52 protein-coding genes, 3 tRNA genes and 1 pseudogene (2 of these 56 cut by a window edge) are annotated in these 55,829 nt (G+C 68.1%); 26 read left to right on the plus strand and 30 right to left on the minus strand.

Annotated features, from left to right (window positions below; genetic code table 11):
• On the minus strand, positions 1–19 hold the 5' portion of the coding sequence (locus C461_RS13335; RefSeq protein ID WP_008002080.1) for a DUF5789 family protein. Its footprint begins 326 nt before the window's first position; the window shows 19 of its 345 coding nt (coding positions 1–19); the start codon lies at positions 17–19; the stop codon falls past the left edge of the window.
• Positions 20–121: 102 nt separating this feature from the next.
• On the opposite strand from C461_RS13335, the gene C461_RS13340 reads away from it, so the two are divergent.
• Complete coding sequence (locus C461_RS13340) at positions 122–916, plus strand: creatininase family protein (protein WP_008002082.1); 795 nt, start codon at positions 122–124, stop codon at positions 914–916.
• A 20-nt stretch (positions 917–936) separates the two neighbouring features.
• Here the strand turns inward: C461_RS13340 and C461_RS13345 are convergent, their stop codons facing one another.
• From C461_RS13345 to C461_RS13350, 3 genes are all read right to left on the minus strand, one after another.
• Positions 937–1,362, minus strand: a complete 426-nt coding sequence (locus tag C461_RS13345; protein WP_008002083.1) for a DUF5790 family protein — start codon at positions 1,360–1,362, stop codon at positions 937–939.
• A 237-nt stretch (positions 1,363–1,599) separates the two neighbouring features.
• Positions 1,600–1,761 carry a hypothetical protein gene (locus C461_RS15890; protein ID WP_169316536.1) on the minus strand — a complete coding sequence of 54 codons (162 nt, stop codon included), beginning with the start codon at positions 1,759–1,761 and terminating at the stop codon, positions 1,600–1,602.
• A 103-nt stretch (positions 1,762–1,864) separates the two neighbouring features.
• Complete coding sequence (locus C461_RS13350; protein WP_008002086.1) at positions 1,865–2,671, minus strand: aldo/keto reductase; 807 nt, start codon at positions 2,669–2,671, stop codon at positions 1,865–1,867.
• Positions 2,672–2,806: 135 nt separating this feature from the next.
• Between C461_RS13350 and C461_RS13355 the strand changes: the two genes are divergently transcribed.
• The 3 genes from C461_RS13355 (at position 2,807) to C461_RS13365 (ending at position 6,058) form a co-directional block, all read left to right on the plus strand.
• The gene (locus C461_RS13355; protein WP_049906679.1) at positions 2,807–3,361 is read left to right on the plus strand and encodes a DoxX family protein; all 555 of its coding nucleotides are present in this window, start codon (positions 2,807–2,809) and stop codon (positions 3,359–3,361) included.
• Positions 3,362–3,579: 218 nt separating this feature from the next.
• Positions 3,580–5,295 carry a methyl-accepting chemotaxis protein gene (locus tag C461_RS13360; protein ID WP_008002088.1) on the plus strand — a complete coding sequence of 572 codons (1,716 nt, stop codon included), beginning with the start codon at positions 3,580–3,582 and terminating at the stop codon, positions 5,293–5,295.
• Between the two features lies 1 nt (position 5,296).
• Positions 5,297–6,058, plus strand: a complete 762-nt coding sequence (locus C461_RS13365) for a bacteriorhodopsin (RefSeq protein WP_008002089.1) — start codon at positions 5,297–5,299, stop codon at positions 6,056–6,058.
• A 28-nt stretch (positions 6,059–6,086) separates the two neighbouring features.
• On the opposite strand, the pseudogene ahbB reads toward C461_RS13365, so the two are convergent.
• Both ahbB and C461_RS15895 read right to left on the minus strand, forming a co-directional pair.
• Positions 6,087–7,242, minus strand: a pseudogene (gene ahbB, locus C461_RS13370) (siroheme decarboxylase subunit beta).
• 129 nt (positions 7,243–7,371) lie between these two features.
• The gene (locus C461_RS15895; RefSeq protein WP_169316537.1) at positions 7,372–7,530 is read right to left on the minus strand and encodes a DUF7317 family protein; all 159 of its coding nucleotides are present in this window, start codon (positions 7,528–7,530) and stop codon (positions 7,372–7,374) included.
• Positions 7,531–7,854: 324 nt separating this feature from the next.
• Between C461_RS15895 and C461_RS13375 the strand changes: the two genes are divergently transcribed.
• Both C461_RS13375 and C461_RS15900 read left to right on the plus strand, forming a co-directional pair.
• Positions 7,855–8,934, plus strand: a complete 1,080-nt coding sequence (locus C461_RS13375) for an anthranilate phosphoribosyltransferase (protein ID WP_008002091.1) — start codon at positions 7,855–7,857, stop codon at positions 8,932–8,934.
• Between the two features lie 206 nt (positions 8,935–9,140).
• Positions 9,141–9,290 (plus strand): DUF7563 family protein, encoded by a 150-nt coding sequence (locus C461_RS15900; protein ID WP_008002092.1) that lies wholly within the window; start codon positions 9,141–9,143, stop codon positions 9,288–9,290.
• A 56-nt stretch (positions 9,291–9,346) separates the two neighbouring features.
• On the opposite strand, the gene C461_RS13380 is transcribed toward C461_RS15900, so the two are convergent.
• The 4 genes from C461_RS13380 to C461_RS13395 form a co-directional block, all read right to left on the minus strand.
• Positions 9,347–10,180, minus strand: a complete 834-nt coding sequence (locus C461_RS13380; RefSeq protein WP_008002093.1) for an NAD+ synthase — start codon at positions 10,178–10,180, stop codon at positions 9,347–9,349.
• 93 nt (positions 10,181–10,273) lie between these two features.
• Positions 10,274–10,699, minus strand: a complete 426-nt coding sequence (locus tag C461_RS13385) for a hypothetical protein (protein ID WP_008002094.1) — start codon at positions 10,697–10,699, stop codon at positions 10,274–10,276.
• A 132-nt stretch (positions 10,700–10,831) separates the two neighbouring features.
• Positions 10,832–11,509, minus strand: coding sequence for an NUDIX hydrolase (locus C461_RS13390; protein ID WP_008002095.1), 678 nt, complete (start codon positions 11,507–11,509; stop codon positions 10,832–10,834).
• On the minus strand, positions 11,506–11,889 hold the full coding sequence (locus tag C461_RS13395) for a hypothetical protein (protein ID WP_008002098.1): 384 nt from the start codon (positions 11,887–11,889) through the stop codon (positions 11,506–11,508). The genes C461_RS13390 and C461_RS13395 overlap by 4 nt, the downstream gene beginning before the upstream one ends.
• A gap of 141 nt (positions 11,890–12,030) precedes the next feature.
• On the opposite strand from C461_RS13395, the gene C461_RS13400 reads away from it, so the two are divergent.
• The 4 genes from C461_RS13400 (at position 12,031) to C461_RS13415 (ending at position 15,807) form a co-directional block, all read left to right on the plus strand.
• Positions 12,031–13,020 carry a DUF5787 family protein gene (locus C461_RS13400; protein WP_008002100.1) on the plus strand — a complete coding sequence of 330 codons (990 nt, stop codon included), beginning with the start codon at positions 12,031–12,033 and terminating at the stop codon, positions 13,018–13,020.
• Positions 13,021–13,073: 53 nt separating this feature from the next.
• The gene (locus C461_RS13405; RefSeq protein ID WP_008002102.1) at positions 13,074–13,481 is read left to right on the plus strand and encodes a CBS domain-containing protein; all 408 of its coding nucleotides are present in this window, start codon (positions 13,074–13,076) and stop codon (positions 13,479–13,481) included.
• A 198-nt stretch (positions 13,482–13,679) separates the two neighbouring features.
• Positions 13,680–15,074, plus strand: a complete 1,395-nt coding sequence (locus C461_RS13410) for an NtaA/DmoA family FMN-dependent monooxygenase (protein WP_008002105.1) — start codon at positions 13,680–13,682, stop codon at positions 15,072–15,074.
• Between the two features lie 358 nt (positions 15,075–15,432).
• Positions 15,433–15,807 (plus strand): hypothetical protein, encoded by a 375-nt coding sequence (locus C461_RS13415; RefSeq protein ID WP_008002107.1) that lies wholly within the window; start codon positions 15,433–15,435, stop codon positions 15,805–15,807.
• A gap of 16 nt (positions 15,808–15,823) precedes the next feature.
• Here the strand turns inward: C461_RS13415 and C461_RS13420 are convergent, their stop codons facing one another.
• The gene (locus C461_RS13420; protein WP_008002108.1) at positions 15,824–16,297 is read right to left on the minus strand and encodes a deoxyuridine 5'-triphosphate nucleotidohydrolase; all 474 of its coding nucleotides are present in this window, start codon (positions 16,295–16,297) and stop codon (positions 15,824–15,826) included.
• Positions 16,298–16,656: 359 nt separating this feature from the next.
• Between C461_RS13420 and C461_RS13425 the strand changes: the two genes are divergently transcribed.
• Positions 16,657–18,645: an aconitate hydratase gene (locus C461_RS13425; RefSeq protein ID WP_008002113.1), complete on the plus strand. Its 1,989-nt coding sequence runs from the start codon at positions 16,657–16,659 to the stop codon at positions 18,643–18,645.
• A 586-nt stretch (positions 18,646–19,231) separates the two neighbouring features.
• On the opposite strand, the gene C461_RS13430 is transcribed toward C461_RS13425, so the two are convergent.
• The 9 genes from C461_RS13430 to C461_RS13470 form a co-directional block, all read right to left on the minus strand.
• Positions 19,232–19,882 carry a 30S ribosomal protein S7 gene (locus C461_RS13430; RefSeq protein WP_008002114.1) on the minus strand — a complete coding sequence of 217 codons (651 nt, stop codon included), beginning with the start codon at positions 19,880–19,882 and terminating at the stop codon, positions 19,232–19,234.
• Positions 19,879–20,307 (minus strand): 30S ribosomal protein S12, encoded by a 429-nt coding sequence (locus C461_RS13435; protein WP_004048726.1) that lies wholly within the window; start codon positions 20,305–20,307, stop codon positions 19,879–19,881. Before C461_RS13435 ends, C461_RS13430 begins: the two co-directional genes overlap by 4 nt.
• Before the next feature lie 210 nt (positions 20,308–20,517).
• A complete protein-coding gene (locus C461_RS13440) occupies positions 20,518–21,351 on the minus strand; it encodes a DUF7537 family lipoprotein (protein ID WP_008002115.1) in 834 nt (277 codons plus the stop codon).
• A gap of 45 nt (positions 21,352–21,396) precedes the next feature.
• Entirely contained in the window at positions 21,397–21,816 is a 420-nt protein-coding gene (locus C461_RS13445) for a NusA-like transcription termination signal-binding factor (RefSeq protein WP_008002116.1), read from the minus strand.
• Positions 21,816–23,027 carry a DNA-directed RNA polymerase subunit A'' gene (gene rpoA2, locus C461_RS13450; RefSeq protein ID WP_008002117.1) on the minus strand — a complete coding sequence of 404 codons (1,212 nt, stop codon included), beginning with the start codon at positions 23,025–23,027 and terminating at the stop codon, positions 21,816–21,818. Before rpoA2 ends, C461_RS13445 begins: the two co-directional genes overlap by 1 nt.
• Positions 23,020–25,947, minus strand: coding sequence for a DNA-directed RNA polymerase subunit A' (locus C461_RS13455; protein WP_049906681.1), 2,928 nt, complete (start codon positions 25,945–25,947; stop codon positions 23,020–23,022). Before C461_RS13455 ends, rpoA2 begins: the two co-directional genes overlap by 8 nt.
• 6 nt (positions 25,948–25,953) lie before the next feature.
• Positions 25,954–27,783 carry a DNA-directed RNA polymerase subunit B gene (gene rpoB, locus C461_RS13460; protein ID WP_008002119.1) on the minus strand — a complete coding sequence of 610 codons (1,830 nt, stop codon included), beginning with the start codon at positions 27,781–27,783 and terminating at the stop codon, positions 25,954–25,956.
• Between the two features lies 1 nt (position 27,784).
• Complete coding sequence (locus C461_RS13465; protein WP_008002121.1) at positions 27,785–29,350, minus strand: DNA-directed RNA polymerase subunit B''; 1,566 nt, start codon at positions 29,348–29,350, stop codon at positions 27,785–27,787.
• Positions 29,347–29,577, minus strand: a complete 231-nt coding sequence (locus C461_RS13470) for a DNA-directed RNA polymerase subunit H (RefSeq protein WP_008002123.1) — start codon at positions 29,575–29,577, stop codon at positions 29,347–29,349. The genes C461_RS13465 and C461_RS13470 overlap by 4 nt, the downstream gene beginning before the upstream one ends.
• 274 nt (positions 29,578–29,851) lie before the next feature.
• Here C461_RS13470 and C461_RS13475 point away from each other — a divergent pair.
• Together C461_RS13475 and C461_RS13480 are read left to right on the plus strand one after the other, a co-directional pair.
• Positions 29,852–29,924, plus strand: a tRNA-Asp gene (locus C461_RS13475).
• Between the two features lie 30 nt (positions 29,925–29,954).
• A tRNA-Asp gene (locus C461_RS13480) sits at positions 29,955–30,027 on the plus strand.
• A gap of 221 nt (positions 30,028–30,248) precedes the next feature.
• On the opposite strand, the gene C461_RS13485 is transcribed toward C461_RS13480, so the two are convergent.
• The 3 genes from C461_RS13485 to C461_RS13495 all read right to left on the minus strand — a co-directional run bounded on the left by C461_RS13485 (position 30,249) and on the right by C461_RS13495 (position 33,300).
• Positions 30,249–31,253: a histone deacetylase family protein gene (locus tag C461_RS13485; protein WP_008002125.1), complete on the minus strand. Its 1,005-nt coding sequence runs from the start codon at positions 31,251–31,253 to the stop codon at positions 30,249–30,251.
• The gene (locus tag C461_RS13490) at positions 31,254–31,685 is read right to left on the minus strand and encodes a histone (protein ID WP_008002127.1); all 432 of its coding nucleotides are present in this window, start codon (positions 31,683–31,685) and stop codon (positions 31,254–31,256) included.
• A 148-nt stretch (positions 31,686–31,833) separates the two neighbouring features.
• Positions 31,834–33,300 carry a single-stranded DNA binding protein gene (locus C461_RS13495; RefSeq protein WP_008002129.1) on the minus strand — a complete coding sequence of 489 codons (1,467 nt, stop codon included), beginning with the start codon at positions 33,298–33,300 and terminating at the stop codon, positions 31,834–31,836.
• A 371-nt stretch (positions 33,301–33,671) separates the two neighbouring features.
• On the opposite strand from C461_RS13495, the gene C461_RS13500 reads away from it, so the two are divergent.
• Positions 33,672–33,744: transfer RNA gene (locus C461_RS13500), tRNA-Arg, on the plus strand.
• A gap of 197 nt (positions 33,745–33,941) precedes the next feature.
• Complete coding sequence (locus C461_RS13505) at positions 33,942–34,589, plus strand: DUF309 domain-containing protein (RefSeq protein WP_008002131.1); 648 nt, start codon at positions 33,942–33,944, stop codon at positions 34,587–34,589.
• 7 nt (positions 34,590–34,596) lie between these two features.
• On the opposite strand, the gene azf is transcribed toward C461_RS13505, so the two are convergent.
• The 4 genes from azf to C461_RS13525 all read right to left on the minus strand — a co-directional run bounded on the left by azf (position 34,597) and on the right by C461_RS13525 (position 39,458).
• Entirely contained in the window at positions 34,597–35,493 is an 897-nt protein-coding gene (azf, locus tag C461_RS13510; protein ID WP_008002132.1) for an NAD-dependent glucose-6-phosphate dehydrogenase Azf, read from the minus strand.
• Positions 35,494–35,611: 118 nt separating this feature from the next.
• Positions 35,612–35,962 carry a cell division protein SepF gene (locus tag C461_RS13515; RefSeq protein ID WP_008002134.1) on the minus strand — a complete coding sequence of 117 codons (351 nt, stop codon included), beginning with the start codon at positions 35,960–35,962 and terminating at the stop codon, positions 35,612–35,614.
• Between the two features lie 37 nt (positions 35,963–35,999).
• Entirely contained in the window at positions 36,000–38,840 is a 2,841-nt protein-coding gene (mutS, locus tag C461_RS13520; RefSeq protein ID WP_008002136.1) for a DNA mismatch repair protein MutS, read from the minus strand.
• A 63-nt stretch (positions 38,841–38,903) separates the two neighbouring features.
• Complete coding sequence (locus C461_RS13525; RefSeq protein ID WP_008002138.1) at positions 38,904–39,458, minus strand: DUF7344 domain-containing protein; 555 nt, start codon at positions 39,456–39,458, stop codon at positions 38,904–38,906.
• A 295-nt stretch (positions 39,459–39,753) separates the two neighbouring features.
• On the opposite strand from C461_RS13525, the gene C461_RS13530 reads away from it, so the two are divergent.
• Both C461_RS13530 and C461_RS13535 read left to right on the plus strand, forming a co-directional pair.
• On the plus strand, positions 39,754–40,632 hold the full coding sequence (locus tag C461_RS13530) for a hypothetical protein (RefSeq protein WP_008002140.1): 879 nt from the start codon (positions 39,754–39,756) through the stop codon (positions 40,630–40,632).
• Positions 40,633–40,913: 281 nt separating this feature from the next.
• Positions 40,914–41,306, plus strand: coding sequence for a hypothetical protein (locus C461_RS13535; RefSeq protein WP_008002142.1), 393 nt, complete (start codon positions 40,914–40,916; stop codon positions 41,304–41,306).
• Positions 41,307–41,340: 34 nt separating this feature from the next.
• Here C461_RS13535 and C461_RS13540 read toward each other — a convergent pair whose 3' ends face one another.
• Positions 41,341–41,874: a DUF7344 domain-containing protein gene (locus C461_RS13540; RefSeq protein ID WP_008002145.1), complete on the minus strand. Its 534-nt coding sequence runs from the start codon at positions 41,872–41,874 to the stop codon at positions 41,341–41,343.
• 430 nt (positions 41,875–42,304) lie between these two features.
• Between C461_RS13540 and C461_RS13545 the strand changes: the two genes are divergently transcribed.
• From C461_RS13545 to C461_RS13585, 9 genes are all read left to right on the plus strand, one after another.
• Positions 42,305–43,639 carry a choice-of-anchor W domain-containing protein gene (locus tag C461_RS13545; protein ID WP_008002147.1) on the plus strand — a complete coding sequence of 445 codons (1,335 nt, stop codon included), beginning with the start codon at positions 42,305–42,307 and terminating at the stop codon, positions 43,637–43,639.
• Between the two features lie 62 nt (positions 43,640–43,701).
• Positions 43,702–45,129, plus strand: coding sequence for a vWA domain-containing protein (locus C461_RS13550; protein WP_008002149.1), 1,428 nt, complete (start codon positions 43,702–43,704; stop codon positions 45,127–45,129).
• A 54-nt stretch (positions 45,130–45,183) separates the two neighbouring features.
• Positions 45,184–46,890 carry a vWA domain-containing protein gene (locus C461_RS13555; RefSeq protein WP_049906683.1) on the plus strand — a complete coding sequence of 569 codons (1,707 nt, stop codon included), beginning with the start codon at positions 45,184–45,186 and terminating at the stop codon, positions 46,888–46,890.
• Positions 46,891–47,029: 139 nt separating this feature from the next.
• Positions 47,030–48,421, plus strand: coding sequence for a SipW-dependent-type signal peptide-containing protein (locus tag C461_RS16120; RefSeq protein WP_152418405.1), 1,392 nt, complete (start codon positions 47,030–47,032; stop codon positions 48,419–48,421).
• Between the two features lie 164 nt (positions 48,422–48,585).
• A complete protein-coding gene (locus C461_RS13565) occupies positions 48,586–49,395 on the plus strand; it encodes a hypothetical protein (RefSeq protein ID WP_008002155.1) in 810 nt (269 codons plus the stop codon).
• Complete coding sequence (locus C461_RS13570; RefSeq protein ID WP_008002157.1) at positions 49,395–50,489, plus strand: DUF7467 domain-containing protein; 1,095 nt, start codon at positions 49,395–49,397, stop codon at positions 50,487–50,489. Before C461_RS13565 ends, C461_RS13570 begins: the two co-directional genes overlap by 1 nt.
• Entirely contained in the window at positions 50,489–51,460 is a 972-nt protein-coding gene (locus C461_RS13575; RefSeq protein ID WP_008002159.1) for a signal peptidase I, read from the plus strand. Before C461_RS13570 ends, C461_RS13575 begins: the two co-directional genes overlap by 1 nt.
• Positions 51,460–52,005 (plus strand): hypothetical protein, encoded by a 546-nt coding sequence (locus C461_RS13580; RefSeq protein ID WP_008002162.1) that lies wholly within the window; start codon positions 51,460–51,462, stop codon positions 52,003–52,005. Before C461_RS13575 ends, C461_RS13580 begins: the two co-directional genes overlap by 1 nt.
• 218 nt (positions 52,006–52,223) lie before the next feature.
• Positions 52,224–53,021 (plus strand): ZIP family metal transporter, encoded by a 798-nt coding sequence (locus C461_RS13585; RefSeq protein ID WP_008002164.1) that lies wholly within the window; start codon positions 52,224–52,226, stop codon positions 53,019–53,021.
• Positions 53,022–53,089: 68 nt separating this feature from the next.
• On the opposite strand, the gene C461_RS13590 is transcribed toward C461_RS13585, so the two are convergent.
• Both C461_RS13590 and C461_RS13595 read right to left on the minus strand, forming a co-directional pair.
• Positions 53,090–53,947 (minus strand): phosphatase PAP2 family protein, encoded by an 858-nt coding sequence (locus tag C461_RS13590; RefSeq protein WP_008002166.1) that lies wholly within the window; start codon positions 53,945–53,947, stop codon positions 53,090–53,092.
• On the minus strand, positions 53,944–55,829 hold the 3' portion of the coding sequence (locus C461_RS13595; RefSeq protein WP_008002168.1) for an ABC transporter substrate-binding protein. The gene runs 127 nt beyond the window's last position; the window shows 1,886 of its 2,013 coding nt (coding positions 128–2,013); its start codon lies off the right edge, out of view; the stop codon is at positions 53,944–53,946. Before C461_RS13595 ends, C461_RS13590 begins: the two co-directional genes overlap by 4 nt.

The following is a 55,829-nucleotide window of genomic DNA, read 5'->3' on the forward strand; positions in this document are numbered from 1 at the left end:
TCAACGGCCCGAACGTCACCCCGTACGCCCGGGCCTGCTCGTNTGCCAGCCCGCTCAGAGATGTGTATAAGAGACAGCCGCGGACCGTCGGCTATAGGGGTTGTGCCACCGTCGGGCCGGTATGCACCTCGCGGACGCAACCTGGACCGACGTGCGCGACGCCGACGTCGACGTCGCGTTCGTCCCCGTCGGCAGCACCGAACAGCACGGCCCGCACGCCCCGCTCGGCACGGACACGCTCGACGCGGTCGCCGTCGCCGAGGCGGGCGCGGAGGCCTACGAGACGGGGGCCGGTGCCGCCGCCGACACGCCCGACACCGCCGCCGACGAGCGGGGCGAAACCGGCGGAGGTGCGGTCGCGATCGCCCCGCCGATCCCGATCGGCGTCGCCGAGGAGCACCGCGCGTTCGACGGGACGATGTGGGTCTCGCCGGACGCCTTCCGGGCGTACGTCCGCGAGGCGGCCGCGTCGCTGCCGCACCACGGGATCGACCGGGTCGTGTTCGTCAACGGCCACGGCGGCAACGTGGAGGCGCTCGCGGAGGTCGCCCGCCGGTTCTCGCGGGACCCCGACCACGACGGCTACGCGGTCGCGTTCACCTGGTTCGACGCGGTCGGCGAGCACGCGAGCGACATGGGCCACGCCGGCCCGCTGGAGACGGCGCTGTTGCGCGCGACGAACCCGGACCGCGTGCGCGAAGACCGGATCGACGAGGCCGCCGCGGGCGCCGCCGACCGATGGGGCGAGTGGGTCGCCGGCGTGAACCTCGCGCACGACTCCCACGAGTTCACCGAGAACGGGGTGGTCGGTGATCCCACGGCGGGTGACGCCGAGCGCGGCGCCGAACTGCTTGACCTCGCGAGCGACGCGCTCGCGGAGTTGGCCGGCGCCGTCGTCGATCGGAAGCGGTCTTAAATACCTTAAAAGAGGCCGTCCTACTCGTCGTCGCTGTTGTCGCCATTATCTTCGTCGTCCACCGCGTCCTGAAGCGCGCCGCGGATCGCCGGGACGGTGCCGGTGAGCGAGGCGACCTCCTCTGCGGCCCCCTCGATGTCGGCGACGAGCGACTCCAGGTCCTCGATCTCGGCTTTTAAATCGTCGGCGTCCTCGAAGGCGTCGGCGCGCTCGCCGAGCACGTACGCTTTCTTCGCCGAGCGGACGCTGTCGAGCGCGTCGCCGACGTCGAGCGCGGACTTCAGACCGTTGAGCGCGCCGAGGACGTTGTCCGCGTCCGTCTCCCACACCGCGTCCGGGTCGGGAAGCTCCGCGCGAGCGGCCGCCAGGTGCTCTTCGACCTCCGCGCGGGTCTCTTCCGCCGCCTCGCCGAACAGGTCGTCGTCGTTGAACGTGGACTGGGCCATACCCGAACCGTCGTTCCGACGCCTTTTAAAAACGTGCCCGAAAGCGAAAGTGAAACCGGCGGGCTCGGGGTGTGGCTCTCGCCTCTGCCGCGACTGGGCGTTCAGTTCCACCCCGATCGAATATCTCCGCCGCCGTCGTCGTTGTCATCGTCGCCGCTGTCGCCGGACGTCGCCGTCGTCGCCGTCGTCATCGCCGCCGCTGTCGCCGGACGTCGCCCCGGATCGGCGATACGCCCCTCACAGGCGCCCGATCAGCTCCGCCGCGAACAGCCCGACGAGCAGCGTTATCATCCCGGCGAGAATCGCGAGCGTTCGGAGCCACTCGCCCACACGCTCGGCGCTCGGCGTCGCGGCGAGCAGCGTCGGCCGGCCGCGGGGATCGGTTTGGGATGCGGTCACGGTTCCACGATCGGTCCGATCCCCCCTAAAACCGACTATGTGGGTGGTATAGCGCCCTACACGCCTCTGTACGGCTATATATCCTCCGCGCGGCGACGACGGTTCACGCCCGGTTCCACGGGGCTTCCTCAAAGTCGACGACGCGCTCGCCCCGATCGAGGCCGTCGATCCGCTCGACGTCCGCGTCGTCGAGTTCGAGGTCGCGGGCCGCCCAGTTCTCCGCGACGTGGTCGGCGCTCGCCGCCTTCGGAATCGGCGCCACTCGGTCCTTCGAGAGCAGCCACGCGAGGCTCACCTGCGCCGGGCTCGCGTCGTGTTTCGCCGCGATCTCCCGCAGCGCGTCCACGTCTGCGACGCGGTTGCGCGCGATGGGGGAGTAGGCGACCAGCCAGTGGTCGTCCTCGACCGCGCGCTCGCGCAGTTCACGCTGCTGGAGCAGCGGGTGACACTCGACCTGGTGGGCGAACACGTCGTGGTCGAGCCGGTCGATCGCCTCGGTCAGCTGGTCCGGCTCGAAGTTCGAGAGTCCGATTCGGTCGGCCACGCCGTCGTCGACGAGGTCGTCGAGCGCAGGGAGGGTCTCTTCCGGGTCGTACGTGTTGATCGGCCAGTGGACGTACAGCAGGTCGAGCGAGTCGACGCCGAGTCGGTCGCGGCTCGCCTTCGCCGTCGCGACCGCGTCGTCGTACGAGAGGTTGTCCGTCGAGAGCTTCGTCGCGACGAACAGGTCCTCGCGATCGACGTCCGTCCGGTCGATCCCGGCGGCCACCGACGCCTCGTTGTCGTACCCCTGGGCGGTGTCGACGTGCCGGTACCCCGTCTCGATCGCGTGCGCGACGCCGGCCGTGCACTCCTCGCCGTCGGCCAGTTTGTACGTCCCGTACCCGAGCCGATCGAACGTGTCGGACATACGTCAACTGGGATCGGCACCCACCTCAACGTACCGGTCCGATCCGTCGCGGTGGCCGTTGTCGCCCGCACGTACCCATTCGAACCCCGAGAATCCTGCTCCTTATTTATATATGGGTGAGGAGTCGGTGGACGTATGTCTACACGAGAAGTTGCGCTACGAAGTACGATCGGCGGCGTTTCGGTGGAAGGAAGGCTTCACACGCTCAGCGTGTGGTTCATTCTCGCGCTGCGGCTGATGATCGGACTGGCGTTCTTCCAGAGCGGTCTCGAGAAGGTCCTCAGCGGCGAGTTCAGCGCCGTGGGGTACCTCCAGAACGCGCCCGCCGCGAACGGCAGCCCGGCGGCCGGCCTGTTCGCCGCCATGGGCGAGAGCGCGGCGTTCGTCGACTTCGTGAACGTCGCGGTGCCGTGGGGCGAGCTGTTCATCGGGCTCGGCGTGATCGTCGGGCTCCTCACGCGGCTCGCCGCGTTCTGGGGCGCGTTCATGATGCTCCTGTTTTACCTCGGGAACTGGGACATCTCGCACGGCTACATCAACGGCGACTTCGCGTACATGCTCGTGTTCCTCTCGGTCGCCGCCTTCGGCGCCGGGCGGATCCTCGGGCTCGACGCCTACGTCGAGCAGTACGAGGTCGGCGGTCAGCCCCTCGTCGAGCGGTACCCCTGGACTCGGTACCTCCTCGGCTAACTGATCCGGTCACGGACCCGATCGCCGGTTCGGCCACCTGACGTCATCCACTATTCTCCATCAAGCACACGGACCTCGCCAGCGACGCGTGGTCGTCGCCCCGTTGCGATCGTCCCCGGCCTGCGCCGGGCCCGTTTCGTCTCGTTCCACCCCGTTATCACGGGTAATATTCGGGTACCAGTTATTATCCTGCGCCGATCCGTGGAAATCGATACACTATGCAAGAGGGACCGTTCTCTAGCGTTCGATCGAGTTACGGCGCGAAGCTCGCGCTGTCGCTCGTCGGCGTCATGGGGATCTCAGTTTCATACGGCGTCGTCGTCTACCTCCGCGCGGACGGGCTCGGTGCCGCGGGCGCGGAGCTCCGATCGGGGCTCATCGGGATGACGCTGCTGACGGTGATCGGGCTCGCGCTCATCGGCGTCACCGTCGGCTCGAACACCGTCATCTCCCTGCGACAGCTCACGACGAAGGCCGAGCGGATGGCCGACGGCGACCTCGACGTGACGCTCGAAACGGGGCGGACCGACGAGATCGGACGGCTGTTCGAGGCGTTCGACGCCATGCGCGGCTCGCTTCGGACGCAGATCGACGAGGCCCAAGCCGCCCGCGAGGAGGCGGAGCGGGCGCGACGCGAGGCGACCGGACGCGCAGAGACGGTCGAGCGAAAGGCGAACGAGTACGAGTCGGCGATGCGGTCGCTCGCCGACGGCGACCTGACGCGCCGGGTCGACCCCGACTGCGAGAGCGACGCGATGGCTCGCGTCGGCGCCGCGTTCAACGAGATGGCCGACGAACTCGAGGGGACCGTCGCCTCCGTCGCGACCGTCGCCGAGGACACCGCCGACGTCGCGGGCACCGTCGACGACCGCACCGAGAACCTCCGGGCGACGACCGGGACCGTCTCGGAGGCGGTCGAGGAGATCGCGCAGGGCGCCCGCACGCAGCGCGACGACCTGCGGGGCGCGACCGACGAGGCGGAGAACCTCGCGTCGTCCGCGGAAGAGGTCGCCTCGACCGTCACCGACGTCGCCGAGACGGCCGAGCACGCCGCGGCGGTCGGCGAGGAGGGCCGCGAGGCGGCCGAAGAGGCGCTCGCGGAGATGGACGCCGTCGAGGAGACGACCGCCGAGACGACCGCGGAGGTCGAGGCGCTCGCCGCGGAGGTCGAAGAGATCGGCGAGGTCGTCGACACCATCTCGGAGATCGCCGAGCAGACGAACCTGCTCGCGCTCAACGCCTCCATCGAGGCGGCGCGGTCGGGCGCCGACGGCGCCGGCTTCGCGGTCGTCGCCGAGGAGGTGAAGTCGCTTGCCGAGGAGACCCAGGAGTCGGCCGGCGAGATCGAAGCGCGCATCCACGCGGTACAAGAGCGCGCCGAGACCGGTGCGGACGCCATGGAACGGACGGAAAAGCGTATCTCCGCCGGGGTCGAGACGGTCGAGACGTCGATCGACGCGCTCGAACGACTTGCGGAGGCCTCCGAGCGGACCGACACGAGCATGACCGAGATCACCCGCGCGACGGAGACGCAGGCCGATTCCGTCGACGCCGTCGTCGGCCACGTCGAGGACGTCTCCGCGATCAGCGCCCAGACCGCGAGCGCCGCCGGCGACGTCACCGGCGCGGTCGACGAGCAGGAGCGGACGCTCGGGGCGGTCGAGACCGCGGCGGAGTCGCTGTCGGACCGCGCTCGCGCGCTCCGAGACGCGGTCGGCGGCTTCGAGTTCGCGGCCGACGAAGCGACGCTCGCGGGTCCGGACCGCTCGACCGCCGAGGCCGCGCCCGCGATCTCGGACGGCGGGACGGACGATTCGGCGTTTCGGTTTGACCGCGCCGGAGACCCCGCCACCGACGCCGCCGACCGTACCGCCGACCGTACCGCCGGCGACGCTCCGACCCACGGCGCCGCCGACGACGAGGGGGTGAACTGAGATGCTCACCGACGTGTCGGTGTGGGCGTGGATCGGCGTCGTCGCCATGGGCGCCGGGACGCTCCCGTCGCTGTGGACGTGGCTCTCCCGACCGGCAGAGCGGTCGCACGCGCGGTACTACGCCACCCTCGCCGGTGTCACCGGTGTGGCGGCGCTCGCGTACCTCGCGATGGCGCTCGGCTTCGGCGTGTTGTCGACGCCCGGCGGCGACCTCGAAATCGCGCGGTACGTCGACTGGCTCGTGACGACGCCGCTGCTCCTGTTGTACCTCGGACTGCTCGCACGCCCGCCTCGCCGAGTGCTGCTCGGACTGATCGCGGTCGACCTCGTGATCATCGCCGGGGGTGTCGCCGCCGTCGCCACGACCGGCGCGCTCTCGTGGGCGCTGTTCGGGACGGCGGCCGTCGCGTACGTCGCGCTCGTGTACGGCCTGCTCGTTTCCCTGCCGCGGTCGGCGTCGACCGAGGCGGACCGCGTCCGCGCCGTCTTCGGGACGCTCCGGAACATCACGGTGGTGCTCTGGACGCTGTACCCCGTCGTCTGGGTGCTCGCGCCGACCGGACTCGGGCTGTTGACCGGATCGACGGAGATGCTCGTGTTCGTCTACCTCGACGTCGTCTCGAAGGTCGGCTTCGTCGTCGTCGCGGTCGCGGGCGCCGACGCGCTCGATCATCTCGACGCTCGTCGCGGACTCGGCCCCACCGAATCGAACGATGCGACCCCGTCGGCCACGGGCGACGCGGTCGCACCGGCCGACGACTGAGTCGGCGTCGATCCGCCGCGCTTTTCGATTACTCCTCGTCGGCGACGAGCGACTCGTACTGCGCGCCGGTCTGTTTCAGCGTCTCCGTCGAGTAGAGCCGCTCGTGCTCGAACGGGAGGTGTTCGGCCGCCAACTCGTCGATCTTCGCGTCGACGGCGTCGGCCTCGCGGCCGTGGATCATCGTGAACAGGTTGTACTCCCACTCCTGTTCGGGCCNGTTCGGCCGCCAACTCGTCGATCTTCGCGTCGACGGCGTCGGCCTCGCGGCCGTGGATCATCGTGAACAGGTTGTACTCCCACTCCTGTTCGGGCCGGCGCGGACGGTGGTAACACAGCGTGACGTACGGGAGGCTCCCGACCGCCTCGCCCCGCTCGTCCAACTCGTCGTCCGGCACGTTCCAGACGACCATACAGTTGCTCGTGAACCCGGTGACGATGTGGTTGACGACGCAGCCGATCCGCTTGATACAGCCGTCGGCGAGCAGGCGCTCGACCGCCGCGAGCACGTCGTCGACGGGGGCACCGATCTCCGCGGCCACGTCGGCGTAGGGGGTCGCCGACAGCGGGAAGCCGTCCTGGATCGCCAAGAGGAGGTCGGCCTCCAGCGCGCTCAGGTCCCCGCGGGCGTCCTCGGAGATGCGGGTGGCGGAGACGTCGGTCGATTCCAGAGATTCCCGCGCGAAGCGATCCCCGTTCACCACGGGAAACTCCAAGTCGATGTAGTAGTCCGTGAGCATCGGGAGATTCAGCACCTCGCAGCCGGTTCGGTCCTCGATCTCCGCGAGGATCGCGTCGCGCCGCTCCCGGGAGCCGGCGGTAACGACGAACCACTGGTTCCACTCGTGATCGCGACGGTAGTTGTGGTTCACCTGTCGGTAGCCGTTGATGACCTCGGCGATCTCGTCGAACCGCTCTTCGGGCGCCCGCACGGCCGCCAGCGTCGAGGAGCCGATGACCGGCGGATTGAGCACCGCGCCGAACCGCCGAAACACGCCCTGTTCGCGAAGGTCGCGGACGCGCTCGAGAACCGCGTCGGCGTCGACCTCGACGCCCGTCTCGGCCGCGATCTCGCGGGCGACCCGCTCGAACGGGCGCGGCTCGACGGGGAAGCCGCTCTGGTACTCGTCGATGAGCGCGGCGTCGACCGCGTCGATCCCGGCCCGCCAGTCGGCGTCCAGACTCATACCACGGAGAAGGTGTCGCGCGTACGTACGGGTTTCGGAGAGCGACGAGCTGGCATCCGGAGCGGGCGAATTCGTCAGCGGAAGGGGTCACTCACCCGGCACGCGGTCGGACCGTTCGTCGGATCGCGATCAGTCGTCGCGGGGGGACTCGCCGGGGGTCGGCGCGAACGCCCGCGCGCTCGCTTCCAACTGCGCCGTCGAACAGCCGCCCACGGTCGCGGCCTGTTCGAGCGTCAGCGTACGGGCACGATACAGCGTCAGTGCGGTCGCCACGGATTTGGACGTCATCGGGAACAATTCGTCACTAGGTGGACGAACATATAACTCTAACGGCGTTTGGGGGCAGTTACAAAATCTCTCGGCGAGTAGGTGCGGTGTATCTAACTTATTAGGGGTTAAAAAGAAACATTCGTCTATTTATACTGTGCGATCGACTACCACGGAATCGGCGCGAGCCGTCCGGATCGCCGGTGTCGTCGCTCGCGCGCGTCGCCGCTCGTCGGTGAGCGTCATCAGTCCCGCTCGCGTCGCGCGGCGGTGACTCGGCCGGCCCGTTCTCATCGCACGGGAGCCGAGCGAGGGACTTTTCGTCCGAGGACCCGAACGGCGGACATGGCTCAGGCGACCCAGGAGTTCGGCGAGTGGCCCCTCAAGCGGCTGATGACCGAGGTCTGCGGCTCCGGTCACAAGTCGGCCGACGACCTGACGCGCGCGCAGGCGACAGAGGCGTTCGAGCGCATCCTCGCGGACGAGCCCGACCCGACGACGCTCGGGGCGTTCTGGCTCGCGAACCGCTGGAAGCGAAACGTCCCCGAGGAGCTGGGCGCGTACGTCGACGTGATGTGCGAGCGCGTCGAGTACGCCGAACCCGACGCCGACCCCGTCGACTGCGGCGCGAACTACGACGGGAAGGGACGGTCCGCGATCCTCGGCGTCGCGGCGGGCGTCGTCGCGGCCGCCGCGGGCACCCCCGTCGTCGTCCACTCCGGCGACCGCGTCCCCACGCAGAAGCAGGACGCGTACAAACACGTCCTCGACGAACTGGGCGTCCACACGGAGCTGACGCCCGGTGACTCCGCCGACATGGTCGACGAGACCGGCTTCGGCTTCTACTACCAGCCCGCGTTCAACCCCGCGATCGACGACCTGTTCGACCGCCGCGACCAGATGGGCGTCCGGACGTTCGTCAACACGATCGAGACGCTGGCGAACCCCGCCGGCGCCGCCGTCCACCTCGGCTCCTTCTACCACCTCGCGTTCGCGAAGAAGGTCGTCGACACGTTCGTCGAAAGCGAGTTCCACGACCTCGACCGCGTCCTGATGTTCCAGGGAATGGAGGGGTACGACGACGTGCGCCCCGGCTACACCAAGGTCGCCGAATGGGACGCCGACGGCGGCGACGGCGAACCCGCGTTCGACGACTTCGAAATCGAGACCGCAGACTACGGCATGGACGTCGAAGAGGCGGACCTCGCGGTCGACGACGTCGCGGTCGACTCGGCGCGCATCACCGAGGCGGTGCTCGCCGGCGAGCGCACCGACGCGTTCGCGGACGCGGTCGCGGTCAACGCCGCGCTCCGGATCTACGCCCGCGAGGACGCGGATTCCATCGAGGCCGGCCTGGAGATGGCCCGCGACGCGATCGAGGACGGCTCGGCACAGGCGGTGCTCGAAGCGCTCCGAGCGTTCTGACTCCCGCGACGTCCCGCTTTTCCGACCCGATTTTCCGACCCGTTTTTCAGCCCCATTTGGTTCCTCGCTTCGCCCCCCGGGTCGGCGATTTTTGGGGGAATTTTGGACTGAGTTCGGAAAGCCCACTTAGGTACTCGTCACCAACTCTCACCCGCACAGACCCACCATGACCTACAACCCCATTTCACAGGAGGTGTTCACCCGGAATGCCGACGTGTGAACACTGCAACGCGCACGTCTCGGAGGGGTTCGTCCGCGTGTTCTCGGACGCCCGTGGCCGGATCCACGCGTGCCCCAACTGCTCGGCGAACGCCGGTATCGCAGAAGTCACCAGACAACGGGCGCACGACGCCTGATTGCCGTTTTTCGCGCTTCGGTCCCGGGATCGCGTCCAAGTCTCGGCTCTGTCGGATTACCGCTCCGGAGCCGGCGGCATCGCCCGCTTGTGGGTGCTGCCCTCGACCAGTTCGACGACCCGGTCGACCGCCTCGGCCGGCACGTCGAGTTCGCGGACCGTCGCCGCCCGCGAGAGGCCCCCGTCGACGTGGACCGCGAGGATCGCGTCGACGGTGTCGTAGTCGAGCCCCATCTCCGCGGCGTCGGTCTGCCCCTCCCACATGCCGGCGGTCGGTTCCTGCATGACGAGGTCACGGGGCACGCCGACGTGGGCGGCCAGTTGGCGGACCTGCTGTTTATATAGGTTCCCGATCGGGTTGCAGTCGACGGCCTGGTCGCCGTACTTCGTGAAGTACCCGGTCATGGCCTCCGCCCGGTTGCCCGTCCCGAGGACGATACGGTTCTCGGCGTTGGCGACGAAGTAGTTCAAAACGGCCCGGGTCCGGACGTACACGTTCCCCGCCGCCATGCGGTCGTCGGCGGCCGCCGGGAACGCGTCGAAGAACGACTCCGCGATCGGCTGGATCTCGACCACGTCGTATTCGATCCCCAGTTCGCGGGCGACGCGCTCGGCGTCGCTCATCACGTCCGGATCGTTCACCGCGGCGGGCATGGTGATCCCGTGGAGCCCGTCCTCGCCGAGCGCCTCGACGGCAAGGTAAGCGGTCAGCGTCGAATCGATCCCTCCCGAGAGGCCGAGCACGGCTCCTTCGGCGCCCGCGTCGTCGACGAGGTCGGCGATGAACGCGACGATGCGCTCGCGCGCCGCCTCCAGCTCCGACTCGGAGAAGCGGAGGTCGAGCGGGGGATCGTCCGACAGCAACACCGACTGGTCCGGAGACTGGCTCATGTACGGAGACAGGGACCGGTGCGACTAATACCTCCCCGTCGGCGCGGCGAACTGGACGTTCGTCGGGTTTCGCGGCCGCGCGACTCGCTCTTCTCACTCGTCGGGGACGAGCGGCCCGCGGCGGAACGTCGGGACGTAGAAGATGACCGCGAACGCGACGAACAGCGTCGCGGCGCCGCCGAGCTGCGCCGTCGGGTCCGGCGGCGAGAGCACCGCTCCGCCGATGATCCCGAACAGCAGGCTGGCGCTGAGCCACCCGATGACCCGCTCACCGCGGGTCGCGGGCGTCGCGCGGTCGCCGAGGCGAGGGGCGTACACCGCGTACGCCACGAGAACCGGGACCGCGAACAGCGCCGCGCCGACGCTCACGAGGAGCCGCGCGCCCCTGCCGAGGCCGCGCGCGGCCGCGTCGCGGTACACGACGAACGCGATTCCGACGGCGGCGCCGACGAACGCGACGCCGACCGCCGTACCGAGGAGGGCCGTGAACGGATCGAGACCGGCTTGCAGGGGGAACACGCCGTGAGATCCGACGGCAAAGAGTAAATAACCGATCGGCGGTCCGAGACCGAGGCCGACGCCGGCGACGAGGTGGAGGCGTTCGCTGCGAGACCGCCGCGAACGACGCTCTCGCTGCGAACGACGCTCTCGTTATAAATAGCCCTCGTGGGCGGCCAACAGCAGGCCCTCCAGCGTCGCGTCGTTCGTCGGTGGGGCCCGCGCGATCGCCAGCGCTTCGTCGATCGGCACCGCTCGCGGAACGAGGAACTCGTTGCTGTCGGTGTCGGCCTCGACCGGCTCTAACCCCTCCGCGAACACGTACCCGCGCTTGTGTCGCAACACGCCGGTCGAACACCACACCTCCTGCAGCAGCGACGTCGACGACGGCGCGAAGCCGGTTTCCTCGGCGAGTTCGCGGGCGCCGGCCGCGGTGTACGACTCGCCCGCCTCGACGATCCCGGCGGGGAGTTCCAGTTGGGTGTTTCGCACGGTCGGCCGGTACTGCTCGACGAACAGCACCGCGTCGTCGGCGACCGCGATCACGACTGTCGCCGGCGGCAGCTCCGCCCAGTAGTACTTCTTCTCCGTGCCGTCCGGCTGCTCGACGCGGTCGTACCCGCCGACGAACCAGCCGGGGTCGTACTCGACGGCGACCTCCCGCACCGGCCACTCCGGTTCGCCGGGCAGCGAGTGGCGGCGCCCGTCCGAGAACGCGGGGAGGTCGCGGAGGTCGGTGACGGCGTTGGGGACGTCGGAGGCGGCGTCGGGGTTGGAGGCGCCGGGGGCGTCAGGGGCATCGTCGCTTGCGGACGGCTCGTCGTCGCTCACGGCTGTTCCACCTCGAGGTAGTACGCCTCGCCCTCGTAGCTCACGCGGACGCCGTCGCCCTCGGCGGCTTCCGGGACCCGCTGTGTGAGCGCGTCCACCTCGTCGAACGGCGTGTGCGTGAACCACTCTTTCATTCCGTACGGCCCCATCTGGTCCCCTTCAGAGCGGCCGTCGTCGGCCGTGAGCGCACCCATCATGAACGGGTACCGTCGGTCGGTGACGTTGTTCACGTCAGCGGTCGGCTCCTCGGTCTCGATCGGTTCAGCGGTGAGGTAGTACGGATCGCCGGTGCCGAGATAGCTCGGCAGGGCCCCTAACGCGAGCAGGGCGACGACGATCAGCCCGATGGCGACGAGGAGATTCCGGGTGACCGGGCGCATGGACTTCGTTGGCGCCGCCGACGAATACCGGTTTCGCCCGCGACGCTCCCGTCGGGCCCTCTTCGTCCCGGACGCCTCGCCGGTCCGAATCGTCTCGCTGCCCGCCGATGCGCTTTACTCGCCGCCTCCCTACCCTTCCCCATGGAGTTTCGGTTCGAGCTGGCACTGTGTGCGGCGCTCGAATCCCCCGACCGCGTCGTCGCCCGCCAGCTCGGCGCGGGGATCACGAACCCGGGCGGGCGGATCGTCGACGTCTGCGTGCTGGCGCCGGGTCCCGGCTTCGACCGCCGCGCGGCGATCACCCCGAGCCGGATCCCCGACCCCGCGATCGAGGCCGCCGTGGGGCCGGGCGCGGCGGTTCCCGTCGCCGACGCCTTCGACCTCCCCGCCGATCGCGCCGCGGCCGTCGTCGACCGCGCGGTCGAGGTCGGTTACCTCGAACGCGAGCGCCGCGCCGGCCGACCGGTCGTGCGCGCCACCGCCCGCTACCCCGACGACTGGGTTGGCTCGCTGACCGCGATCGAGAACAAGCCCGACCTCGGTACGCCCGGCGAGTTGGAGGCCCAACTGCGATACGACGCCGCGCTCGGACTGTTCGACGCGGTCGTGCTCGCGACCGCCTCCTACGTCACCCGCGCGCACCTCAACCGCATCCCCGACGCGGTCGGCGTCTGGCGGTTCGACCCAGAGACCGGCGACCGCGAGGTCGTCCGGGAGCCGGCGCCGCTCGACCCGGCGGCGCCGGGCGTCGAGATCCGCGACGAGCGACCGCTTCGGACCGACGTGGCGCTCGTCGGTCCCGACGCGAAGGCGCGGAAACGACGGCGGATCGCCGAGCGCGCGTACGGCAAGGGGTGGCGCCCGTCGCTTCCCGACTGCGCGCACGCGACGGCGACCCCCGACGGCCGGCCGCGCTGCGCGCAGTTCGACCGGGTCGTCGATCCCGGACGCGACTGCGGTGCGAGCTGTGACGCTTACGACCCCCTGACCGACCGCGACGAGTTGGCAAGCGACCGCGACGATGACCCTGCGAGCGATCTCGCCCGCCTCCGCGACGAGCGGACCGCGTGGGTGGCCGAGCCGGACGGCGACGGTCCGCGCCGGCAGTCGGGGCTCTCGCGGTTCCGCTAACCCCCTCGATCCGCGTGGCAACGCTTTATACATCGACGGCGGAACGTACGGGTATGGACGAGATCGAAGACGTGTTCGTCGCGCGACTGATGACGAGCGAACTCCACACCGTGACGCCCGACACCCTGGTCGAGGACGCGGCGGCGGTCCTCCTCGACAACGACATCAGCTCCGCGCTGGTCGTCGACGACGACGGCGACCTCGTCGGCATCCTCACCACGACCGACTTCGTCGACATCGTCGCGAAAAGCCAGCCGAAAGCGGAGACGACCGTGGAGCGGTACATGACTCCGGACCCGATCACGACGACCGCACAGGAGTCGGTCTCCACGGTCGCCGCCACGATGATCGAACACGGCATCCACCACGTCCCCGTCGTCGACGGCGACACCCCGATCGGAATCATCACGACCTCGGACTTCGCCGCGTACGTTTCCTCGCCCGAAACGACCGCCCCGTAAGATTTCCCGCTCCGCTTCCGCTCCGCTTCCGTTCCGCTCCGCTTCCGTTCCGCTCCACCTCCGTTCCGCTCCGCTTCCGTTCCGCTCTGATTTTTCTGCCCTGCGCTCCCCTCGTTATCCCCCGCGTCTGGCGTCCGCGACGCCGTCAAGTGACGCCCCTTTCTGTGGGGTATTACCCGCGAATCGCCTATCGGATCCATGGCCGACCACCTGCATCTCAATCTCTTTACCATGGCCTCCGTCGAGCACGTCTCGCCGGGGTCGTGGACGTATCCCGGCGATCGGTCGCCGGCGTACACCGACCGCGAGTACTGGACCGAGGTCGCCCGCACGGCCGAGCGCGGGGGCTTCGACGCGGTGTTCTTCGCCGACGTCCGCGGGATCTACGACGTGTACGGCGACGACCGCGACACGGCCGTCGAGAAGGCGGTCCAGACGCCGGCGAGCGACCCGCAGCTCGTCGTTCCCGCCATGGCCGAGGTCACGGACGACCTCGGCTTCGCGGTGACGCGCTCGACGACGTACACCCACCCGTACCAGCTCGCACGGGAGTTCTCCACGCTCGATCACCTCACCGACGGGCGGATCGCGATCAACGTCGTCACGTCGTACCTCCAGTCGGCGGCCGAGAACCTCGGACTCGACGAGCGGATGGACAAGGAGACGCGGTACGACCGCGCGGACGAGTTCCTCGACGTCTGTTACGCGCTCTGGGAGGACTCCTGGGAGGACGATGCCGTCGAAGTCGACCGCGAGGCCGGGCGGTACACCGACCCCGAAAAGGTGCACGCGATCGACCACGAGGGCGAGCACTTCTCCGTGCCCGGCCCGCACGGCTGTGAACCGTCGCCACAGCGGACGCCCGTGGTTTATCAGGCCGGCTCCTCGGACCGCGGGCGGGAGTTCGCGGCCGCGAACGCCGAGGCCGTCTTCGCCAGCCAGCCCACCGAATCGGGCGTCCGCGAGTACATGGCGGACGTGAAATCGCGGGCGGCCGACCACGGTCGCGACCCCGAGAGCCTCAGGTTCTTCATCGGCGTCGTGCCGGTCGTCGGCGAGACCGAGGCGGCCGCCGAGGCGAAACACGAGGCGTACAAATCTCACGTCGACGTCGAGGCGACGCTCGCGCTCCTCTCCGGCTTCCTCGACATGGACCTGTCCGAGTTGGACCCCGACCAGAAGGTCGAACACATCGAGACGGACGCGATCCAGGGAACCATGAACGCGTTCACGAAGGCCCAGCCGGACCGGGAGTGGACCGTCCGCGAGGTCGCGGAGTTCTGTGGGCTCGGCACCACGTCGCCGACGATCGTCGGGACTCCCGAACAGGTCGCCGACGAGCTCCAGTACTGGCACGAGACGGTCGGCGTCCACGGCTTCAACGTCAAGGAAGTGGTCCGCCCCGACTCGCTGACGGACTTCGTCGACCTCGTCGTCCCCGAACTGCGCGAGCGCGGGCTCGTTCCCGATCCGGACGCGGCGCCCGCCACCGGTCGCGGCGATCACGGGGGGAGTGGAGGACGCACCCTCCGGGAACGGCTGCTCGGCGCCGGCCAGTCCGGGATCCGCGACGACCACCCGGCAATCCGATAACGCGTCGATCGCCGGGCCGCTGACCGCGTCCCGGCCGTCCCGGTATCAAGACCATTTTGCCGCGTTCTAACACGACAACGCTGCCGCCCCCGGCACGCTTAAGTGGATTCCGCCGCTGATCTCACCTGACGCTTCGCTTGGAGGGCCGAAGCGTCAGCGGGGACCTATCGAACGCACGCTCGTGCCACCTTTTCCCGGCACGGGCGTGTCGTTCGTCCTTTCAACGCCCGAGAGCGTTCAGTTTCTCTCACGCGCTGGACACCGCCGACTGTCCCTGAGCACCACTGAGCACCACTGAGTAGCGCCCCGCACCGCCACCGCCGACAGTCCCAAGTCCCGCTCGCTCGACCGGTCGGGTATGCCCCTGTTGCAGTTCTCGACGACGCTGTCGCTCTCGCCGAGCGAGCGCGAGTCGCTCGTCGCCTTCGTCACCGACCGGTACACGGAGGAGATGTCGACGACGGCCGGCCACGTCGCGGTGACGATCGCCGAGCACGACCGGTCGTCGATGGCGATCGGACGGGAGGTCGACGGACCGCTGTTGTTCCTCGACGCCGAGATCCGCGAGGGGCGCCCGTTCGAGTACAAGCGGGCGTTCGCCGTCGCGGTGATGGAGTACGCCGTCGCCGAACTCGGCGTTCCGGAGCCGAACGCGAAGGTCGTGTTCACCGAGCACGCGGGCGAGGACATGATGGGACTCGACCGCGTCGGGGGCGACTGGAGCCCCGAGTGACGGGCGCCGCTCGTCTTCAGAGCCCCTCGCCCTGATACGTCCCTTCGTAGGTCCCCTCGTGGTCGGCGTCGGCGAACACCATCTGGGCGATCCGCGCGCCCGGCTCGATCGCGATGGCGTGGCCCACGTCGAGGTGCCCCTCGCCGACCCCTTCGTATCCCGCGTCCCACACCGCGGTGTCGAGCGTACACGAGTTCCGCAGCAGCGTCGAGCGCGGGAGCACGAACCCGATCCGCGATTCCGGGATCCGGACCGGCTCGCCGTATCGCACCACGTACGTCCCGGGTTCGAGCCGGTACGCCCCCTCTTCGGTCGCGACTTCTCGCCGGTCGCCGACGCGCTTCCCGTCGCGGCCGATGACTCCCGGCTCCGTCTGTTCGAAGACCGCTCCGAGCGTGAGGTCCACGCCGTTCGGCTGCCGCTGATCGTCGTCGAGGTCGGCGCCGCCCGCTTCGAGCGCCGCCGCGACGGCTTCCCCTGAGTCGAACATGTCCGCTCGAACCCGCGGACGAAACAAAACGATATCGTCCCGCCCGCGGCGCGCCGCCGGCAACGGTGCACGAATCGATCACGCTCCGCCACACCAGCGGATCGGTGTCGCGCCAGCGGATCGGCGTCGCGTCCGCGCCGCCTCGTTCGCGGCGCCGATCGGGCGTTCGCTCGAAACGGCGGATATCGGCCGATAACGGCCTTTATTGGCCTTAAACACTAGTTACGATCATCTATACCATGGGCTATGGTGGCACATCTGTATATGAGCAATACTTACCGCTACAACCTATCTAACACGGTCGATCTTTCGGGAAACTCGCGGGTTTTATATCCACGGGAGAGCCACCTTCGGATGATATGGGACAAACGATTACCGAGAAGATCCTCGATGACCATCTCGTCGAGGGCGAGCTGACGCCCGGCGAGGAGATCGGCATCGAGATCGACCAGGTGCTGACGCAGGACACGACCGGGACGATGGTGTGGCTCCAGTTCGAGGCGCTCGATCTGGACGAGGTCCAGACGGAGCTCGCCGCGCAGTACTGCGACCACCAGACGTACCAGTTCGACTTCAAAAACACCGACGACCACCGCTTCCTCCGCTCGGCGGCCGGCACGTACGGCGCGTACTTCTCCCGCCCCGGCAACGGTATCTGTCACCAGGTTCACAAGGAGAACTTCGCCGCGCCCGGCAAGACGCTGCTCGGGTCCGACTCGCACACGCCGACCCCCGGCGGACTCGGTCAGCTCGCGATCGGTGCGGGCGGGCTCGACATCGCGGTCGCCATGGGCGGCGGCCCCTACTACGTCGAGATGCCGGAAGTCGTCAACGTTCACCTCGAAGGCGAGCTGCCCGAGTGGGCGACCGCTAAGGACATCGCGCTGCACCTGCTTGGCGAGCTGACGGTCAAGGGCGGCGTCGGCAAGATCTTCGAGTACACCGGCCCCGGAGCCGAGAACCTCACGATCCCCGAGCGGACGACGATCACGAACCTCGGCACCGAGCTCGGCGCCACCTCTTCGATCTTCGCGACCGACGAGAAGACGAAAGACTGGCTCGCGCGTCAGGACCGCGAGGAGGAGTACGTCGACCTCCAGCCCGACGACGACGCCGAATACGCGGAGACCATCGAGGTCGACCTCACCGAGCTCGAGCCGCTCGTGGCAGCCCCGTCGATGCCCGACAACGTCGCCCCCGTCAGCGAGTACGCGGGCACCGACGTCGAGCAGGTCATCGTCGGCTCCTGTACGAACGGCGCCTACGAGGACATCCTCCCCAGCGCGAAGATGCTGGAGGGCCGCGAAGTCGCCAAGCAGACCGAGATGATCGTCGCGCCCGGCTCCAAGCAGGCCTCCGAGATGCTGGCCCGCGAGGGCTGGACCGCGGAGATGATGGCGGCCGGCGTCAACTTCTCCGAGGCGACGTGCGGTGCCTGTATCGGCATCGGTCACGTGCCCGCCTCCGACTCCGTCTCGCTGCGCACCTTCAACCGCAACTTCGAGGGTCGCTCCGGCATCGAAGACGACTCCGTCTTCCTCTGCTCGCCCGAGGTCGCCACCGCGGCGGCCATCACCGGCAAAATCGTCGACCCCCGCGACCTCGCCGACGACCTCGGCGACCTCGAGGCGCCCGGCCTCGAGATGGGGACGAAGTACGGCCCCGGCATGGGTCAGTCCGACTCCGACATCATCTCGCCCGACGAGGCGATCGACGACGGACTCGTCAAGGGCCCGAACATCGGCGACGTGCCGATCAAAAACGGTATCGACGCCGAAATCGGCGGTGAGGCGCTCCTCAAGATGGAGGACAACATCACCACCGACCACATCATTCCGGCGACGGCGGACATCCTGAAGTTCCGCTCGAACATCGAGAAGCTCTCCGAGTTCACGCTCTCGCGCGTCGACGACACGTTCGCGCAGCGCTCGCTCGACGCCGACGGCGGCGTCCTCGTGGCCGGCGAGAACTACGGTCAGGGCTCCTCGCGCGAACACGCCGCCCTCTGTCCGATGTACCTCGGCATCGAGGCGGTCTTCGCGCAGAGCTTCGCCCGCATCCACAAGGCGAACCTGTTCAACTTCGGTATCGTCCCGCTCGCCATCGACGCGGAGACGTACGAGCAGATCGACCAGGGCGACGACATCCACATCGTCGACGACGTGCCCGCCGGCGTCCGCTCCGGTCAGGACGAGTTCACGGTTAGCGTCAACGACGACTGGGAGTTCACGGCCGAACTCGACGCCTCCGAGCGCGAACGCGAGATTCTCGCGGCCGGCGGCAAGCTCTCGTGGGTCAAACAGCAGCACACCGGCGGCGACTCCGGCGCGGCGCCCGCCGACGACTGAGCTCGCTGTTCCGCGATAGCGGCTCTCTCGGATCTCTCTCTTCTCTTCTTCTCCGCTTCTCCTCTTCTCGCGTCTCCCGTGCTTCAGCGGTGGCTGTGTGGAGCCATCGATCGCTGGCGGATTGATTGACTGCGGGAGTGAGTGAATCGATCCGGTGGAGTACTCCTTTATAAGTGAGTGTGATGTTTCTGTCGGCTGTTTATAAGTCGTCGCTGACGCGGAGAGAGCGCTGTCAAAACCCTAACCGCACCGCACAGCACCGCAGCCTCACGCCTCCCCAGCCTCGTCGGCCGCCCTCCGCTTCGCTCCGGGCGACCGACTCCCTCGCGCTCGGATTCGCGCCGCGTTGCGGCGCTCACCGGAGCGCGCCAACCGCACATCTGTTTATAAATTGTCGTCGTCGCTCTCGGTTATTTAAATGTCGTGTCACAGTCGGCGGTCTGCGGCACCACTCTCACCATCGCTCGGCCACCTGTCCCGAACCGACCCGCCCTCGACACCGAGCGGCGCCGTCGCTCTGCCTGTCGAGTCGCGGGCGAAAAAAACCGCAAAACGCGTCTCGTCGGTCCGAAAACGCGATCCGGCGTTAGCGGGCCGCGGCGGCGACGCGTTCGCGCTCTTCCTTCTGCGAGATGGAGTAGGCGCCGGCGTCGTAATCGGCGGCGGCGATAAGCTCGTTGGCGAGCGCGTCGGCAGCGGACGTGGTCGACTTGTACGTCGCGCTGGCGACGCCGTCGGAGATGAACAGCAGCGCCTGGTCGACGCGGCGCTGGGGCGCGACGTCGACCGCCTTCGGGACGGAGATCCCGCCGTACTTCAGGCGGACGGTCTCCTCGCGGGGCGCGGCGTTCTCGACGGCCGTGACGAGGATCTGGACCGGGTTCTCCTCGGTCCGCTCGTGGATGATGTCGAAGGCGTCGCGGACGATCCGGGTCGCCTGCTGTTTCTTCCCCGTGTTCTCCTCGGTCTGCATCAGGCGGTTGATCAGCCGCTCGACCAGCGAGATCTCGGACTTCTTGAACTGCTTGGACGCGTGACGGCCCATCGTGTGCGCGATCGGCGTCACCGTCATGTAGCGCTTCGTCGACGGGTCGTCGTAGGCGATCTCGGTGACGTCCCAGACGTCGAACAGCTGCGCGTTCTCGTTGGCGGCCTCGCTGGAAGCGGGCGCGTCAGGCTCGGGCTCGTCGGCGGCGACGTCCACGTCGGACTCCGCCTCGGCTTCTTCCCCGCTCATCTGACGGGCTTCTCCGCGTTGCCGCGAACCAGTTCGATCATCGAGACGCCGTTGACCTTCTCGACTTTGTAGTTGACACCGGAGAGGTCGCCCATCGCGCGACCCTTGGCGCCGCCGATCCCGGCGATCGTGACCTCGTCGTGCTCGTCGATGAACGAGATGGCGCCGTCACCGGGACAGAACGCGGTGACCTGCTTCCCGTTCTTGATGAGCTGCACGCGGACACACTTTCGAATCGCCGAATTCGGCTGCTTTGCCTCGATCCCGACCTTCTCCAAGACGATCCCACGGGCCTGCGGGGCGCCTTCGAGGGGGTCGGACTTCTTTTTGAGCCCGCGCTCTCGCCGAGCGTACTCGGAGTCGGACCAGCGGCGCTTCTGCCGGTCCTGTTTGAGCTTACGGGCCGCGTATTTGCCGTTCGCCATCGTACATCCACTTCCAAACGAAGCTACTTAAGCGTCGTCTTTCTGTGCGGAGAAACGCCCTCAGATCGCTCGAACGGTACCTCTCGTCCGTTCTGAGGGTGTTTCTCTGCGGCACCGAAACGAAAGGACGCTCGCTCGTCCCCGCTGAGCCGGTAAGCGGACGCGAGCGTCCCTCGTTGTTTCGATCGGGATCGGGCCTCGACCGTCCGATCAACCGCTCGTCGCGTCTCGGGCGTCCTCGATCCAGTCCGGCTCCGCGACCTCCGCGCCGAGCTCGCGGTAGTCGATGTTGACCTCGACGCTGGCGTCCTGCCCGTCGTGTTCGCCCTCCCACGTCTGTTCGAGCCGCGGGACGACACCCGACTCGGCGACGTACACCGTGGCCGCCGCGGTTTCGACCGTCTCCGGAACGCTCCGATCGCCGTCGAACGCGTCCGCGGTGAACCGCGCGGTCCGCTCGCCGCGCACCTCGCTTTCGCCGTCGCTCGTCGGGTTCCACAGGTCCAGCCCCTCGTACTCCGTCTCGCCGGCCGCGGTCTCGCTTTCGACCCGGATCCCCGTCGCGACTTCCGCTCGCATCAGTTCGACGAGATCGCCGCTCGACCGGTCGACCGGTTGGCGGTCGTACTGCGTTCGGTCGCCGATCTGCTGTCGGAACAGGGCCTCGCCGTCGGCGACGTACAGCTCCGACCGCTCCGTCTCCCCGCCGTCGGCGATCTCCTGTCGAACGTACTGCCGCTCGGTTTCCAGATCGTAGCGGGACTCGTACTCCTGTGACGGGAGCCACGGCGTCGGCTCCTCGTCGCCGTCGTGATCGGTCTCGGCGGTCGAAAACAGCGTCGCGCCGCCGGCGTCGACGAGCGCGCCCGTGTGTCGTTCGGTCAGCGTCTCGACGTCGAGCCCGTCGCCGTCGCGCCAGTCGGCACCGTCGAACGGTCGGCTATCCTCCCCGTCCGCGTCGCCACCGTTCCCACCGCCGGCACAACCGGCGATCCCGACCGCCATTCCGGTCCCGACTCCGGCGAGGAAGTGTCTCCGATCCATGCCGCGAGAAACGGACGCGTCGGCAAAAGGGCGTGGGTTCCGGCCTCAGGTCAGCTGGATGTCGTCGATGTCGTGGTGTCGCTTCGCCAGCGTCCGGGCCGCCTCGATGTTGACCCCGTCCGCCCCGATGGCGACGCCGCGGTCCGGTTCGGGGACCTCGACGTACGCGACGCGATCGTTCTGCTCCGAGATCGTCACGGCGTTGACCGCCGCGGGCGCGAGCGCGCTCGCGACGAACGCTTCGGGCGTATCCGCGTCCTCGACTAGTTCGACGGACTTGCCGAGCCGCCGCTCCGCTTCCTCGACGGTCTCGCCGGCCTGTCCGATCGCCGCGGCCATCTCGCCGGCCGGCACGAGGAACACGAGCCGGTCGCCCTCCACGAGGCAGTCTTTGGGCGCCACCCCGGTCAGCTCGTCGAAGCGACCGATGTAGCGCCGCGCCTCGTCGGAGAGCTCGACGTACATTAGTCGTCGCTCACGACGCGTGACCCCATCCGAAGGTCGACGTCGCCGGTGCCGAGCGAGATCGGCTTCCCGGCAATGACGTTCTCGATGACGCCGTCGAGCTCGTCGTACTCGCCGTGGATCGCCGCGTCGAGCAGGTGGTTCACCGTCACCTCGAACGCCGCGCGCGCGAGCACCGAGTCTTTCGACCCCGAGATCCCGTGTCGGCCGATCGAGTCGATCTCGCCGTTGTTCGTCATGATGTCGGCCACCAGCATGAGGTGACGGACGTTCACGTCGTCGAGCCCCTGCTCTTCGAGCGTGTTCTTCGTCTCGTCGATGATCGTCTCGCGGGCCGCCTCGACGCCGAGGTTGCGGTAGATCTCGTGGATGTTGTTACACGTCGTCCGCGAGGCGTCGACGCCCTCGATGTCGAGGGTGTCGCCGAACGCCGACCCCTCGGTGTAGAGGACGAACTCCTCGTCGCCGTCGATCTCCTCTTTCCGGATGACGACGCGCTCGATCTCTTCGATCCCCTTGAAGACGATCTCCCGGAGCCGCTCGACGAGCTGGAGCAGCTCGCGGTAGCTCGGCTCGCTCGGCCCGAACTCGACGACGGTTCCGGACTGCCGAGTGTTGACGCCGAGGGAGTCCTCGATGGTTTCGGCGATGATCGCGGCCACTTCGGACGGATCGGAGTGGGTCGGCCACCGTTCGAGGAGGGTGTCGTCGTTCAGGTCGATCCGCACGAGCATGTCGGCCACGTTCGTCGAGACGTCACCGAGCGCCAGGATGCGCGTCGCCTCGATGGACCAGACGACCTCGTGGGCCTTCTCGCGGTCCGTCGCGTACTCGCCGTCCAGGTGGACCGTCATCATCGGCGTGTCCGGCGTCTTCCGGGCGTCCACCAGCTCGATGAGCCGAGGGAGCCCCTGAGTGACGTCGATCTCGGCGACGCCGGCGTAGTGGAACGTGTTCATCGTCATCTGCGTTCCCGGCTCGCCGATCGACTGCGCCGAGACGGTGCCGACGGGGTCGAGCGGATCGACGCGCGTCTCGATGTAGCGGTTCTCGACACCCGTTGCGATGTCGGTGGCCTGCTCGATGGTGACGTCGCTCTCTGCGGCCTTTCGGTCGAGCGCCTCGTACACTTCCGTTTTGAGGCGCGGCGGCAGTTCCGTCGCCTCGACGACGGCCTCCATGTCGTCGGTGACGTGCTCGTACTCAGTCATCGGATTCCACCCCCGTCTCGGTGGCCTTGGTGCCACCCGGCCCGGTGTGCTCCGAGAGGTTCGTCGCCGGCGTGCGCTCGCCGAGGAACCGCTCTTTCTCGTCGTCGGAGCTGAACTCGGCGTCGACCACGCGGTCGACGATGCCGTCGACGTCGATGCCGTCGCCCTCGCCGGACGAGACCTTCACGGGCGAAGTGCCGTCCTCGCCGAACTCGAACTGGACGATCCGACCCGAGGTGTCTCGGACCGAGCCGTCGTACTGCGCTTCCAGCTCCGAGAGCGCGTTGATGAGCCGGCGCTGGAGGTACCCGGACTTCGAGGTCCGGACCGCCGTGTCGACGAGCCCCTCGCGGCCGCCCATCGCGTGGAAGAAGAACTCCTCGGGGGTGAGCCCCCCGCGGTAGGAGTTCTCGACGAAGCCGTGCGCCTCCGCGGACAGGTCGTTCGCGCGGTAGTGCGAGAGCGTCCGGTCCTCGTAGCCGCGGTTGATCCGCTCGCCCCGAACCGCCTGCTGGCCGACGGAGCCGGCCATCTGCGTGAGGTTCAGCATCGACCCACGCGCGCCGGAGCGGGCCATCACGACCGCGGGGTTGTCGTCGCCGAAGTGCTGGTCGGCGATCTCACCGGCCGAGTCGCGGGCCTTCCCGAGCGTCTGCATGATCTTCATCTCCAGCGTCTCGTCGACGCCGCGGCCCGGCAGCGACTCCAGCTCGCCGGCCTCGTACGTCGCGATCAGCTCTTGGACGCGCTCGTAGGCGCTCTCGATGGCGTCGTCGACCTGCTCTTCGGCCTCCGGCGGGATCGACTCGTCGTCGATCCCGATCGAGAACCCGAAGTGCATGATCGCGCGCATCGCGAGCGACGCGATCTCGTTGATGAATATACGCGAGCGTGTCTCGCCGTACTCCTTGGTGAGGGTGTCGACGACCTCGCCGCCGAACGCCCCGACGGCGTCCTCGTCGATCGTCCCCTCGACGAGCTGACCGTTCTCGATGACGACGTCGTCGCCGGTCGACGACGAGAAGTGCAGCGAGAGGTCGTCGGGCAGCAGCTCCGAGAACAGCGTCTGGCCGGTCCAGTACTCGCGGCCGTCGTCGTCGACGCCGTCCGCCTCGGGCAGTTCGTCGACGCGGGTCGCCCGCAGCAGGTCGAGCGCCTGTGTCTCGGTGAACTGGGGGTTCGAGTGGGTGAGCAGGTACGTCCCGGAGATGTGGTCCTGGATCGCACCGATGATGTTCCCGCCGAACCGCGGCGAGAGGATCTGCTCTTGAACGCGCATGAGGACGCGCGCCTCGGCGCGGGCCTCCTCGTTCTGCAGCGCGTGCATGTTCATCTCGTCGCCGTCGAAGTCGGCGTTGTACGGGGGACAGACAACGGTGTTGAGCCGGAACGTCTTGTACGGCATCACCACGACCTCGTGGGCCATGATGGACATCCGGTGCAGCGAGGGCTGCCGGTTGAAGATCACGATGTCGCCGTCGACGAGGTGCCGGTTCACTTCCCAGTCGGCCTCGACCTTCTCGGCGAGTTCCTCGCAGTTCTTCTCGGTCACCTTCAGGCGTCGTCCGTCGGGGCGGCGAACGTAGTTGGCGCCCGGGTGCGCCTCCGGGCCGTTTCGGACGTACTGGCGTGCCTCTTCGACGTTGCGTTCGGTGACGTTGAGCGTCTGCGTCATCTCCGTCGCGACCCGGTCGGGGACGCCGACCTCGTTGAGCGAGAGCGTCGGGTCCGGCGAGATGACGGTCCGGGCGGAGAAGTTCACCCGCTTCCCCGAGAGCGATCCGCGGAAGCGACCCTCTTTGCCCTTCAGGCGCTGGCTGAGGGTCTTGAGCGGGCGACCGGAGCGGTGGCGTGCCGGCGGCGTCCCGCTGATCTCGTTGTCGACGAACGTCGTGACGTGGTACTGCAACAGCTCCCAGAGGTCCTCGATGATCAGCTGCGGGGCGCCCGCCTCTCGGTTCTCCATGAACCGCTGGTTGATGCGGATGATGTCGACCAGCTTGTGGGTGAGGTCGTCCTCGGAGCGCTGACCGTTGTCGAGCGTGATCGAGGGTCGGGTGGTGACCGGCGGGACCGGTAGCACCGTCAGAATCATCCACTCGGGACGCGAGTCCTGCGAGTCGATGCCGAGGACTTCCAAGTCCTCGTCCGGGATGTCCTCGAACCAGTCGCGGATGTCCGAGGGCATCAGCTTGTTCATGTCCTCTTCGGTGAGGTCGAGGTCGAGCGCCTTCTCGATGGCGCGGCGGTCCTCCTTGCGCGGACGGAACTCGCCGGCCATGATCTCGTTGATCCGGTCGAGCGCGATGTCCGTCTTCTCGGCGAGCTCCTGCGGGGAGGTTCCCGGGTCGTCCTCCTCCTCGTCGGGCTGCATCGCGGCGGCGATGCGCTCGGAGTACTCGCCCGAGAGCACGTCCTGGACCTCGTAGTACGTGGTCGGTTTCTCGTGTTTGATGTCCGCCTGCGGCTCGCCGCAGAACGGGCACGTCGACGCCTTCCGGGCCTGCCGAACCGCGGCCTTCAGCACGTCGTGCTGGTCGTCGCCGAGCTCCTCGGCGCGCTCGTAGCGCTCGCGGAACTCGTCGCGCTGCGCCTCGTCTAAGGCGAGCCGTCCGCACTCTCGGCACGTCGAGCGGAGCAGCCGCCGGATGAGCTTCGTGAAGCCCACGTGGATGACGGGGGCGGCGAGTTCGATGTGGCCGAAGTGGCCGTTACAGGAGCCGGAGTGGGAGCCGCAGGTTCGACACTCCAGGCCGGGGTCGATGACGCCGAGTCGCGGGTCCATCAGCCCCATGTCGATCGGATAGCCGTCGTCGTCGTACGTGTCGGCCGTGATCACCTTCGTCGCCGACATGTCCCGGTACGTCTCCGGGTCCATGAGGCCGAAGTCGATGCCGCCGAGCACTTTCGGTGTTTGCATTGACATTTAAATTGCGTCCTCCAGTTCGAGCTTCGGTCGGATGCCGAGCGCGATCATCTCGTCGAGGAGCAGCTTGAACGCGTAGCTCACCTCGAGCTCGTGGATGTCGTCTTCGTCGCCCGTGACCGGGTCGTACACCCGGCGCTGTTCGCGGTCTTCGACCGCGACGAGACCCGTCTCCGCGGAGACGTGAACCGTCTCGGCGTCAGAGGACTCGAGCAACCGCTCGTTGAGCACCATCGAGGCGCCGTGACCGATGATCGTGTCGCGCTCCATCTCCCCCACACGGAGTCCGCCCTCGCGGGCGCGCCCCTCGGTCGGCTGGCGCGTGAGCACCTGGACCGGCCCGCGCGAGCGGGCGTGGAGCTTGTTCGACACCATGTGGTACAGCTTGTGGTAGAAGATCGTCCCGACGAAGATCTCCGCGTCGACCTTCTCGCCGGTGACGCCGGAGTACATGACTTCCTTGCCGGAGGACTTGAAGCCGTGGTCCTCCAGGCCGCCGCGGAGATCCTCTTCGTCTTCGCCTTGGAACGGCGTCCCGTCGACGCGCGACCCGCGCAGCGAGCCGACCTTTCCACCGAGCATCTCCAGTACGTGCCCCACCGTCATCCGCGACGGCAGCGCGTGCGGGTTCATCACGAGGTCGGGGACGACTCCCTCCTCGGTGAAGGGCATGTCCTCCTGTGGCGCCAGGTGGCCCACGACGCCCTTCTGACCGTGTCGGGACGCGAACTTGTCGCCCAGTTCGGGGACGCGCTGGTCGCGTACCTTCACCTTCGACAGCTTCGAGCCGTCCTCGCCCTCCATCAGCGTCACCGTGTCGACGACGCCGTTCTCGCCCGAGCGCATCGTGACGGAGGTCTCACGCCGCTTCTGCGGAGAGAGTCCGCCCATGTCGTCGGGTTCCTCTAAGAACCGCGGCGGGCTGGTCTTGCCGAGCAGCACCGAGGACTCGTCCACCTTCGTCTCCGGGTTGACGAGGCCGTCCTCGTCGAGGTGGGTGTACGCGTCCTCGCCGCGTGCGCCGCGAACGTCCTGATCGGGGATCTCGAAGCGGTCCTCTTGGCCACCGGGGTAGCGGCGCTCCTCGCCTTCGTAGGTCCGGAAGAAGTGCGAGCGCATCAGCGCGCGGTCGACGGAGCCCTGATTCATCACCAGCGCGTCCTCGATGTTGAACCCCTCGTAGGACATCACGGCGACGACGAAGTTCTGCGCCGCCGGCCGCTCGTCGAAGCTGATCTGGTCGGACGTCTGCGTCTTCACCATCGCCAGCTGCGGGTAGTGCAGCAGGTGCTGGCGCGTGTCCGGCCGGATCCGGTAGTTCGCGGAGGGGAGCCCGAGCGACTGTTTCATCATCCCCGCGCCCATCGTAATCCGGGGGCTGGCGTTGTGCTCGGGGTACGGGATCATCCCCGCGCCGATACCGAACACGAGCTGCGGGTCGATCTCGAGGTGCGTGTGGTCCTCGCTCACGTCCTCTTCGTCGACGGCGACGAGGATGTCTTCCTCCTCCTCGGCGTCGATGAACTCGACGTAGCCGCGGTCGACGAGGTCTTCGAACTCGATATCGCCGCGCTCGACCGCCTCGACTTCCTCGTCGCCGAGGAGCGGTTCGCCGTTCTCCACGACGATGAGGGGTCGGCGGGCGCGTCCCGCGTCCGCGTTGACGATCACTTCGCGGGTCCGGTCTTTGACCGAGACGTTCACCATCTCCGAGACGTCGCCGCGTCGGCGCGCCTCGCGAATCTGTTCGGCGAGTGCCTCGGGGTCCGGGTGGGTCCCGACGAGGCTCCCGTTGACGTACACTTTCGCTTCGCGTTCTGCCTGAGCCATATTAGTCGTCCGCCGTCTGTCGTTCGACGCCCTCGATGCCGGGGATCCCCTCGACACCCATCGACGCCAGTTCTCGTTTCAGCCCCTGTTCGTCGTCGACCGTCTGTGAGAGCTCCATCGCCTGCGCGAAGTTCTTCACGAGTCCGCAGTTCGGTCCCTCCGGCGTCTCGGAGGGACAGATGCGACCCCACTGGGTCGCGTGGAGGTCCCGCGCCTCGAAGTGCGGCTGCGAGCGCGACAGCGGCGAGCGCAGGCGGCGGAGGTGCGAGAGGACGCCCATGTAGTCCGTCCGGTCGACGAGCTGGGAGACGCCCGAGCGGCCGCCGACCCAGTTGCCCGTCGCGATCGGGTGTTCGAGCCGCTCGGTCAGCACGTCCGAGCGGACGACCGTGTTGACCGTGAGCTGTCGATTCCGCATGTTCGCGCGCTCAAGCTGGTACTTCACGTCGCGTGCCAGCTTGTTCAACGCGGTGCGGAACAGGTCGCGCATGAGGTCGCCGGAGACCTTCAGGCGCTTGTTCGCGTAGTGGTCCTTGTCGTCGGCCTCGCGGCGGTTCAAGGCGAGTTCGAAACACGCCTCGGCCATCCGGCAGAGGTAGTACGCCTTGTTGATCCGGACGTCCTCCTCGTCGACGCCCTCCTCGTGGAGGTGCGGGAGGAGGTAGCGGTCGATGACGTAGTTGGCCCGCTTGAGCTGGTAGTTTTTGCCCTGTCCGGAGGCGACGCGCTCGCCGAGGGTCTCGATGGCCTCCTCGGTCGTCTGCACCGACGCCTCCTCTAGGTTCTCCAGCATGAACTTCACGATCTCCGGGTCGTCGGAGACCCGGTGAACGATCTCCTCGTCCGACTCCAGTCCGAGCGCGCGGACGAGGGTCACGAAGTCGATCGATCCCGAGACGGACGGGAACGACACTTCGAGCAGTCCCTCGCGGTTGCGCTCGCACAGCACCAGCGCGCGGTACCCGCGCCGCTGGGAGAACGTTTTCGCGACCTGAATCTCGTCGCCGTACTTCGAGTCGTACTCGGCGAGGATCTTGTTCGGCGCGAGGTCCTCCGAGGTCATCAGCACGCGCTCGGAGCCGTTGACGATGAAGTAGCCGCCGGGGTCGACGGGGTCCTCGCCGATGTCGATGAGCTCCTCGTCGGAGAAGCCCGCCATGTTACACTTGTTCGAGCCGACCATGATCGGCATCCGGCCGACCTTCGTCTCGGTCGTGTCGACGACCTGTTCGGGCTCGTCCTCGCCGCCGCGCACGATGGACATCTCCATGAACACGGGCGCCGAGTACGTGATGTTCCGAAGGCGGGCCTCCTGCGGATACAGAAGCTCCTCGGAGCCGTCGGCCTCTCGGACGCGCGGGGTGACCATGCGCACGTCGCCGAGTTCGACGTAGACGGGCTCTTGGCCCTCCTTGTCGCCGATGTCGGTCTCGATCGTCTCCTTCTCGTCGACGACCTCCTGCATGCCGCGGTCCAGGAAGTTGTTGAACGAGCGGAAGTGGTGTTCGGCGAGCCGTTCGTCCGAGAAATACTCGCGTGAGACCACGCGTCGGTCTTGCCTGTTCATGAGATGACTAATCGGTACACGATCGCCTCGTCGGTCGTGCGGGAGTTTCGAACGATCTTCACCACGTCGCCGACCTCGGCCTCGTCGGGGAGCGCGGGATCCGTACGTTTGATCTTCGGCAGGTTCGTCCGTTTCACGTCGTACTCTGCCAGAACCGCGTCGACCTCCTCGGGATCGTCGAGCAGGACGTGGTCCGGGACGAGTTCGTGTTGGCTTACGTCTACCATGGGTGGTGGTTATTGAGAGAAGCTATCACGAGATACTACAGATCGCTATATGCGCCAACGGCATAAGACTTGCCAACCGCGTCCGCCGCGCACGGCTCACGACGACGGGGGCGTGCGATACTCCAACTCATGCGGGTCGTACACAAAAGGGTACCGCCGGGTCAGACGATCTCGACGACCTCCTCCTCGGTGACCGGTCCCTGTCACGCTCACACATCGTCGCCGGCGATGACAAGCCTTATTTGCCAGACAGGGGTACGAAAAGTTGCGACAAGCCCGGATGGTGTAGTGGCCCATCATACGACCCTGTCACGGTCGTGACGCGGGTTCAAATCCCGCTCCGGGCGTCCCCACAGTTCGGGGCGCTGTCGCTGTTTGCCCGGATGGTGTAGTGGCCCATCATACGACCCTGTCACGGTCGTGACGCGGGTTCAAATCCCGCTCCGGGCGTTTTCGACGAACAATCCGACGAGCGTAGCGAGAAGCTCATCAAAAACGTTCGCGGATTTGAACCCTGTCAGTCGCGCGCAGCGACCGCGGAAGCGAGCACGTCTGACCCCGGTTCAAATCCCGCTCCGGGCGTTTTCGACGAACAATCCGACGAGCGTAGCGAGCCGATAGCGTTCATCTTTAAAAAGCGCCCGTCTCCCTCAACGAACCGCCTGTCGACGCTACAGCTCCAACAGCGACCGCAGCTCGTCGACCAGCGTCTTCGTTTTCTCGTTCGGATCCTCGTCGACCTCGACGGGCGTCCGTCCGTCGTACGTCTCGTGGACCATCGAGACGCCCTCGGCAAGCGTGTCGAGCCCGTACCCGCCTTCGAGGACGTACGCGGTCGCGGCGCCGACGTCGTCGGCGACCGTCCGAATTCGGTCGGTCATCAGCGCGTATCCCTCCGACGAGACGCGCATCCGCGAGATGGGGTCGTGTCTGTGCGCGTCGAACCCGGCGGAGACGATCACGAGGTCCGGATCGAACCGATCGATCGCCGGGCCGACGGCCTCGTCGATTGCCTGTAGATAGTCGGCGTCGCCGGCTCCCGCCGCGAGCGGGAGGTTCACCGTCGTTCCCTCGCCCGCTCCGCGGCCGGTCTCGTCGAGATCGCCGGTGTCCGGGTAGAGGCCCTTCTCGTGGATCGACGCGTAGAGGACGTCCCCACGGTCGTAAAAGATATCTTGGGTTCCGTTTCCGTGGTGGACGTCCCAGTCGAAGATCGCGACCCGGTCTGCGTCTCCGTCGTCCAAGACGGTCTGGGCCGCGACCGCGGCGTTATTGAAAAAGCAGAACCCCATGGCGTCGTCGGCGACCGCGTGGTGCCCCGGCGGACGCCCGATCGCGAACGGCGTGTGTCGCCCGTTCGCCCCGTCGAGCGCCGACCGAGCGGCCCACTGGGCGAGTCCGGCCGCGGTGAGCGCGGCGTCCCACGTCCCTTCGCTGGCGACGGTGTCGGGGTCCCAGCTTCCGCCGCCGTCGTCGACGAACGTCTCCAGTTCGTCGACGTACGCCTCGTCGTGAACGGCGGCCACCTCCTCTCGGGCCGCCGGATCGGCGTCAGTGTACTCGACGCCGTGCCGCTTGGCGAGCCCTCGACGGATCGCCCGAAGCCGGTCCGGATTCTCTGGGTGCCGTTCGCCCGTGTCGTGTGCGAGACACCGCTCGCTGTAACCAAACCGCATCTACTCGAACAGTGCGAAGTACGTCTCGATGTCCTCGGCCTGTACGGTTCGTCGGTCGGCGTGGCGTGCGAGCGTCGCGGCCGCGCTCGCGACGTTGTTCGCGTAATCTTCTAAGATGTCGGCCAACGCGATTCGCGCGTCGACGCCGACTCGGTACCGGTCATCGATTCGGAGCCGTGCGATCCGGTCGATCGGGGCGACGGGGAGCGCGAGCTCCTCTCGGTTGATAACCTGTTCGACGCCGAAATCGGACGCCATCAACGTTTTCCGTCCGTCGTCTGTCGCTCGTTCCGCGGCGTCGATCGCCAGCTCCGCGCCGTGTGCCTGGATCCGACGGGCCAACTCCTCGGCGGCGTCCGCACTGACGCGGAGTTCCCCGGCGTTCCGCCGGATGATCCCGTCGACCGGCGCGAACGGCAACTCGACACTCATACACACAGTCGCGTCCGTGTACCGTATAACGCTTTCCGTTACCGCCCTCTCCGCGCTCGAACGGCGGCGTCGTGGCTACTGAATGCCCGATATCTCGGTTGCTTCGTGTCGCTGGCTCTCGTCCAGACCGCAGGCGCTCGCCGTCGAGTCAGAAGACGTCGTCCGCGTGGACGGTCCCGTCCCGCTCGGAACCGCGGACGGTCACCTCCTCGCCCAGCCGGAGATTCGCGTCCGTCTCGACGCTCTTCGTCTGCGTCCCGTCGTCCAACACGACCGGGTCGCCGGTCTGAACGACCGTTCCGGTGAACTCGACGGTATCGCCGCCGGCCGGTTCTGCGGTCGCGGTCGCGGATCCGCCGTTCCCGCCGCCCTCCGCCGCCACGGCCTCGGCGGCCGCTTTGCTCCCGTCGTCGGCGAACGCCCCGAGACCGGCGTCTGCGGTACCTTCTCCGGCTTCGCCTCCGCCGACCTCACTGCCTTCGGCCCGCGTCGCGCCGCCCGCCGCTTCAGACCCCTCGTCGAGGACGGAGACCGTCGAGCGCCAGTTCGCGGACGCCTCGAGGTCGTCTTGCCACCCGTCTTGGATCTCCACATCGGTGAAGACGACGTGATCGGCTAAGTCGAGTTCCGTGTCGGCCTTGTCGCCCCACAGCGCGACGCGGATCTCGCCCGTTTGGTCTTTGATCCGGACGTTCCGGACCTGCCCCTCGCTCCCGTCGTCGCGGTCGAACGTGCGCTTCGGATCCGTCTCGATGATGCCGCCGCCGATATCGACGGTCTGACCGATCTCCAACTCGGCGATGTCGGTCGTCTCCGGGACGTACTCGACGTCTTCGTCGACGCGTTCGACGGTGCCGCGGTCGCCCACGTGGAGTTCGAGGTCGCCGTTCCGCTCGCGGACGTATCCGTCGCCGACCTCCACGACCTCGCCGGCCGCGAACTCGTCGGCGAGGTCGGCCTTGTCGTCCCACAGCGTGACGCGCACGCGACCCGTCTCGTCGCCGACGGTGAGGTTCGCGACCCGTCCCTCGCTGCCGTCGTCGCGGTCGAACGTCCGCACCGAGTCCGTGTCGAGCACCTGCCCGACGAGGTCGATGTCGGACGCGCCGAGCGAGAGGTCCTCGACCCGGTACGTGTCCAGCACCTGCACGTCTACTTCGGCGTCTTCGTCCGGTTCGACCTTGTTGGCGCTCACCTCCAGCCCGCTGTACCCCTCTTTCGGTCGGCCCATGACGCGGAGCACCTGTCCGACCTCCAGCTGTTCTTCGGCCGCCGTCGCCATCTCGTCCCAGAGCGCGACCCGCACGGAGCCGGACGCGTCCGCGACGTCGACGTTACAGACGCGCCCCTCGGCGTCCTCGCCGTCGCGTTCGAACGTGCGGACCTCGCCGATAGCGGTCACCTTGCCGAGGAACTTCACGTCGCTCATCCCGGGCTCGATGTCGGCGATGGTGTCGGCCTCTTCGTCGCGGAGCTCGTGGGCGATGAGCATCGCCGCGGTCTCCTCGTCGGCGAGCCCGCCCATCTGCTCGACTTTGTCCTCGACGGCCGCCTCGAACTCCTCGAACTCGACGTCGGTGTCGAGGTCCCCGTAGACGTCCTCTATCACTCCCATACGCGTACCCCTCCGGTTATCGAGTCCGCGCATAAGCGTTGTCCTTGTCCGGGTGTCGCGCCCGAAGCCGGGATCGCGTCACGTCGGTCCCGCGGCGTCGCCGTCGCGGATCGAAGCCTCGTCATACCCGTCCATTGGCCCCATCGATACAAAAGGTGTGCAATCCGAGCCGGCCGGCCCGCTCGGCGCTCTGCCTCCTCTCGGTGAGGTGCGTGCCNCGTCCATTGGCCCCATCGATACAAAAGGTGTGCAATCCGAGCCGGCCGGCCCGCTCGGCGCTCTGCCTCCTCTCGGTGAGGTGCGTGCCACCGTCCGCCACGCGACCCGTGGACCGTAACCGTCTTATGTTCCACCGGGGTACGTTTAGTTGAGTCCTGGTAGGGTAGTGGACTATCCTCTTGGCTTGCGGAGCCAGGGACCGGAGTTCAAATCTCCGTCAGGACGCTCACTTTGCGGCTCTCTCACTTCGTTCGAGAGCCGCTGCGTTCACGTCCTGACGTGCCCCACGCTCGCTGCGCTCGCGTGGGACTCCGTCAGGACATGTTCCGACAACTCATGTTCCGACAACTACCCGGTGAGCGCCGCGAGCCGTGCGCGTCGACAGCGGCGGCCATTTATACGGCGGTCGCCGAGGGCCGGTCATGAACGAGGATCCGCCGAGCGTCGACGCCGCGCTCCTCGCCGGCGCCGCCCTCTTCAACGAGGGACACGTCCTCGCCGCGCACGATCCGTGGGAGGCCGCGTGGCTCCCGCTCGACGGTGGCGGTGACGGGCACGAGGCCGACGACGAGCGGCTGCTTCACGGCCTGATCGCGGCCGCCGCCGCGACTCATCACGCCCGATCAGGGAACTGGTCGGGGGCGATCGGCTGCGCGGAGAACGCGGTCGAATACGTAGCCGCGGTCGCTCCGGGCCACCGCGGTGTCGACGTTGACCCCGTGATCCGGTGGTGTCGGCGACTCGCGGCCGATCCCGAGACGATCGAGCGCACGGGGCCGCCGCCGCTTCGGATCGACGGTGCGGCGCCCGAGTTCGCTGACCTCGATCTCGACGCGGTGCTGCTCGCGGCCCCCGCGCTCGCCGACGCGGTCGAGGTGGGCTCTGCGGAGACGTTCGATCGGGCGGCGGCGCTCGCGCGCGAAGAGCGTGGCACCGGCCGGACGACGTTCACGGAGCTGTTGTTCGCGTTCTGCCGCGAGCCGGAGACGCGGCCGCAGGTGGCCGCGCGGCTCGCCGATCACGTGGAACTGGCCGACAGAAAGCGCCGCGACGTCGACGACCTTTTTTAAGTATCTCTCAGGCGCCGTCGGTCGGCGTGTCGGGATCGGACGGGAAGTTCGGCTCCGCGGGCGCGTCGTCGACCGCGTCGGCGGTCTCGGACTCTCCGGTCTCGGGCTCGTTCGTCTCGGCGCCTGCCTTCGGCTCGCCCTCGAACGTGTAGTTCGCGGAGTTGTCGGCGGGGTCGTATCCCAACGCCTCCCGGGCGCGTTTGATGGAGTAGTACCGACGGTCGTTGTTCGAGATACCGTAGACGATCTCGTAGCCGTAGTCGGCCTGCAGACACCGGTCGAACAGGTGCGCGCAGTCGCGGTGCGACAGCCACATCGCCTGCCCGCGCTCGTACTCGCGCGGCGGGTGGTCTTTGGTGAGGTTCCCGATGCGGACGCAGACGACGCTCATCCCGTGTTGGTCGTGGTAGAACCGCCCGAGCGCCTCGCCGGTCGCCTTCGAAACGCCGTAGAGGTTCCCCGGTCGCGGGAGCTCCGTCCCGTCGAGCCGGTAGTCGTCGTCGGTGCGGTACAGGTCCGGCGTCCGGTCTTCGGTCTCGTAGCCGCCGACGGCGTGGTTCGACGAGGCGAACGCGAACTTTTCGACGCCGGCGTCCGCGGCCGCGCGCATCACGACCTGCGTCCCGTCGATGTTGTTCCGGAGCACGGAATCCCACGGCGCCGTCTTCCGGGGGTCGCCCGCGAGGTGGATGACGGCGCCGACGCCCGCCATCGCCTCTCGAACCGCTCGCGCGTCGGTGATGTCGGCGACGTATCTGTCGGCGTCGGTGACCCGGTCGGGAACCTTCGCCGCCGGGAGCGGCTCCCTGTCGAGGAGTCGCCACTCGTAGTCGTCGCCGATGCCGTGGAGGATGGCCTGCCCCACCCGTCCACCGGCGCCCGTTAGCAGGACCGGCTCGTCCATTCAGTCGAAGGTGGGCGGGAAGCGGGCATATATGCCACGGTTCGACCGCGTATCGGCTGATCGCGGTGGAACGCGCGCGAGGAGGGGAGAGAACGCGGGGAACGAGCGGCGCGCCGACTTACAGCTTCTTCCGCGAGATGCTGACGCCGGTTGGGGTGACGACGATCTGGTCGTCGCCCTTCTGGACGATGTCGCCGTCGACTTCCTGGGCGACCTGCCGGAGTTCGTCGATGATGTGTTCGATCGTTCGGTCCGACGTCGAGTGGCGGGTGATGTCCGCGATGACGAAGTCGCCGTCGTAGACGGCGTCTTTGATCGGGATGATGTCACCCTGGTCGCCGATCTCCGCGATGTGTACCTGCATGCCCGTTTCGGCGTGCGCCTCGGCGAAATCGTCGAGGTCGAGCTCGACGTAATCGTCGACGGACCGGTTCCCGCCGCCGCCGAGGATCTTGCTCATGATGCCCATACACACCACACGAGGAGGTCGGACATTAGTTCTTGCGTCAGACGCTGTCGCCGCCGATCCGATCTTGCCACTCGTTGACCCGCGAGATCAACTCCACCGGGGCGGTCTCGGCGAGGTCGACGCCGCGCAGCTCTTCGATCACGGCCGCCGTCTCCGGGTCGAGACGATCGTCGTCGGGGACGGCAGTCCGTTCGTCGCTGTCGTTACTCTCCGAGGCTTCGGTCCCCTCAGCCGCTGAACCCGCCGGTTCCGAGCCGTTTTCGGAGGACCTAGCCGCCCGTCCCGGTTCGGATCCGGCCCCGCCGTTACCGCCCGCGAACGAGCCGGACGAGAGGTCGAAGACCACCTGTTTCGTCCCGGCGCCGCCGGAACCGTCTCCTGTACCGCCGTCCCCGTCGTCCCCGCCGCCCCGCGACCCGCCCTTCGCCTCGATCGCCTTCTCCTCGCGGAGCCGGTCGAGCACCTCGTCGGCGCGGCCGACCACGGGGGCCGGGACCCCGGCGAGGTCGGCGACGTGGACCCCGTACGACCGGTTCGTCGGGCCGTCACGGACGGTCCGGAGGAACGTCACGTCCCCGTCGCGCTCGTCGACGGCGACGTGGACGTTCGCGACGCGCGGGAGGTGGTCCGCGAGCGTCGTCAGCTCGTGGTAGTGGGTGGCAAAGAGGGTCCGCGCGCGCACCTCGTTGTGGAGGTACTCGGTCGCGGCCCACGCGATGGAGATGCCGTCGTAGGTGGCGGTACCGCGGCCGACCTCGTCGAGGATGACGAGCGAGTCCGCCGTCGCCGAGTGGAGGATGTTCGACAGCTCCTGCATCTCGACCATGAACGTCGAGCGCCCCTGTGCCAGCTCGTCGAGGGCGCCGACGCGAGTGTAGATCCCGTCGACGATCCCGACGGTCGCCGCCCGCGCGGGGACGAACGAGCCGGCCTGCGCGAGCAGTTGGATCAGCGCCGCCTGCCGCATGTACGTCGACTTCCCGCTCATGTTCGGCCCGGTGACGATGAGGAACCCGCGCTCGTCGTCGAGCCGGAGGTCGTTCGGCACGAAGTCCGTCGTCCGCTCGACGACGGGATGTCGCCCGGCGTCGACGTCGAGCCGGCGCTCCTCGGTCAGTTCGGGACGCGTCCAGTCGTTGCCGGCGGCGTGAGTCGCGAGCGAGGCGAGCGCGTCGAGTTCGGCGACGACCCGCCCGACGTCTTGGAGCAGCTCGGCGTCGTCGGCGACGCGCTCGCGCAGCTCCTCGAACAGCTCGTACTCCAGTTCGCCGCGGGCCTCCTCCAACCGGAGCACCTCGCGTTCGCGCTCCTCCAACTCCTCGGTGACGAACCGCTTCGAGTTCTTCAGCGTCTTGATCTCGCGGTAGTGCTCGGGCACCTGGTCCGCCACCGACTTGCCGACCTGGATGTAGTAGCCGTCCGTCTTGTTGCGGTCGACGGTGACGTGGTTGAGCCCGTACTGGCGCTTCTCGCGCTCCGCGAGCGTGTCGAGCCACTCGACCGCCTCCTCGTGGCTCGCGATCAGCTCGTCGAGCTCGTCGTCGTACCCCGTCCGGAGCAGTCCCCCCTGCGTTTTGGTCTTCGGCGGATCGTCGGCGAGCGCGTCCGCGAGTTCGGTGTGAAGCTCCCGGGCGCGATCGCGGTCGAGGTCGCGGAGCACCGCGGCGACCGGCGAGTCCGCGAGCGCGGTTCCCTCGACGGCGTCGACCATCGCCGGCACCAGCGCGAGGGTGTCGCGCACCGAGAGGAGTTCGCGTGCGCCCGCGCTCCCGCTCGTCGTCCGCGCGGCGAGCCGTTCGAGGTCGTAGGCGTCTCCCAGCGTCTCTCGGAGCCGATCGCGCGCGAGGGCCGCCGACGCCAGCGCCTCGACCGCGTCCAGTCGTTGGTCGAGCGTTCCTCGGTCGCGTCGCGGTCGCGTGAGCCACTCCCGGAGGAGTCGCCCGCCGGCGGCGCTGACGGTGTGATCGAGCGTCTCGAACAGCGAGCCGTCGCGGTCGCCCCGCATCGTCGCGGTCAGTTCGAGGTTGCGCTGAGTCGTCGCGTCGAGTTCGACGTGGTCGCCGTCGCCGTAGGCGGTCAGCCGCGTCATCGACGCCAGCACGCCCGCGCCCGTCTCCTCGACGTAGCCGAGGACGGCGCCGGCGGCGCGGAGCGCCAGATCGGAATCGATGCCGACGCTGTCCGCGGTCTCGCGGCCGAACTGCTCGCGGACCGCGTGGCTCGCGCGGCCGGGCGCGAACGCCTCCGCGTCGAAGACGGAGAGCGACCCCGACAGGTCCTCGCGGACCGCACCGAGCAGGGCGTCGTCGTTGCGGACGCGCGGTCCCGGCAGCACCTCGGCGGGGTCGAACCGGTACAGCTCCGCCCGCAGGTCGCTCGTGTCGTCGACTTCGGTGACGAGGAACCGACCGGTGGTCACGTCGGCGAGCGCGAGACCGTACGGGCCGCCGGCGTCGTCGGATCCCGCCGCCTCGCCGGCGGCTCCCGTTGTCCCTCCCGCGCGCCCCCCGTCGCGGACGATCGCCGCGAGGTACCGCGCGTCGTCGTCGGCCGTTTCGAGGAGGGTTCCGGGCGTGACGACGCGGGTGATCTCGCGGGCGTGGCCGTCGGCGGTCTCGTACTGGTCCGCGACGGCGACTCGGTAGCCGCGCTCGACGAGCGCCTTGACGTACGGCGTCAGCTCCGTGAGCGGGACGCCCGCCATCGGATACGACGAGCCGTGCGAGGACTTCTGTGAGACGGTTAAATCCAGCTCGTCGGCGACCAGTTCGGCGTCGTCCGCGAAGAACTCGTAGAAGTCGCCGCACTGCATCGCGAGGACGTCAGCGTCGGTCTCCGCTTTGAGATCGAGGAACTCCCCGACGATCCCCGTTGGCATACGTCCGTACTCCCGCCGTCGGCGCGTAAAACCCTACGGATCGGTACGACGCGGCGTCTCACGTCACCCGACCTTGTTCCGGCGGGTCACGGTCCGGTGAACGACTCCTGAGACGCCGAACAGTAGCGTGAACAAGATCGCATACGTGTACCCGGAGATCCCCGCGAACGGAACCGTGCCGATCCACGCGGCGCCGACGAGCAGCCCGCAGACGACCGCGAGTCCGACGTAGTACTCGCTCCAGAGGATCTCGTTTTCGGAGACGACCTCTAGGTACACCTGTAGCTCGCGGCTCTCCTCGGTCAGCGAGACGATCCCCCGGTTCGGTTCGTACTCGATGAACCCGCTCTCGGCCAGTTTGGGTAGGTGCGACTGGTGAAGGGCGGTGTACACGCGCTTGCGCTGTTTGTAGGTCACCTCGTTGATTTCGAGGTCGTTTTCCCACGCCGCCAACTGCTCGGCGATGTCTCTGACGCGCGCGCCGTCGCCGTGCTCTTTCAGGTACGTGATCACGTTTCGCCGCCGACGATTGCTCAGCGCGGTGAACACCTCGTCGCGTGAAGGGCCGTCGTCCTCGCCCGGGACCGTTTTTTCCTGGCCGATGAGTTGGGGTGACATGGCTCTATTGGAGGGATCTCTCCATGCACATTGGCACCAAAGGATATATCATTTATCGTTATAGTCACACGCAGAATATCTTTTTATTGTTATGTTATTAATATCATTTATAACTAGTATATTCCGCTGTGGTGTTCTCTTCCGGACCGTCCCACCGGGCTGCTTCGCGGGACCCTCGCTTCCGTGTCTGGTGATGATTCGCTACCGGATCGCCGGAGCCGCTCGTGCCGGGATCGGCCCCGGCGGAGACGGTATGGCGTCCATACATACGACCGATCGGCCCCTCCTGTGGGGTATGACGACGTCACACGACACCCGTCTCGGTCGGCTCGGCCGACTTCGTCGCCCCGAGTACACCGGTGTGAACCGCTGTCTTCCCTGTACCGCGGTCAACGTCGCGATCGCGATCGCCGGTGCCGCCGCGCTCGCCGCGGTCGGCGCGATCGAACTGGCCGCGCTCGGTCTCTCGGTCTCTCTCGCGGCGATCTGGCTGCGCGGGTACCTCGTTCCCGGCACGCCCGAACTCACGAAGCGCTACCTCCCCGAGCGCGTGCTGCGGCTGTTCGGGAAGGGTCGCGAGCCCGCGCCGCCCGCCGACGTCGACGCGGAGTCGTACCTGCTGTCGGCGGACGTGCTCGTCGAGACGCCCGACGGGACGGACCTCGCGTTCGCGCCGTGGTTCGAGTCCGCGTGGCGGTCGCACCTCGCGTCGCTCCGTGACGGAACCGGCGTCGACGACGAGGTCGCCTTCACCGGCGACGCGGCTTCCGAGGACGGCGACATCGCCGCGCTCGCCGCGCTCACCGGCGTCGACGCCGCGTCCCTCTCCATCCGCTGGTACGAGGGCGCCGCCGTCGCCCGCGCCGACGGCGAGCGACTCGGTCACTGGGAGTCCCGGGCGGCGTTCCTCGCTGACGTCGCAGCGGACCGCGCGCTGGCCGACGGGCTCGACGACTGGACCGACCTCCCGCTCGCGGCGCGCAGCGGCGTGCTCGGTGCAGTCCGGCTGTTCGTCGAGGACTGTCCCGCCTGTGAGGGGCCGGTGGGGCTCGAATCGCGCGTCGTCGAATCCTGCTGTACGACTTACGACGTGATCGCTGGGCGGTGTGCCGCGTGCGATGCGCGGCTGTTCGAGATGGACCTACCGCCGTCGCTCGCGACCGACTCGGCCTGACGACCCTTTATAAATAGCCGTCCTCGGTCGCCGGTTTTCGCGTCCACCCGGCCGCCACGTAACGCGCTTCGGCGCCGTCGTCGCGGTCGCAGTCGCGGTCGCGGCCGCGGTCGCGGTCGTCGCCCCTTGCTGTTCCGGACCGCGCTGCGCGGACGTTTATAAACTGAATTTATAAGTGGACATCGACGGTCGCGCACGTCTGATACGCGCTTTTCTTTCTTCCAGAGACTGAACTGAATAATACATATACAGTTTTGTCAACTACCCATATATATCACCACATGCTCAACTTCGACACGGCCGTCATCGCGGGTGCAGCGGTCGGCTCGGCGGTGGGGATCGGTGCGGGCGTTCTCATCGGCCCGGACGGGTGGGCGCTCGGCGGCGCAGTAGCGGGCGGGGCCGTTGGAGGGAGCAGCGCGGATCTCGCGGCGTCGATACTTGACAGCGCAAAAGCCGGTGTACTCACCGCCCTCGTGTTCGCCACGGTTTTCGGATTCGGGAGCGCGATACGCACCGCGATCGACTCGGGAAATCCGGAGCCGTTGGTCCGGGGTCTGGGCCCGTTCTTTTCGATTGCGATTATCTACGGCGTTGGGTGTTTCATCGCTGCTGCGGTCGTCGGTTCAACTGTTCATCTCGTCCGGAAGTCGGGCTACCTCGCGAGCGGGTAGCCGTCGCCGCCTTCGTGAAACCTGTCGTTGCGACTCACCGCAGGGAGCGCAGCTGCCGGACCACCGAAAAGCGGTTGACCCACAGCTGGTACGCGCCCGTGGCGGCGAATCCCGCGAGGAACAGACTCGTCCACAGGATCGGGTCGACCGCCGACACGAGGGGCGCGCCGAGGAGGGCCGCCAACACCACGGTCAGTGAGACGACGCCGAGCGCGCGGTACAGCTCCGACCACGTGACGCCGCCCCTCGCGACGATCTCGGTATATAAGGATACGTCCCGCGCGTGCCGCGACAGCTCGATCGTCTGCGTCTCGCGGTCGTACTCGATCACGCCGAGGTCCTCCAGCTTCGGGAGGTGCGTCTGGACGAGCGAGGTGTACACGCTCTCGCGGGACCGCTTCGGCGGCGGGCTCTCGCCCGTCTCGTGGCCCGCGACGAGCGCGGAAAGCTCGTGGACGGTGACGACGCCGCCGACGCTTCCGAGCTGTTCGAGGGCCTGCCGGCGGCGCTCGTTCGCGAGGATCGTGTACACCTGTTCGGCCGGGAGGACGTCGGATCGGAGTTTCATGGGTAGCCCTCCGACGCTCCGCTGAGGCGGACCGTCGGTCGTTGCCACTCTCTCTCCCGTTGCGGGCATATGTATGCGTCTGCTACCCGCATTCCGGTCGGGCCTGCGTCGGGTACGACACAGGTGATGCCCGCCGAAAACCGAGAGACCGAGCGCTGGTCCGATCGATCTCTCGCCGTCGTTTCGCGCTCTCGCCGCGCTCGTGACCGCACGGATATCGTACCGCATCTTTCGCCGGTAGTACGGTGTTCCTGCCGCCGTTTTTCCCCCGAGTAGGGCGGTCGAACCGCCGATCGAACGCCTCGTTCCATCGGATCGAAGCCGGCGTTCGACGGTGACGTGGCTGCTCGTAACTAGGTCCGTATCCCCCCCAGAGGGAAGCAACCGATTCCGCTTCCGGATGGCAGCGTGGTCGGGCACCAAACCAATCATGAACTCGGACACCAACAACATCGGACTCTCGCGGCGCAAGATGCTTGTCGGCCTCGGAGCGGTCGGCGTGGCCTCCGCGGGCGCGGGACTCGGAACGACGGCGTACTTCAGCGACGAGGAATCGTTCCAGAACAACACCATCACTGCGGGCGAGCTCGACCTGTTCGTCGACTACGAGGCCTCCTACGACAGCGACGGCGCGGTCGAGAACATGGCCGAGAGCGCGGCCGGCACGCAGGACGGCGAGCCCGCCGGGATGTTCTACGACTTAGAAGACGTCAAGCCCGGCGACTCCGGCCACGTGGAGTTCTGCTTCCGGATCGTCGACAACCCCTCGTACGTGTGGGCGTGCGGTGATCTGACCCAGGCGGAGAACGGAATCACCGAGCCCGAAGGCCTGGTCGACGACACGCCCGACCTCGGCGAGCTCGGCGACAGCATCGACGCGCGGCTCGTCTACTGCGAGCGCGACGGCGAGGAGATCGTCGAGGGCGACGAGATCGTCTCCGGCTCGCTCGTCGACGTGTTCGCGGCGCTCTCCGGCGGCGCGGCGCTCGACGGCGACGGCACCCCCGGACTCATGCCCGGTGACCAGGGCGCCTACGACACCGTCGTCGAACCCGAAGAGGGAGACGCCTTCATCACCGGCCCCTGCGTGTGCCTGTTCTGGGAGATCCCCACCTCGGTCGGCAACGAGATCCAGTCCGACTCGCTGACGATGGACCTCGAGTTCCACGCGGTCCAGTCGCGCCACAACGACGGCTCGGCCAACCCGTGTGAACCCAGCGTCACGACCCGGACCGGCGAGGGCTTCGCCAAGCAGCAGGAGTTCGACACCCAACAGGAGACTTCCTTCGCCCGCGGCCGCTTCGGCAACAACGGCCCCTCGGGCTCGTGGGAGGTCGCGGTCGGCCCCGACGTCGGGAGCGCCGACACGGCCAACTACGTCTGGACGCCCGGTGACACGGTCCCGTTCAGCTACGCGTACGACGGCAGCGGGAACGCCTCGTTCACGCTCGACGGCGTGACCGTCGGCAGTTCGATCCCCGCTCCGAGCGGCAAACTCGCGATCACGACGAAGGCCGACGAGGCGACGGTCTCGGTCGCGAACCTCGCGCTCGACCTGGACGGCGTGCCGACCGCCCTCAGCGGCCCCGACGCGATTTCGGCGTCCAACGACGGTCCCGACCGCGATGTCACCTACCTCGTGTTCGACACCGACGCGGCCGACGTCGCGAACGCGTTCACCATCACCGGCGACGTCACCGTCGACGTGCAGGGCGACTACAGCGGCTCCGAGGAGGGTGTCGCCTTCGACATCAGCGTCGAATAATCGCGCACTCCGCGCCGTCCCCCGGTCTTTCCGGGTGACATAACCACAATACACTCACCAACATGACACAAGACGACACACTGACCGGGCTTTCGCGGCGCAAAGTCCTCGCCGGCCTCGGGGCCGTTGGGGCCGCCTCGGCGGGCGCTGGGCTCGGCACCACGGCGTACTTCAGCGACGAGGAGGGCTTCACCGACAACCGGCTCGAAGCCGGGACGCTCGACCTCAAGCTCGACTACAAATCGACGTACCTCGGCGGCCCCGGCCGCCTCGACCACGTGCAGTCGATGGGCTACCCGGACGCCGAGGACCTCGGCGACGGGCGGTACCTGCTCGATCAGGCGCCCAGCCCGGCCGACATGCAGGCGTGGGAGGACCTCGTGCAGAGCGAGCAGTTCGACTTCTGCTCGCCCGAGGCCGACCAATACCTCGTCAACGGCGACGGGATCCCGGTGTTCACCCTCGAAGACGTGAAACCCGGCGACTCCGGCGAGGTGACGATCAGCATCCACATCTGTGACAACCCGGCGTACCTCCGGCTCTCCGGCGAGATCACGGACAACGCCGAGAACGGCCAGACGGAGCCCGAACTGGAGGCGGAGGGCGAAGACACCGACGGGCTCGGCGAACTCGCCGACGCCATCGAGGTGTGCGTCTGGTACGACGAGGACTGCGACAACGTCTACGAGCCCACCGGCACGGGCCAGGGGAACGAGCTCGAAGTCGCGCTCGTCAGCGATGTCTCCGGCTCGATGGGCGGTTCGGCGCTCTCCTCGCTGAAGACCGCGGCCACGACGTTCGTCGACAACCTGTCGTCGCCGGACGAGGCGGCCGCGATCTCGTTCAACTCCAGCGCGACGACCGACCAAGAGCTCACGACCGACTACCAGGCCGTCAAAGACGCCATCGACGCCTACACCGCCGGCGGCGGGACCTCGATCGCGGCCGGGATCGACGAGGGTCGCGACGAGCTCCTCAACGGCGCCAACGCCACCCCCGGCGCGTCCAAGGTGATGATCCTGCTGAGCGACGGGAACTCCAGCAGCTCGGCGGCCATGACCGCGGCGACCACCGCGAAGAACGCCGGGATCCGCCTCTTCACCGTCGCCCTCGGCAGCGCGAACACGAGCCTCCTCCAGAGCCTCGCGACCTCGCCCGACGACGCGTTCGTCGCTCCGGACCCGGAGGACCTCGACACCGTCTACGCCGAGATCGCGCAGATCGTCCTCGACGGCGAACAGAAGATCATCTCGGGGACGATGGCGGAAGTCTTCGCGGAGCTCTCGGAGGGCATGATCCTCGACGGCAACCGTCAGGAGGAGGGTCTCCAGCCGTACCCCGGCGCGACGACCCAGTGTATCGGCTTCGAGTGGGAACTCCCGTTCGACGCCGGTAACGAGGTACAGAGCGACTCGCTCGCCTTCGACATCGCGATCGAGGCCGAGCAGAGCCGGCACAACGACACGCCGTTCGGGAACTCGAGCGCGTAATCCCTCGACGGCGCACGTCTTCGACCACATACCAATACCAATCATACTCCAACAATGACCAACCAATCCAACAGAATCAGCGGCCTCTCGCGGCGAAAAGTGCTCGCCGGCCTCGGAGCCATCGGCGTGGCCTCCGCGGGCGCGGGCCTCGGCACCACGGCGTACTTCTCCGACGAGGAGCGCTTCACCGACAACACGCTCACCGCCGGCAACCTCGACCTGCTCGTCGACTGGCAGCAGACGTACGACTTCGGCGACGGCCACCAGTTCGTCAGCGCGCACCCCGACCACGACGGCGACGGGGAGCAGTCCGTCGAGATCGACGGCGAGGGGTTCAGCTACAGCGACTTCCCGGACGAGGACGACGAGGACAGCAACGGCGCGAACCTCCCGGTGTTGACCTGCGAGAACATCCCGCCGCTCTCGGAGGCCGACTTCGGCACCGACCCCGTGACGGGCGAGGAGATGGAGACGCTGGTCCAACTCACCGACGTGAAGCCCGGCGACTCCGGCGAGATCACGTTCTCGCTTCACCTCTGTGACAACCCGGGCTACATCTGGATGCAGGCGCGTAACGTCACCGACGATGGCGGCGCCGCCACCGAGCCCGAACTGCTCGTCGACCCCGACAACCTCGGGGACCTCGGCGACGCTATCCAGGCCCGGCTCTGGTACGACGAGGACTGCGACAACGTGTACGACCCCGCGGAACCGGTCGACATCATGCTGACGCTGGACTTCTCCGGCTCCATGCTGTACAACCAGTACGGCGGCGTCGTCAGCAGCGACGAGATCCAGATCAACGGGACCACGCACAACGAGACGACGAAGATCGACCTCGTCGAGCTCGGCACCCGCCAGTTCGTCGACTACCTGCAGTCGCAGAACTCGGACGTGCAGGTCGGCGTCGCGTACTTCGACGGCGAGGGCAGCGACGACACCGAGCCCCGGACCGGCATCCTCCAGCCGCTGACCAGCGACCTCTCGGTCGTCGACGGCGCGCTGTCCGACCTCCGACAGAAGCTCGCGAACGTCGTGAGCGGCGGCGCGGGCTCGACTCCGTTCGACGGCGACGGCGACCCCGACCCGTTCTCGAACGCGAACAGCATCGCGACGGGCACCTACATCGGCGAGGGCGTCGACGACGCGCAGGGCGAACTCGACGCGAACGGCCGCTCGGGCGCGGAAAAGCGCAACATCGTCCTCTCGGACGGCGAGTCGTTCAACGGCACCGGGAGCACGCAGTTCTCGTCGCCGACCGACGCCGCGGACGACGCGAGGGCGGCCTCGCCGAGCCCCGCGACCGACGTCTACACGATCTCCGTCGGGAGCGCGAACGACGGCGTGCTCCAGTCGATGGCCGGCCCCGCCGGCGGATCGGGCGGCGATCTGACGTTCTTCAGCGACGTCGACGACCCGCTCAACATCCCGACCGTGTTCGGCAACCTCGCGGCCCAGACCGTCCAGGAGAAGGTCATCATGGACGACTCCCTCGGCGAGATCCTCTCCGCGCTCGCGGACGGCAACGGGATCCCGCTCGACGGTAACCGCGCGACGCCGTACGACGAACTCGCGGACCCGGCCGACGATCCGGCCCGGGACGCGTTCCGCGGCGACGGCGTGATGCACTGCGTCGCGCTCTCGTGGGAACTGCCCTTCGACGTGGGCAACGAGGTTCAGGGCGACGCGCTCGGCTTCGACCTCGGCTTCTACACCGAGCAGGAGCGCCACAACGACGGCTCGGGGCCGACTCCCGCCTGATCGACCGCGAGCGGCGGGCGATCGGCCCGCCGCCTCTCCGTCACGGCTCCCCCACGCCGGTGCGTCGCCGGCCCGCGCGGTGCGGGCCCCGACGACGGTTCGACTCCGTCGGTGGGCGTTTCCCAACGAGGGACCACTCATGACAGATTCACATTCACCTCCCGTCCGACTCTCTCGACGGGCGATGCTCGCCGGCCTCGGGGCCGTCGGGGTCGCCTCGGCGGGCGCCGGGCTCGGAACGACGGCGTACTTCAGCGACCGGGAATCGTTCGAGGGCAACGCGATCACCGCGGGTGAGCTCGATCTGAGCGTCACCTGGCAGCAGCTGTATCGCGGCGGTCCGCAGTCCTCGCGCGCGGCGGATTACGGCTCGGCGGGACGCCCGTTCGTGAACGCGTATCCGGACGACGACGGCGACGGCGTCCAGTCGTTCGAGCGCGACGACGGCCGTCACGAGTACGTCGACCGCACCGCGTACGACGACCCCGAGGCGGCCGCCGCGGCCGGCGAGAACCTCGCGTTCAGCTGCGAGGAGATCGCGACGTTCGACGAGGCCTCCTTCGGCCCGAACGACGAGAGCCTCATCGAACTCGACGACGTGAAGCCGGGCGACTGCGGCGAGATCACCTTCGGCATCAAGCTCTGTGACAATCCCGGCTACGTCTGGCTCCACGGCGACCTGACCGACGAAGGCGACGGCGGTCACCCGGAGAGCGGCGGCGCGGAGCTCGCCGACCGGATCCGGGCTCGCGCCTGGTACGACGACGGCGACAACGTCTTCCAGGACGGCGAGACGCCGATACTCGGCGGATCGCTTCGCGAAGTGCTCGACGCGCTCCACGACGGCGTCCTCCTCGCGTCCGACCCCGATCCCGATTTCGGCGTTCCGGACCCGGACGACTCGGCCGCGCTCGACGGAATCACGCTCACGGACGACGACTGCGAGGTCGTACAGGGGAACCCCTCGTGTGAGGACCTCGGGCTGTTCCGGGCGATCAAAGTCGAATCTGAAGCCCTCCCGACCGCCCTCGACGACCCGGTGACGTACCCGACGCCCGTCGGCGACGTGACGATCACGGCGGTCGCGTACGACGACGAGGACGACGAAGTCCTCGAGTTCGACTTCGACCTCGACGGCTTCGAGGTGACGGCGGTCATCGTGAAGGCCGGACCGAGCGCCAACGTCTGTCGACGTCCCGACGGCGACGGCGGATTCCTCACGGCGGACTCCGGCGAGGCCCTCGGCGGGCCGTTCAAATCCGGCGGCGACCAGCGACACGGCGTCAGCCACGTCAGCTTCTGTTACGACACGGTTCCACCGGAGGAACCGCCGGAAGAGGAAGCAGAAACGGGAGCGGTGTGCTTCCAGCCGTCGGACACCCGGTTCATCGGCTTCGAGTGGTGCCTGCCGGCGACCGTCGGCAACGAGGTGCAGGGCGACGCCGTGTCGTTCGACCTGTCCTTCTACACCGAGCAGTGCAGGCACAACCCCGACCCCGAGAACCCCTTCGCGGATCCGGAGGCGGAGTAACTCGCGATGCCGCCGGCAGGAACGCCCTGCCGTACCGGTAGGACGAGTCTGCCGGCGGCGTCGCGCGCGGCGTCCCGGGGGTAGGTGACGCATACATAGGCCCGGAGACGGCGTTGAGAGATGACAGACGAGCGGCCGTCCGAAGCCGAACACGAGAGACACGAATGACAAACGAAGAATCACAACTAACGCGGCGAAAGGCCCTCGCGGGCGTCGGAGCCGTCGGCTTCGCGACGATGGGGATGGGGCGCGGCCGCCCGACGGCCAGCTGGGACGGGTACACGAACTACACGTACGCCGAGTCGGACACGCCGACGCGGCTGCTCGTCGGCTGGCGGAGCACGTACAACGGCGACATCGTCGCCGACGGTCCTCCCGAGCCGGTCGCGGACCAGCCGGCGGACGTTCGGCTGATCGACCTCGACGACGTCCTCCCGGGCGACGCCGGCAGCGCGAGCGTCGGACTCCGGTTGGAGGATCCGGGAGCGATGACGCCGGAAGGCGCCCGCGTGTGGATGCAGATCGACGCCGAACTGGCCGGTCCGGACCCGGAGGCGAGCCGCGCGCTCGCCGACCGTATCACCCTCGACGTCCGGTACGACACCGGCGTCCTCGGGGTCGGCCGCTGTGCCGGCGCCGAAGACGAGTTCGCCGACTTCGGCGAGTCGATCTTCTCCGGCACGCTCGGCGACCTCACGACGGACGACGGGCTGTCGTCGGGCGTCGCGCTCGACCCCGGGCTGTTCGACAACGGCTGTCTCGTCCCCGACGAGCGGCGGTGTCTCACGTTCGTCTGGGCGCTTCCGATCGAGGCGGGAAACCGCGGACAGGGCGGCGCGGTCGACTTCGACGTCGCGTTCCGCGCGGTGTCGTGTGACCGCACCGAGAACCCGTTCGCGACCGACTCGACCGGATCCGACTCGACCGAACCCGGTTCGACCGCGTCCGACCCGACCGACGCCGAGGTGGCCTGATGACCTTCGACGGCTCCGGGTCCCGGCGCGCGTCCGGGGTGAGTCGCCGTCGCCTCCTCGCCGGTCTCGGCGGGGTCGGCGCGGTCGGGATGGCCAGCGGGGCCGGCACGTTCGCGTACCTCTCGGACCGCGAGACGTTCGCGAGCAACGAGATCGGTACCGGAACTCTCGAGCTCCTCCTCGACGGCGACCCCGTCGAGGGGCCCATAACGATCGGCGTCGCCGACATCGATCGCGGGGCGTCGGGGCACGAAACCCTCGAACTCGGCGTCCGGACCAACGCGGCGCGCGTCTGGCTCGCGACCGACTGTCCGCGCCCCGACGATCACCTCGCCGAGGCGCTCGAAGTCCGACTGTCGTTCGCCGGGGAACCCGTCTCCGGCGGGTGGCGCTCGTTCGGCGACATGCGCCGGGAGCTCGTCGACGGAGTCAGGCTCGACGACGGCTGTCTCGACCCCGACGCGCCGGCGGACCTCGTGCTCCATTGGCGACTTCCGGCCGACGCCGACGGCTCGCTGGCGGGCGCGTCGACGTCGTTCGGCTTCCGGCTCTACGCCGAGCAGTGTCGGCACGTCGACGAAGCCGACGCGGGCGGGTCGAACCCCTTCGCCGGGATCGCCCCCTGCGACGAGCCCGACGAGCCGCCGGAGTGTGCCGCCTGTGAGGACGGCGACCGGTTCGCGCGGCTGACCTTCGCGTACCTCGGGCCGAACGACGCGCACATCGTCGCGAGCACGCAGGGGAGCGGAACGGACGGCGGCGTCGCCTTCGAGGGATCGGTCTCGTCGGGCGGCACGTTCACCGCGGACGGCGCCGCCGTCGGCGGCGACGGCGAGTTGGGGACGAATCTCTACCTCGACGACGGGAACGGAAACAGCAACGGCGGCGGAAATGGGAACGGGAACGGCAACGGAAACGGGCGTCCGGCCGGTGTCAAGGTCCACACGAGCTGTTCGGAGGACCTCGTCGTCGGTCAGGAGTTCGGGTCCGACGGCGCCGGCGGCGCGCTGTACCGACTCACCGGCGGCGAGATCGCCGGTAAAGGGCCGATCTGCGGCGACTCGGCGCCCGACGACTCGGCGGAGGACCTCTGATGAACCTACCAGTATCACTCAAAACAATCGCAAACGTACTCGGGATCGTCCTGCTGATCGCCCTCGTCGCACCGTTCGCGGTGTACGCGGTGCCGGGGCTCGTCGGCGCGGAATACAGCTTCGTGGTGCTCACCGCGAGCATGACGCCGGCCATCGCGCCGGGCGACGTGGTCATCGTCGACGAGCGCGATCCGGCCGCGATCGCAGAGGGCGACGTGATCACCTTCGTCCGAAGCGGCAACGAGGTCCCGGTGACACACCGCGTGATCGACGTCGTCGACGGCCCCGCCGGGGTCGCCTTCGAGACGCAAGGGGACGCCAACGGCGGTCCCGACGCGTCGCTGGTCCCCGGCGAGAACGTTCTCGGCGTGGTGGCGATAACGATCCCGTACATCGGATACGTCGTCCAGTTCACTGACTCGCCGCTCGGCTTCGCCGCGCTCGTCGTGGTCCCGTTCGGGCTGTTGGTGCTCTCGGAGCTCTGGACGCTCTTCCGCGCTCGCGACGGGAACGCCACCGACGGCAGCGCCGCCCCCGACGGCGACGAAGAGAGCGCCGCCGCCGGAGCTGGGACCGGGGCCGGAGCCGCTGGCGCCGGCGCCGGAGCCGCTGGCGCCGGTGTCGCGACGGCGACCGACCCCGACGCCGCCTCCGGCGGGGTCTCCGTGGACTCGGTCGTCGGCGCCGGCCTAGTGCTGGCGGCGTTCGCGCCCTACAGCGTCTACGTCGCCGTGCAGCTCCGAACCGCGCTCGCGATCACGGTGGCGATAGCGACGACGGTGCTGCTGCTCGCGGCCCTCGCGATGTGGGCCGCCGCGAGCGGCGTCTTCGACCGCTCTCGCTCGTCGGGGACCGGAACCGCGACCGAGACGGGAACCGTGGCCGACACGGGCGCCGCGACCGATTCCCCCGCCGTGACCGCCCCGGACGAGCCACCGATGGCTACCGACGGCGCCGGGGAGGTGGACTGATGGCCTCGATTCGGCGGCTGTCCGTGATCGTCATGGTCGCGATGGTGATCGGGAGCGTCGCGTTCGGCGGCGGATACACCCTCGCGCTGTTCACCGCGACCGCCGAGGTGTCGGGGAGCTTCGAAACGGCCGAGGAGTTCTCGACCATTGAGCAGGAGCGAGGGTTCCAGGTCGCCGTCACCGGCGGTACCGGTGACCAAACCGATGGCGACTCGAACGAGACGACCTCCAACGAGACGGTCTCCAACGAGACGTCCTCGAACGAGACGACCTCCAACGAGACCGTTCCGCCCGGCAACGACTCTGCTGGTGACGGATCGTCGACCGACGACGACGCCAGCGACCCCGAGCCGTCCGACACCGAGGCGAACGAGTCGCCGTCGTCGTCGGGTGATTCATCGGTGGAGGATTCGTCGGCGTCGGACGACGCGGGCGCGGCGGAGGGGGGTGACGACCCCTCCGGTGAGACCCCTGACGACGGCACCGATGCGACAGATCCGTCCGATCCGTCTGATCCGTCTGATCCGCACGCTGAGGCGCCGTAGTCATGGGCCTCCGGTCCAGTTGTCGCGGGCGTCGGCTTCTCCTCGGTCAGCTGACGGCGACCGGTCGATCTGAACGTCGGTTCGGATCGAAACTCACCGTGCTGTTGCTGCTGACGGCGCTGTTTCTCCTCACGCTGCTCGTCGGGGTCGCGCGCGGAATCGCGTAACGCTCCCACGGCAGTTATGTACCGGGTGGGCGAAGCCTCACCCAGACAGCCATGGTCGCGCTCGACGCGTTCGCGTTCGTCTTCATCGCCGGGCTCATCACCGCGCTGGCGACCGGTATCGGCGCGCTTCCCTTCTTCTTTTTCGACTCGATCAGCGACCGCGGGAACGTCGCGCTCTGGGGGTTCGCCTCGGGGATCATGGTCTCGGCGTCGCTGTTCGGGCTCGTCGAGGAGGGGCTCTCCGAGGGGTCGATCTGGCAGATCGGCGTCGGGATGCTCGCGGGCGTCGTGCTCGTCGTCCTCGCTCACGAGGTGCTGATGGACGCCGACGTCGACCCCCGGGAGTACGAGGAGGCCGACTTCAAGAAGCTCCTCCTGATTCTCGGGGTCTTGACCGTCCACAGCTTTCCCGAGGGGATCGCCGTCGGCGTCTCGTTCGCTGACCTCGGGCTGGAGGGCGGCACGCAGCTCTTCGGGTTCACCGTTCCCCTGCTCGCGGTGTTCATGACGGTCGCGATATCGATCCACAACGTCCCGGAGGGGACGGCCATTTCCATCCCGCTGCGGGCGATGGGCGTCTCGAAGTGGCGGATGGTGTGGTGGTCGGTGTTCTCCAGCCTCCCGCAGCCGATCGGCGCGGTGATCGCGTTCGGTTTCGTCCGCTACGCGCGCGAGTTCCTCCCGTACGGCTTCGGCTTCGCCGCGGGGGCGATGATCTACCTCGTCGCCTCCGAGTTCATCCCCGAGGCGCTCGACACCGGCGCCGACCTCCCCCGCGGCGGGAAGCCGGTGCTAGCGGGTGGAATGGCGCTCGGCGTCGTGTTGATGGTCCCGCTCGCGTTCATCTGACGACCGGTTCCGCCCGGTTTCGACTGCCCATCCCGTGCCGCGGTCCCCGCGGAGGCCGCCGGAATCGGCTACTCTCCGCCGGAACCGGCCGCTGCGACTTCTCTGTCCGTCTCCGGCGACTCGGCGTCGTCGTCAGGATCGACGATCCGGTACGCGAGCGCCACCGAGCCGAGTGCGAGGGCGATCCCGCCGATCACGTCGGTGAGCCAGTGGATGCCGAGGTACATCGTCGCGACCACGACCGACGTCGAGAGCCACGCCGCGATCGGCGTCCACAGCGGGTACTCCCTGCGGGTCAGCACGGCGAACGTGAGGACCGTCACCGACAACGACGTGTGCAGCGAGGGGAAGACGTTCGCCGCCTCGTTCACCTCGCTCGTCAGCGCCATGAAGTCGGGATTGTGAGTGAACAGCAGCGATGTCACCATGTCCGGCATCAGGTTCCGCGGGCCGTGCGCGAACACGACCGTGTACAGCACGAGCCCGATCGCGTAGTTGAGCGCGTACGCGATGACCAGTCGGTTCAGCATCGTCGTCCGCGGAAGCGCGAGGTACGCGAGGAACGGGAACGAGAGCAGGAATACGTACCCGTACACGTACACCCACGAGAAGTAGATCGTCAACTCGGGAACGACGAACGTCGCTTGCACCCACGCGACGAAGTTGCCCTCCAGCGCGTAGATGAACCCGGTCATCTGGAGCCCGAACAGCTCGGACACCGTCTGTAACGACCCCCGACCGACCGCGCTCGCGAGCAACACGATTCCCAACGCCACGAGCGAGTACCGAATACGCCACAGTCGCGGTACGAGCCCGTCCCAGAGCTCGTACAGCCGCCGCGGGCCGATCACGGCCACTCCCGCGACGAGCAGCATCGATCCGACCCACAGGGCGAGCCGCCCGACGACCGACACCAGCGGATTCATTGGTCCCGCGAGAGCAGCCGCCCGTTCTCACCGAATCGGTACCCGGCCTCTCGCAACTCGTCGCGGGCCGCCTCCACGTCCACCGCGCCGTCCTCGCCGAGGAACGGGTGGACGGGGTCAGTGTCGTCTTCGCTCCACTGGAGCCCCTCTGGGACCCATTCCGGTGACGCGGCGAGCGGCGACGCCGCCGGCTGCGCGTATCCCTCGAACGCCTCGTCGACGAGCAGCGGCTTATCAATCAGCGATGCGAGCACGCCCCGGAACCGCGGGTTCGAGAGCGGCGCACGCCGCGTGTTGTACCCGATGTGGTAGAACGCGGCCGATCGCGTGCTCACGAGCCGCGCGTCGGCCTCTCGCCCCAGCCGCGGCACCGAATCCGGTCCGAGGTTCGAGAAGGTCGCGTCTGCGAGGCCGTCTCCGACGGCTTGGACCGCGGCGATGTCGGAGGGTGCGACCTCCACTCTGAGCCGCTCGAACGCCGGCTTGCCACGGAACCGCTCGGGTATCCCGTCGATCGAGCTACTTCCGGTCACGTCGCCGTCGCCGCTCTCGGTGGTGCCGTCATTAGTGGTCCCGCCATTGGTGGCCCCGTCACTGGTGGTCATATTTGTGGTGCCGTCGTCGCTGACCGTCGCGTTGGTCGTCTCTCCGCCCGTCTCGGCTTCCGTTTCGACCCCGCCATCCTGCCCGGCCCGCACGAGGAAGTGCTCGGCGTTCCGCTCGAAGACCACCGACTCCTCGGCGGTCGCCTCGACGAGTCGCATCGGTCCGCTCCCGACGGGGTTCTCGTTGTTCGACACGACGGCCTCGGTCGTCTCGCCGTCGAACTCGAAGCCGGCGATCGTCGCGACCGACGTCCGCTCGCGCCAGACGTGTTCCGGAAGGATAGGGACCTGTAGGGCGCGGAGTCCGACTCGACGGGAAACGTCCCCGATCTCGAATCGGACTGTCGCGTCATCGACGGCAGTTACGGACTGAACGAGCGACGTCCGGCCCCGGAACCTCGGTGCGGGCACGGGCGCCTCGACGTTCCCCATCGACGTGTCGCCGAGGAACTCGTAGGTGAACGCCACGTCGTCCGCGCTCACGGGCTCGCCGTCGTGCCACTGCGCGTCCCGAAGGGTGACCTCGAACGTCTCGGGATCGCTCCGCTCCCATGCAGCCGCGAGCCACGGGATCGCCTCGTCTCCGTCCATCCGGACCAACTGGTCGTACAGCAGCGAGGTGAACGTCCCGTACCGACGGTACTCGGGCGCGATCGGGTTCCAGTTCTCCGTCACCCGCTGGTCCGTCGTCACGAGTTCCAGCGTCGCCGTATCGGCTTCGTCCCCGTCGCCGTCGGTCTCCGTGTCGCCGTCGGTCTCCGCGTCGTCGCCTGTCTCATCCCCACTGCTTCCCCGGTGCTCCAGGCCGAGCAGCCCCTCGATCGACAGCGGCTGTTGTGCTCCCCAGCCCTCGAACCGCTCGTCTCGGATCGCGGTGAGGGCGTCTGGGAACGCGACAACCGTGAAGGGCTGACGGTCGACGAGCGCCTCTTGAAGCTCTGAAACGACCGATCGGCGCCGGTCGCCTTCGGCGGTTCGCTGCTCCGACAGCAGCTCGTCGACGCCGAAGTCGGCGAACCCGAACGGGTTCTGCCACCCGGTCTCGGCGCCGAACCGAGAGTGAGTGAGCGAGTAGAGTACGTCCGGATCGAACGGCTCAGCCTCGCGGAACTGCCCGACGTAGATATCGAAGTTGTGGTTGAGGAGCACTCGTCGGCGCAGGTCTCGCAGGCTCATCGTGTTGATCTGCATCTCGATCCCCACCGCCTCGGCGTTCTCCGCGAGCTGCCGGGCGATCCGGATCCCGTTCGGATCGTTGTCGGCCGGCATGGTGTTGA

This window comes from Halorubrum aidingense JCM 13560, assembly GCF_000336995.1.
GTDB classification, from domain to species: domain Archaea; phylum Halobacteriota; class Halobacteria; order Halobacteriales; family Haloferacaceae; genus Halorubrum; species Halorubrum aidingense.

What these genes read in the sequence shown, in the direction of transcription:
- C461_RS13340 (WP_008002082.1), top strand. Translation starts at nt 122, where the DNA reads ATGCACCTCGCGGACGCAACCTGGACCGACGTGCGCGACGCCGACGTC.
- C461_RS13345 (WP_008002083.1), bottom strand. Translation starts at nt 1,362, where the DNA reads ATGGCCCAGTCCACGTTCAACGACGACGACCTGTTCGGCGAGGCGGCG.
- C461_RS13350 (WP_008002086.1), bottom strand. Translation starts at nt 2,671, where the DNA reads ATGTCCGACACGTTCGATCGGCTCGGGTACGGGACGTACAAACTGGCC.
- C461_RS13355 (WP_049906679.1), top strand. Translation starts at nt 2,807, where the DNA reads ATGTCTACACGAGAAGTTGCGCTACGAAGTACGATCGGCGGCGTTTCG.
- C461_RS13360 (WP_008002088.1), top strand. Translation starts at nt 3,580, where the DNA reads ATGCAAGAGGGACCGTTCTCTAGCGTTCGATCGAGTTACGGCGCGAAG.
- C461_RS13365 (WP_008002089.1), top strand. Translation starts at nt 5,297, where the DNA reads ATGCTCACCGACGTGTCGGTGTGGGCGTGGATCGGCGTCGTCGCCATG.
- C461_RS15895 (WP_169316537.1), bottom strand. Translation starts at nt 7,530, where the DNA reads ATGACGTCCAAATCCGTGGCGACCGCACTGACGCTGTATCGTGCCCGT.
- C461_RS13375 (WP_008002091.1), top strand. Translation starts at nt 7,855, where the DNA reads ATGGCTCAGGCGACCCAGGAGTTCGGCGAGTGGCCCCTCAAGCGGCTG.
- C461_RS15900 (WP_008002092.1), top strand. Translation starts at nt 9,141, where the DNA reads ATGCCGACGTGTGAACACTGCAACGCGCACGTCTCGGAGGGGTTCGTC.
- C461_RS13380 (WP_008002093.1), bottom strand. Translation starts at nt 10,180, where the DNA reads ATGAGCCAGTCTCCGGACCAGTCGGTGTTGCTGTCGGACGATCCCCCG.
- C461_RS13395 (WP_008002098.1), bottom strand. Translation starts at nt 11,889, where the DNA reads ATGCGCCCGGTCACCCGGAATCTCCTCGTCGCCATCGGGCTGATCGTC.
- C461_RS13400 (WP_008002100.1), top strand. Translation starts at nt 12,031, where the DNA reads ATGGAGTTTCGGTTCGAGCTGGCACTGTGTGCGGCGCTCGAATCCCCC.
- C461_RS13405 (WP_008002102.1), top strand. Translation starts at nt 13,074, where the DNA reads ATGGACGAGATCGAAGACGTGTTCGTCGCGCGACTGATGACGAGCGAA.
- C461_RS13410 (WP_008002105.1), top strand. Translation starts at nt 13,680, where the DNA reads ATGGCCGACCACCTGCATCTCAATCTCTTTACCATGGCCTCCGTCGAG.
- C461_RS13415 (WP_008002107.1), top strand. Translation starts at nt 15,433, where the DNA reads ATGCCCCTGTTGCAGTTCTCGACGACGCTGTCGCTCTCGCCGAGCGAG.
- C461_RS13420 (WP_008002108.1), bottom strand. Translation starts at nt 16,297, where the DNA reads ATGTTCGACTCAGGGGAAGCCGTCGCGGCGGCGCTCGAAGCGGGCGGC.
- C461_RS13425 (WP_008002113.1), top strand. Translation starts at nt 16,657, where the DNA reads ATGGGACAAACGATTACCGAGAAGATCCTCGATGACCATCTCGTCGAG.
- C461_RS13430 (WP_008002114.1), bottom strand. Translation starts at nt 19,882, where the DNA reads ATGAGCGGGGAAGAAGCCGAGGCGGAGTCCGACGTGGACGTCGCCGCC.
- C461_RS13435 (WP_004048726.1), bottom strand. Translation starts at nt 20,307, where the DNA reads ATGGCGAACGGCAAATACGCGGCCCGTAAGCTCAAACAGGACCGGCAG.
- C461_RS13440 (WP_008002115.1), bottom strand. Translation starts at nt 21,351, where the DNA reads ATGGATCGGAGACACTTCCTCGCCGGAGTCGGGACCGGAATGGCGGTC.
- C461_RS13445 (WP_008002116.1), bottom strand. Translation starts at nt 21,816, where the DNA reads ATGTACGTCGAGCTCTCCGACGAGGCGCGGCGCTACATCGGTCGCTTC.
- rpoA2 (WP_008002117.1), bottom strand. Translation starts at nt 23,027, where the DNA reads ATGACTGAGTACGAGCACGTCACCGACGACATGGAGGCCGTCGTCGAG.
- C461_RS13455 (WP_049906681.1), bottom strand. Translation starts at nt 25,947, where the DNA reads ATGCAAACACCGAAAGTGCTCGGCGGCATCGACTTCGGCCTCATGGAC.
- rpoB (WP_008002119.1), bottom strand. Translation starts at nt 27,783, where the DNA reads ATGGCTCAGGCAGAACGCGAAGCGAAAGTGTACGTCAACGGGAGCCTC.
- C461_RS13465 (WP_008002121.1), bottom strand. Translation starts at nt 29,350, where the DNA reads ATGAACAGGCAAGACCGACGCGTGGTCTCACGCGAGTATTTCTCGGAC.
- C461_RS13470 (WP_008002123.1), bottom strand. Translation starts at nt 29,577, where the DNA reads ATGGTAGACGTAAGCCAACACGAACTCGTCCCGGACCACGTCCTGCTC.
- C461_RS13485 (WP_008002125.1), bottom strand. Translation starts at nt 31,253, where the DNA reads ATGCGGTTTGGTTACAGCGAGCGGTGTCTCGCACACGACACGGGCGAA.
- C461_RS13490 (WP_008002127.1), bottom strand. Translation starts at nt 31,685, where the DNA reads ATGAGTGTCGAGTTGCCGTTCGCGCCGGTCGACGGGATCATCCGGCGG.
- C461_RS13495 (WP_008002129.1), bottom strand. Translation starts at nt 33,300, where the DNA reads ATGGGAGTGATAGAGGACGTCTACGGGGACCTCGACACCGACGTCGAG.
- C461_RS13505 (WP_008002131.1), top strand. Translation starts at nt 33,942, where the DNA reads ATGAACGAGGATCCGCCGAGCGTCGACGCCGCGCTCCTCGCCGGCGCC.
- azf (WP_008002132.1), bottom strand. Translation starts at nt 35,493, where the DNA reads ATGGACGAGCCGGTCCTGCTAACGGGCGCCGGTGGACGGGTGGGGCAG.
- C461_RS13515 (WP_008002134.1), bottom strand. Translation starts at nt 35,962, where the DNA reads ATGGGCATCATGAGCAAGATCCTCGGCGGCGGCGGGAACCGGTCCGTC.
- mutS (WP_008002136.1), bottom strand. Translation starts at nt 38,840, where the DNA reads ATGCCAACGGGGATCGTCGGGGAGTTCCTCGATCTCAAAGCGGAGACC.
- C461_RS13525 (WP_008002138.1), bottom strand. Translation starts at nt 39,458, where the DNA reads ATGTCACCCCAACTCATCGGCCAGGAAAAAACGGTCCCGGGCGAGGAC.
- C461_RS13530 (WP_008002140.1), top strand. Translation starts at nt 39,754, where the DNA reads ATGACGACGTCACACGACACCCGTCTCGGTCGGCTCGGCCGACTTCGT.
- C461_RS13535 (WP_008002142.1), top strand. Translation starts at nt 40,914, where the DNA reads ATGCTCAACTTCGACACGGCCGTCATCGCGGGTGCAGCGGTCGGCTCG.
- C461_RS13540 (WP_008002145.1), bottom strand. Translation starts at nt 41,874, where the DNA reads ATGAAACTCCGATCCGACGTCCTCCCGGCCGAACAGGTGTACACGATC.
- C461_RS13545 (WP_008002147.1), top strand. Translation starts at nt 42,305, where the DNA reads ATGAACTCGGACACCAACAACATCGGACTCTCGCGGCGCAAGATGCTT.
- C461_RS13550 (WP_008002149.1), top strand. Translation starts at nt 43,702, where the DNA reads ATGACACAAGACGACACACTGACCGGGCTTTCGCGGCGCAAAGTCCTC.
- C461_RS13555 (WP_049906683.1), top strand. Translation starts at nt 45,184, where the DNA reads ATGACCAACCAATCCAACAGAATCAGCGGCCTCTCGCGGCGAAAAGTG.
- C461_RS16120 (WP_152418405.1), top strand. Translation starts at nt 47,030, where the DNA reads ATGACAGATTCACATTCACCTCCCGTCCGACTCTCTCGACGGGCGATG.
- C461_RS13565 (WP_008002155.1), top strand. Translation starts at nt 48,586, where the DNA reads ATGACAAACGAAGAATCACAACTAACGCGGCGAAAGGCCCTCGCGGGC.
- C461_RS13570 (WP_008002157.1), top strand. Translation starts at nt 49,395, where the DNA reads ATGACCTTCGACGGCTCCGGGTCCCGGCGCGCGTCCGGGGTGAGTCGC.
- C461_RS13575 (WP_008002159.1), top strand. Translation starts at nt 50,489, where the DNA reads ATGAACCTACCAGTATCACTCAAAACAATCGCAAACGTACTCGGGATC.
- C461_RS13580 (WP_008002162.1), top strand. Translation starts at nt 51,460, where the DNA reads ATGGCCTCGATTCGGCGGCTGTCCGTGATCGTCATGGTCGCGATGGTG.
- C461_RS13585 (WP_008002164.1), top strand. Translation starts at nt 52,224, where the DNA reads ATGGTCGCGCTCGACGCGTTCGCGTTCGTCTTCATCGCCGGGCTCATC.
- C461_RS13590 (WP_008002166.1), bottom strand. Translation starts at nt 53,947, where the DNA reads ATGAATCCGCTGGTGTCGGTCGTCGGGCGGCTCGCCCTGTGGGTCGGA.